Here is a 57,671-nt window from a genome sequence, read left to right as displayed (position 1 = left end):
TCAGTACCATATTGATCACCGTCTTTCGGCCGCGCAACATCGTCATACCGATATTGAACAGGAACCCGAGGCAAACGACGACAATACCAATTTTAGTAATGGTGGGTTGCTCTAAAAACTCTCGCCCCATCGTCGGAAAATACTCATTGCCCGTGATCTCAGCCAGCCTAGAATAGGGAACCAACAAATACCCCAACACGGTGAGTGTGGCAGCTACGGCAAATACCCAGAAGAGCAAGATAGCGAGTTTAGGGCTATACAATTCAGTTTCAGACTCTTCGGGCACAAGGAAATAAGCGGCACCCATAAAGCCAAATAATAGCCAAACGATGAGCAAGTTAGTGTGCACCATTCGAGCAACGTTAAAGGGAATGACCCCGGCGAGAAAATCTCCCACCACATATTGCAAGCCCATCACCAAGCCAAATATGATTTGTCCAGTAAACAGAATAAGCGCAAATACAAAGTAAGGTGTTGCAACCGATTGTGATTGATATTTTAAAGTGCTCATGCCTTAACCCTCAATGTTCGGTGGCCAGCTGTTAACATCTATTTCAGCGGTAAATTTTAAGAACTCTGCTAAATCGTTAACCTGTTGTTCCGTTAAATTAAATTGAGGCATTTGTCGGCGTCCAGGGACACCAAGAGGTTGAATTTGCATCCAACTTTGCATAAAGCCTTTAAATGCATCGAGATCACCGCCACCGCGGCGATAATAAACATTCCCCAACTCCGGCGCATAATAAGCACCTTCACCAAGGAGCGTGTGGCAACCAATACAGTTGTTGTCTTCCCATATGGCTTTGCCGTTTGCAACGGCTTCGGTGAGATTCTCTCGATGATCAGATTTGGGCATTTCTCTGGTGGTATGCATAGCGAGGCCGGCAAACAACAGTAGAAAAAAAACACTGCCGCCATAGTATATATTTCGAGCCATACCTTTTGTAAAAGTGTCTGACATATTGCTATCCCTTATACTTATTTACTTTAGCTTTTGGTCGAAGGCTGGCTAAGTATAGACCATGGAAAATTATTCACTGGAATTAAGCGGACATAGTAAACACTGGAACACAGTACTGTCACCAGCTTAAACAATTTAGATTAAGGCGCTGTTATTATTGATTTAATTAACCAATGCAAGACAGTCAAATCAAAGGTTCAATCGCGCTAGAACAGCCTATTTCACACGTGGAACAGCGAGTCTTATCACCGTTATGCAAACCAACATTTTTTATAAGACACCCATTTAAAAATATAAAATATCGTCGATATGATTGAGCTGAAATGTCAAAGAGTAGACGGAGTTTCATCTAAATTTGGTTGTACTTTAAGGCTTAGCCATCGTCATTGAGGAGCCTGTTGTTACCAACCAAGCGTGCCACTGAGAATAAGCATGGCAGGTCATATTATTGATTAGTCGAGCTGATTGTTTGTTGATAAGTTTTTGAGTACAAAATCTAGAAAAGTACGATTTTTAAGCGACAGCGTTCTGCTTCTGTAGACAAGGTGTATAGGTTTAGCTATTGGGGTAAATTCTGCCAATACCTCTTCTAATGCACCGAACTCTATATCCTTACAAACCAGTATTCTGGGCTGAAGAATAATACCCGCCCCATTCAATGCCGCAGCCCTAAGCGCATGCCCGTTATTCGATGCCAGTCGACTATTTCGTTTACTGAATGCATCCGTGCTTAGCTTAAAGCTTTGCATTGTTTGCCCCTGACTATAGACAAAACCCAAGCAAGAATGCCCTTTCAAATCTTCGAGTTCATCAGGCTTACCCTGGTTAGCTAAGTAAGCTGTAGAGGCACAAAAGCACAAATTGTAATACCCAAGCTTACGTGCAATTAATGTCGAGTCGTTCAACTCGCCTATTCTCAGCAAAATATCTGCATCGGATTGAAAAGGGTCAATCAGCGAATTATCCAATGTCATCTCAACATCAAGCAAAGGGTACTCCTGCAGAAAAGCAGCGACTATCGGCGCCAACAGCTCACTGCCAAGGGTAACCGGACAATTTACCTTGATGGTTCCCATTGGCGTATTTTCAAGCATTTGAATTCGATTTTCTGCATCGACGATGTCTTCAATGATTCTCTTACACTCTTCATAATAGATCTGGCCACTTTCAGTTAACGACTGCTTCCTTGTCGTCCGATTCAAAAGGCGTGTTTCAAGTGATGATTCAAGAAACTGGATATGTTTACCGACCATGGTTGCCGACATATCAAAATAATTTGCGGCACTGCGAAAACTGCCATGCTCAACCACAGAAACAAACACTTGCATGCTTTTCAGCTTATCCATTACGCACTCACAGTTTATTAAAAATCAATTAAAGCTCACTTTATCAAACTTGAAGACTCAATTATATTGAGTTTTTTCCTACAAAGTGAATAAGCAATGACGATAGCAATAACAGGAAAGCTTTCTATAACAGCAGAGCTAAAGATAAAAGACACTGTTGAACTGAATGACGGATTATTAGCCATTCAGAAATTTTGTGTCGATATGAACAGCGAACAAGGCTGTTTCCTTGCCGTTGCTCATCAAGATAATCAAGATCCAAGAAAAGTCATTTTGTGGGAAATATATCGAGATCAAACAGCATTCGATGAACATTTTAAGGCTGAGCATACTCAAGCCTTTATCAAAGAAGGCCTAACAGACTTAATTACCGCCTATCAAACACAACCAATGGCGACTCTACTCACAGGAGCTAACCAATGAAATGGGGAATAATAGGCACTAGTTTTATTTCTGGCATCATGGCTGAAGCCATTAATGGTGATGATAAAAGTGAGCTATACGCAGTCGCAGGAAGAACGCAGACAACATTAGATGAGTTTGCCAAAAGTTACGCGGCGCAAAAATTCTATACTGACTACGATGCACTCATTAACGATCGCAATGTCGACATCGTTTATATCGCCCTGCCAAATCATCTTCATCATGAGTTTGTCGTTAAAGCTGCCGCTGCGGGTAAAGCGATACTGTGTGAAAAGTCACTGTCTATTGATATGGAAAAGACCGAAATTGCCCTAGCCGCCGTTCGGAAACACCAAGTCTTTTTTGCCGAAGGCTTAATGTACCTGTGCCATCCCTATATTGAAAAAGCACTCAGCGTATTAGCTTCGGGGGCCATTGGAGAGATAAAAGCCATACAAGGCTCCTACGTCGCGGCAATTTCTCAGTTTGTAAACGTCGACAGTAAGGGCGCCTTGTATAACCTAGGTTGTTACCCAATGTCACTGGCTTATCTCATCCTAAAGCAGTCGCTACCAGCAGGCGAACTGATGGACTACAGCGTATCAGCCATCGGCAGAAAAGGGGCTGACAACAATATCTGTGAATCCAGTGCAACTTTTCGTTTTGCTAATAAGGCCAATGTACAGATCCATACCGCGGAAGATTATGGGCTTAAACATGGTTTTACGGTGCTGGGTAGCAAAGGCTGCTTAACGTTTAATAGCAACCCGTGGCTTCCAGGCCAGAGCAATGAATTTGAAGTAGAAACCTACGAAGCGAACAAAGAAACCGTGACAGTAGATGCCGCAGGCGATGCCTTCTTCTATCAAGTTAGAGCGATACGTGAAGCGTTTGAGCGTGGGGATAAATCACTGCAAGCGCCTAAAGCTACGCCGGAAAGTTCAGCAGATATCATGAGATTATTAACCGACTGGGAGTCGAGTACCCAACTTAGTTAAAGCACTCGATAAGTTAGAGAACGGGTTAAGCGGGTATAGGTACAGTATTGATTGCCTCAATTCAGCAGCCACTTTAATTTACGGCCATGTGAATTGATGCTAGTGCAAAGAGTTTTATGGTAGCACTTTCACAGATAGCCAATGACTAAAGCAGCGGACTATCCCTGACTTTAGTCATCAACGCTAATGAAAGCTGATGCACAGACTCAAATTGGCTTCAAAAATAGCGGATCCTCTCGGTTCGCTATATATAATCACCTTGATGGGACTCGCTGTGACGAAGCGGATTAACTGATTAACTGTTCAGGACATTGATAACTAATGTGTTGATGGAACCGCACGATGAGTTCTTGGCGTGATTTATCTAACGCCAATTCAGCCGCAAAGTTCTTTAGCGCTTCTTCAACCCGATTCAAATAACGACCAAGCCCACCATCTTTAGAGTCTTTCACTCCTGCCGCAATAGTAAAGCTAACCATTTCAACTAAGTGGTCACCCTGCCAATGACGAATAAATTGTTGCTCTTCAACATTGGGGTTAAAGCCGAGCATTTGTACTCATTATAGATATCCATGAGTAAGGCTCAGAACCACTGAACCACTATTTTGCGGGTTATGCTATTACCTATTAATGTAGGCTAAAAAAAACAAGACTTTGCGGCTAATTGTTATTGCCTCGCCTTATCATCCAGTTGATTACTTTTGCTGTTTGATCGTATTTAAAATACCGATTGCTGCATCAAAATCGTAATTATTGATCGCACTTTCTAACTGCTTTAACTTGTTGTGAGACATGCCTAAAACACGTGTCGATTCCAGTGATTCGATGATAGTTAGCGCCTCGGTATCATTCTGCTCTAACGCACTCATTAGTGATTTGAACATCACATCATCTACCGGTTCAGATATCGTCTCGATAACAGGCTCAGTCGTCCCCGTCGGTTCATTGGGTAAAATGTCGTTTAGTCGTGCAACTAAATTATCAGACGCCTTTTGCAATTGATGTATATCACTATTCAACTCATCGATACTTTGAGTATCAACACTGTTAGCATCTGCTTTGATCGTGTCGATGTGGCTTTCAACAAGCCCACATAATTGATACACCTGAGTAAAATGTAGATTTCCAGACACTCCTTTTAAGGTGTGAATGTGGTGATCAACCTTGTCTAAATTATCACTGCCATCATAAATAGGGATCGTCACTTCGTTGTAAGATTCGACAAAATGATTGGCTAATTTAAAGTAGAGATTTTCATTGCCTATTAAGGCCTTAATCCCCCCAACCGCATCAATTTCGGTAATCGATGATAAGTGTGCGATCAACTCTTCATTATCATGAGTGCTAACAGCCAGTGGCAATGGTTGGCTTTCTGATACGCGATCTTGAGGGCTAATCCAGTTAGCCATGATCTCGAACATGTCATCGATAACGATTGGCTTACCAATCAAGTCATTCATGCCTGAATCCAGCACTTTTTCTTTATCACCTGACATCACATTAGCTGTCATTGCAATAATTGGCAGTGTATTTTCTACCAGTTGTTCACGAATATGCTCAGTCGCTCTATACCCATCCATTACCGGCATTTGGCAGTCCATCAGTACGCCATCGAAGTGGTGACTCTGCAATTTATCAATTGCTTCTTGACCATTATTCGCCACCTCGACCGTCATACCATTGGTTTCAAGTAACTCAACGGCAAGCTCCTGGTTAATGAGGTTATCCTCAACCAACAAAATGTGCGCACCGGTTAACTTTTGAATGTTATGGTCATACATACCATCATGTATTTTTTGACGAGTTCGTTTTGAAGGCTCGTTGTCATATAACGAGAAAATTTCATCGTAAAGGGTTGAGTTGGTAAAAGGTTTACTTAGAATTTGATGGATTGGTAATTGATGCGCCTCAGCTTCAGACTGCACATCTTCAACTACACTGGAGGTCATGATGATAATTTTACATTTAGCATCAACAACCTGTAATAACTTTTTATACTGAATAATACTTTCATGGTGTGGTAAATTCCAATCAAAGAAAATAATCTCAATCGCTTGATTGGAAGTAAGCGCAGCCAAATATTCAACTTCAATATCACTAAATACGCCAACGTTAATCGTTTGACATTGCAAACTTTCTAATTGCTTATTAATAATTGTACATACTGCCTTGCTATCGTCATACACCAGTACGGTTTTATTTTGTATGTGAGTCGGTATCACTTTTTCTGACGTTTGTAGCTCACTTTGTTCTACGTCAATTTCGAAACTAAATACCGAACCATGGCCTAATTCACTTGATACCCCTATCTCACCACCCATTAAACTAACGAGTTGCTTACAAATAGCCAGCCCTAGACCTGTACCACCGTATTGACGGGTGGTTGACGTATCAGCTTGTGAGAAGGATTTAAATAACTTGTGCTGCTGCGCTTTGCTGATCCCGATGCCATCATCTGCTATTTCAAATCTCAACTTCAGTATATTGTTATATTGAGAGACTAAAATGATGGATAAGCTAATTTCCCCGCTCTCTGTAAACTTAACCGCATTAGCCCCTAAATTCACCAAGATTTGGTTAATACGTAATTGATCGCCTTTCAAATAACTTGGAATTTTGTCATCTAGATTGATCAGTAACTCAAGGCCTTTCTCTTGTGCCTTTCCACCAATAAGCACTTTAAATTCATCTAATAAGTCTTCTAACACAAAATCCGTTGATTCGATTTCTAGCTTGCCGGCCTCAATTTTTGAAAAGTCTAAAATATCATTAATAATTAAAAGTAATGATTGAGCAGAGTTATGTACCTTAGTGATGTAATTGTGCTGCTTTTTAGAAAGCTCTGTCGTTAACGCGAGGTAACTCATACCAATAATGGCATTCATGGGAGTTCTGATCTCATGGCTCATATTCGCCAAGAAGTCAGATTTGGCTTTATTCGCATTAGTCGCCTCTTCACTGCTTATCTTTAACGACTGAGATAACTCGACTAATGAGTGCTGGGATTTACGGATTAAAAAGGCCAGCATAAGAATAGAAAGGATAAATATGACACCCGCATAGGTCATGTAATCGGCCAAGTCCCTTGCTTGAGACATCTCGCCGAATCGAAATTCACGTAGTGACGATAAGATGTTATCTGCCGACAATGCGGAGCTGACCATCCCTTTAGAAATATCATCAAGCTCAGCGGTTACCACCACGACTTTTTTGAAGTTATCAAGGTATGACGCAATATTGGGGTACACCGTTTTAAAGACTTCTTTTTCATCATCTTCAATCAGCATACTTTGAATTTTTTGCGTGCGATAAAGTGCGCTTTCAAGTAATGATATGACTTCCTGAGCCAGAAACTCTTTTGCTTCTGCTGTTCGCGCTAAAGAAAAATCCCTATCAACTTGTCTGGCATCATTGATATTTTTTGTTAGCAAAGTAACTTCTTCAGACAACTCAAGTCGATTAGCCATCACCTGTTGCTTCTGCGTAACCTTTTCTTGCTCAGCTGAAAGCAGAGTCATTTTGTGACTTCGTAAATCAAGCGCAAGCTGCCCCAGTGCAGATGAGCTAAGGGCTAAATTTCTTACAATCGGATTATCAATGCTAATTTTGTCCGCATCACGAAGCTTTTTAAGTTGTAATAACGACTCTTTATAGTGCAATTCAGCACTTTGTAGTTTTGATAACAATAAGCGACTGCTAGAGTTATCAATCCTATATGACAACTTGGTAATGTAACGATTTAGCAGACTCAGCTCTTCAAAGGTACTCTCATAATCTCGTTGACTTCTAAAAAGTAAAAAATCTTTACCATAGCTTCTGATGGACTCAATTATCACTGAAATTTCGTATGAAACCGAGGCGTTACCACTAATATTTCGGATTGTTTCCCTATAATCACTGACCTTGTCTTTGTCATAATTAATGTATTTTGTTTGCAAGCTTTGCAGTGCATCGGAACTTGAGGTTGCTTTACTTGCTTCTTCAACCATTTTAAAACGCGATGATTTTTTTTCTTTCGTCAGCGAAACGTATCGCTCAAAGCCCTGTTTATAGCTTTTAATTAAGTTTAATAATTCACCTGTTTGCGAACTGGTATTGAAATTTTCATTATGTAAATTTTCTACAATAGTTAGCGAAGCATCGATATTTTTTTCAGCTTCTTTTGCTTGCTCAGATAAATTATCTCGCGTAAATGATAACTCGTTGAGTCTAGCCCTATCTAAAGCAAGCAGTAACTGACCAGCACTGGTATAACGGTCGATAGATATAAATAATTGATTAACCCCTCCCCAAGCAGATAAACCTGCCACGAAAAGCAACAGAATGACGGCAATAAAGCCAAACATAATCCGACGAGAACGATTTAAGATATGACTGGAGTTTTCTTCTGGAGATCTCAATAACATATTTATATCCGTATACCTGTAAAAGTGCTTACCCTTTAATAAAATCGTTTCCATCAGAAAATGATGCTCTAATGTCCAGCAGTTTGGGGATAATCTTTATAAAAATGGGCACCAGCTGTGGATCAAAATGCTTGCCTGATTGATCCTCTATAAATTTGCATGCATCTTCTACACTCCAAGCTTTTTTGTACGGTCGTTCATTGGTTAGCGCATCGAATACATCGGCAAGCGCTACAATTCTTCCAGATAAAGGGATTTCAGTGCCACTTAATCCATTAGGGTAACCGCTACCGTCCCATTTTTCATGATGAGTAATCGCAATTTCTCTCGCTAATTCAAGTAAATCAGAGTTATTTCCGCCTAATATTTTTAATCCATATTCGGCATGCCGTTGCATTTCTTGCCATTCGTCAGCATCAAACTTTCCGGGCTTACATAAAATATGGTCGGGAATGCCTATTTTACCGATGTCATGCATCGGCGCTGCATTACATAATAAATCACACCACTTTGAGTTTGCACCATAAGCTTCAGCAATGAGTTTGCTATATTTGCTCATTCTTACAACATGCATGCCAGTTTCATTATCTTTATACTCAGCAGCACGACCTAGACAATTAATGATGTCGAGCTGATTTTTTGCGAGTATCTTGGTACGAATTTTAACTTCTTTCTCAAGCTCACACTGCTGAGAATATAATGCGAGATGGGTTTTTACCCTAGCAATCACAATTGAAGGACTGATAGGTTTAGTGATGTAATCAACTGCGCCCATTTTAAAGCCTTTTTCTTCGTCGACTGTTTCGGACTTCCCAGTAACGAAAATAATAGGAATATTAGCGGTTTTAGGATTATTTTTTAAATAGCGACATACAGTATAACCATCCATGATAGGCATCATGATATCCAACAAAATAAGATCTGGTTTGAGTGCGCCCTCAGCAATACTTATCGCTTTCTCACCCGAAGTTGCCGCCTTTACTCGATAAACTGGAGAAAGAATCCCCGCGAGTAAATGGATGTTTGCTGGCCTATCGTCAACCACCAAAATCGTCATTTTTTCATCATATGACATAATAAAATCCATTCTGAGGTGTGTGCAACATTCTTGCTTGTATCACCATAAATTAAGTCGTTGCTAGCGCTAATATCAATAATTAACTCATGATGATTTAGTCGTAGCTCTAGCGGGTCTCGACTATTTATCGTTATGGAACATAGTTTTTTACCCACTATCGGACATGATAAAGGCAAAGAGATAACGCATTTAGCTGTTCAACATTTTAAGGATCGTTAGCACCACTTCCATCTATCAAAAAACGGAAGCATGTTTCAACAATTAAATTCTCTTACTTACTAATATTTATAAATTATAACGATTAGTCATTATATGCCAGCCATTTATTAACAAAACAACAACATCGCTCTTGTTAGGATGGGAATTTCAAAAGAATGGTTACTTCAATGAGGAGTGAAACAGGATGATTTAGACTTAATAAAATCGATAAAACAACATTATATTTGACCAGAATAACTATGGCTGAACAGATTGTTTACATGAACAAACTCTCCAACCTCGCAGATACTTGGGCTGCTTGATGCTCACTTCAACATAGGTAAGGTAGCGATTGGATAGAAAGCAATATATGCCACTCCACTGGTAATCAAAATAGAAGTTTGACTCGCTAAGATTAATGTTTTCAAGTCTGTTCTTTGAATATCTAAGATCGTTATCTGAGGTGATAATGCTCCAAGTATTATTAGCTGCGCCGTTACCAAATTTAAAAATAGCCGCTGACTCATCGGCAAGCTTACCTTAAGCGCAACCAAGGTCTTTATTGGGCTCGATAGTCGTCACCGTAGTGGGCTTTATTACTGTTATTTTTGGCTTGGATTGCTGCAAGAGCTCAGGTAGAGTCACTACTGCACTTTTTTGATAAACACCAGCAACAGGCAGCGGCAAACAGAGAACTAACCCACTATTGAGTTCGAGCTTAAACGCCTAAAAATCCCCGTCACTAACGAATTAAAGTCATTATAGACAATACGATCTTGGTACTCGTAAGAAAAGCGTCCGTGAAACATCAGCGTCATCACTAAATCGCGATAGCCCAAGTAACAGGTATAGCCATCAATATCATGCCAAGCTGTTAGTCCATCTAAATGGTATTTGTCATCATGCTTCTTCCCCTTTGAAAGCACATGATTAAAGACGAAAAGGTGTTGCGATAAAGACATAAATCCCTCCTTTAAACGTATATTCCCGCTTTGATTAGTAACAGGTACAACCCACAGTCAAACTCGCTGATTGCTAGTTTAATACGTATAAAAACCTTTAATGGTTCAAAGCGATATTGATGCATCTTTTTATATCAGACGAGTAGCTCTCATATTTGGGCCTGCGTAAAGCGCCACGACCTTAATGCCATAATCACTTTCACCACCATCCATGGCGATCACGGATAAATACATCCATGTATAAACCCCCCTCTTTCACCATCCTTGGCGATCACGGATAAATACATCCATGTATAAAAAAAGCGAATCCTTAGATTCGCTTTTTCATTTGCAGACATGAGTGACCAATGATCATTAAGTTTTACTCAATGAAGGTTACTCTGAGACATCTATGTCAGCTACCTACTTATAGAAGGCTTCAACAGTGCCTTTTGCCGTCACCATCAACGGTTGGCCACGACGGTCTAATGCTTTGTGTGTCGGCACTTTAACCCAACCTTCACTGATGCAATATTCTTCAACATCAAAACGCTCTTTGCCGTTAAGCATAATGCCAATGTCGTGATCGAAAATTGCTGCCACGTGATGTGGGCTACGAGGATTAACGGAAAGGCGATCAGGTAAAGCTGGTTTTGATGTAGTGTCAGTCATGGTCTGGCCTGTAATGAAAAGTGGTTATCAATAAATCGTGCGCCATTGTAGGCAATACAGACCTTATGCTCAAGTGCGGCCGTCATAAATGTTAGTGCACTCCCCCTCACTTATCTAGACATTAGCTAGAAAAGGATTATCTTTGCCGCCCGTTTAAAAAAACTACGGATAGCTTCGAGCTTCTCAAGCAGGATTCGCAATAGTGGGTTTCCACCCCGTATATGCAAGCTGTGCATATAACGATAACTCAGCATCTCAAGCCAGCATAAAAGAGACAATGAGTTGTTATGGTACCTCGTTCGCATTTCATTTCGACTTTTGCCGAAATAAGTTGACAGATTATAAATTCAATCTTATATTTCCATTTAAATAGAAATATTTTATGGTTCACATTTCAAGCCTAAAAGAAGTCATATGGCTATCATTGATTTGGCGCGTTGTTCTATCTACTAAGTTTACTTAATTAATAAAACCTGCACAGGAAAGCATCATGATTGACAGCATTTCAATACACGCCTCACAAGATGCAATAGAGTGGGCGCTAACTCATGGTATGGTGCTAAAAAACACCCCTTATTCCGCGACTCATACGGCATTTAGCTTTACACCGACAAGCATTAGCCGAGAGAGATATGCTCATTTGACTGCTTCAGTTAACTTACTGGGCAAGTTGGTGCACTTTGCATCTGAAAATCATGCATTTTTACACCAAGCCATATCTCCAATAACAAGCGGTGATCCATTTTTCAATGCATTGCTTATTATGCATAAGCAAATCCATGACTCCCCAAGCAGTGCAAAAAGATTACCCCTGTTGCTTATGCGCAGTGATTTTATGGACGATACAACTGATGGCCCTAGGCTCATTGAATTCAATGGTATTGCTGCTGGTATGGGCCCTTTTGGTCAGAAAGTACATCAACTACATAAATACTTGCAGCTGCAATCAGCACAAGCCTACTCAAAGTGGGGACGCTTAGACGCTGAACTCGTCGACAACCCTGCAATTGAAAGACTCTCACTTGGGATAGCAACCGCAGCGCAGAAGATAAAATCAGAGTTTGACGATGCTGGACCCGCTGTATTTTTAATGGTGGTACAAGCAGATGAAGATAATGTATTTGATCAGCATTTACTTGAACACGCCTTACAAGCCAAAGGCAATAGAACCGTAAGAAGAACTTTCCGACAGTTACACGGTAAGTTATCAACGGGCGTTAATGATCGGCTGATTTTAGAAGATGTCGGGGCAATTGATACCATTTATCTCCGAGCAGGTTACCAATATTGCGATTATCAAGCACATGACTTAATCAGCAAGGTTTGTTGTGATGCGCTAATGCAAACTCGTATCTTTATCGAAAAACATCGCGTAGCGGTTAACGCAACCGTAAGCCAGCAACTCGCCACCAGCAAGCGTGTACAAATGTTGCTGTCCTCTATGACGCCCAAAGAGCTCACTGCCTTTGGTTTATCCGTTGATGAAGCCATGGTTGTCAGTGAGCTACTCGGAGAAATGGTGCCTATCACCGAGAAGTCTGCCACTTGGATAAAGCAAAGGCCGACTGATGAATGGGTCCTTAAAAACCAAGGAGAAGGCGGCGGACACTGTATTTTTGGCGACGATATCCATCAAAAATTATTAACGCTACAACCTAATGAGTATCAGGCTTGGTCATTAATGCGCCGTCTACACCCAGCTCCAAGATCTGCTCCAGCTTTGACGATACGTAAAGGTGAGTTGCTGCAGATCGATGATTTGATCAGTGAGATTGGCATGTTCACTGTGCATATAGATGGTATACCCGCTACAACTGAGCAAGGTTATGCCGGCTATTTGATCCGAAGTAAATCGGCACGCGCAACTGAAGGTGGCGTCCATAGCGGTATGGGAGTATTAGATTCGCTGGCTTTTAGTGATTAGTCATCATGGGAGCCCAAGTTATTTATTTAAAGTTTACCTAAAGCTAATTGACTAGAGGTTGATTTATCATTGTTCTCCATAGAGAATGGCAGCTCGTTTTCGTAGTTTATTCCGCAGTATAGATCAGGAGTTAGTGTTAGATGATGACAAAATGGGCTACACGTTTTTTACAGATGGCCGAGCTCGTTGCATCTTGGAGTAAAGACCCCTCCACTCAAGTTGGGGCAGTGATCACCGAAGAGAACCGGATTGTCTCATTAGGTTACAACGGCTACCCTAATGGGATCTCCGATAGTGCCGAAACCGACAACCGTGAGATGAAGCTCCTAAAAACCCTTCATGCAGAAGAGAATGCCATTCTCTTTGCTAAGCGTGATCTCAGCAGCTGCGAGATCTGGGTGACTCACTTCCCCTGCCCTAACTGCGCTGCAAAGATAATCCAAACTGGCTTAAGCACAGTCCATAGCCCACAACCAAGCCAAGATTTTCTGTCACGCTGGGGAGAGAAGATTAAGATAAGCGAAGATATGTTCAAACAAGCTGGCGTTAAAGTTGATTGGATGCAAGTAGGATAATAAGCAGGGTCAGTTTCTGACCCACTTATTGAATCTAAAATAACGGCTATCCCACATTTAAAATCAATCTTACCAAGGCAATACCTGGCCGTTTGAATGCCTAAATACACCGGACTGACTCATATCAAGTTGCTCAATTAGGCCAACAATGCGACTGGCCGAATCTGTTGCTGAGATATCTCCACCGTGATTAACCATATCTGTTTGCACATAACCAGGATGATAAATACCAACAGCCACCTCTTTAGGGGCTAAGTCATGGCTTAACGACATTGATGCCGCATTTAAAGCGGCTTTCGACATACGATAACCATAACGGCCACCAGAAGTATTATCTTCAATTGACCCCATTCTCGAGGTGATCATCGCCACCTTAGCACCGCGAGTTAACTGCTGCTGAAGCGCTTCAACCACACGCAGAGGTGCAATGGCATTGACTTCAAACTGGGCACGAATGGTATCAAGGTTTAAGTTTGCTAAATTCTCATCCCGTAATATGCCAGCGTTACACACCAACACATCAATCTGTATATGAGTTAATGCTTGCTTCATATTGGCAATACCTGCATCCGTTGCCACATCAATATCTGTTACCACGTTCACCTTTAAAGCAGATAACGCGGCTGATGATGTACGACATAAAGCAAAAACACTTTGACCTTGAGCGGCATAGAGGGTTGCTAACGCTAAACCTATACCGCGATTAGCACCGGTTATGACGACAGTTTGAGACATGTTTGCTCCTACAAGCTAAATTGATGAATGGAAATATCTCATTATAGCTTTAGCCGCACAACTAGCATTGGCAATGGCTCACACTTTGTCGCCGTTTACGCAGTAAATGTTCACAACTTAGAGCAGGCTGCACTCTTTTTAACTCAGTGGCTTTTAAAGGAATCGCCATTATTTCAACCATCCGCTTTGAAGTTGATTCGCTCAGGCAGCTATTAAACCTGCAGTTTGAAGTAGAACCTATATAGTTCATTTGCTAGAATCCCCCCCTATTTTATGGCAACTGTATTTACTGCCACACTCAGGTGTCACGGATCAGTTTCGCACTGAGTATTCAGGTTTTACTATTTAAAGGCAGGCTATGACCGTTCTTCTTATGACTCCACCGATGACCCAGCTGAATACGCCCTATCCGGCAACTGCGTATTTAACGGGTTTTTTACGCTCTCGAGGTTATGAAGCGGTTCAGCGAGATCCTGCTATTGAGCTTTTTCTAGAAATGATGACGGCACCTGCGCTGGAGATTATTCGTCAGCATGTGGAAGAAAACTTCGACCACTTTGAAGAAGATGAGTTGCCTGATGTTATTTCTACCTTCCTGGCTGAATTTGATCGCTACCACCTAACAGTTGAGTCAGCTATTCGCTTTTTGCAGGGCAAAGATCCAAGCCTGGCACTGCGTATTAACTCGCGTCGTTTTTTACCAGAAGGTCCAGCGTTTGACGCGATTGCTCAAATGGAAGCGGTATCTGGCGATGTGTTGCAAGCGGCCTTTGGCAATCTAGGTGTACAAGATAAAGCCAAATATCTAGCAACGCTGTTCATTAATGATCTGTCGAACGTGATTACTCAGGGGGTTGATCCCTACTTTGAAGTGAGCCGTTATGGCGAGAAATTAGCGGCGGCCAACCCCAGCTTTGACAATCTCTACGATACCTTGATGGGCGAACCGAGTTTCAGCTCGGAAATTTTAGAACAATTGGTTGAGCTGTATCTAGAAGAAACCCAGCCTAGCGTGGTCGCATTAACCGTGCCCTTCCCCGGCAATATGCTCGGCGCCTTACGTATTGCGCAAACCTGTAAAGCCATCAATCCTGAGATCCCCATCATCATAGGTGGTGGTTTTATCAATACCGAGCTGCGTGCGCTGAAAGACCCACGTGTATTTGAGTTTATCGATTTTATCTGTCTGGATGACGGCGAACGCCCTTTTATAACGCTGCTGGAATACTTTGAAGGCAAGCGTGAAGTCGACGAGCTGGTGCGAACTTACTTCCTCGCAGAGGATGAAAATGGCCAGCCATACGTACACTTCAATGAAAATGCAGAGCTGCAGGATATTCCACAAACCGAAGTCGGTGCGCCAATATACGATGGCCTACCATTGGGAGACTACCTGTCTTTATGTGAAATGCTCAATCCTATGCACCGCATTTGGAGCGATGGACGCTGGAATAAACTGACCATAGCGCATGGCTGTTACTGGCGTAAATGTAGCTTCTGCGATGTCAGTCTGGACTATATCGACCGCTTTGACGCCGCAGGGGCCGACGTGTTGGTGGATAGAATCGAACAACTCATTGAAGAAACCGGAGAGACAGGTTTCCATTTCGTCGATGAAGCCCTACCGCCAAAGCTTTTGTTTACGTTTGCAAAACGGCTAATCGAACGTGGCGTAGTGATCAGTTGGTGGGGCAATATCCGTTTTGAGAGGACGTTTAGCGAAGCGCGTTGTCAGTTGTTAGCGGATTCCGGTTGTATCGCTGTTAGCGGCGGTCTTGAGGTAGCATCAGATCGTCTATTGAAACTGATGAAAAAAGGCGTGAGTGTTGAGCGAGTCGCCCAGGTAACCAAAGCCTTCAGTGATGCAGGTATATTGGTTCACGCCTATTTGATGTATGGCTTTCCAACACAAACCGAACAAGAGACCATCGACTCGCTGGAAATGGTACGTCAGATGATGAATCAAGGTTGCTTCCAGTCCGCCTACTGGCACCGTTTTGTGGCCACGATCCACAGTCCTATTGGCATTAACCCTGAGAAATTTGGCATTACGCTAGCTGAGCGCCCTGAGATCTTATTCGCTGAAAACGATGTGGACTTCACCGATCCAACCGGCACAGATCATGAAATGCTTGGCGAAGGGCTGCGTAAGGCGATCTATAATTATATGCACGGTATTGGCTTTGAACAGCCGATGAGCTTCTGGTTTACACAGCCTGTTACACCAACTCTGATGAAAAAAGATCTGGTATCAAGAGCCGTTAGCAATCTAATTTCCAGCAATGAAGAATAGTCCGCTCGCTTAAAAAGCGTCAGCTGAATATCCATAGATTGTATCTATAAAATAGGCCACTTTCTTGCTGCAGAAGAAAGTGGCCTTTTATTAGCGACAAAAGGACTCATTCCGTTTCCGCAGTTAACCGGGTCAGAGTAAAATGTAGCTGTATATATAACCCCGATATTGAACATGGGTGACCATGTTATTTAGACATAATAAGCTAACTTCAGTACAACATGCTCTAGGCAATCACATCTATTTGAAAGTCCAGTTCAGCATTTATATCTCTCACTCAGAGAGGTCATTCTAGCTTCAGCCTCGTTTCCTCAAACATCTAAAATTGAATATTTGAAGTATAAACAAGACTCAAAATATCAACCCGCGGTTATTTGCTGCCATTGTATTTGTTTTCTAAAATAAGACATTGATTTCATTAATTACTCTTATATTCACATACTATCTGCGTCCTATTTAAACGTCGGCCTGCATGGCTGCGTTTATTCAGTCAAGGCAAGTACGATAAACCAAATTCGATAAGCTCGGAAAGAGCAGGATCCAAAGGATAGTAAACTATGAGGGAGATGAGTCGATTGAATAAGAAGGTTATTATTGGCGCAGCGATATTGTTTTCACAACAGGCATATTGCGCTGGCTTTCAGCTAAATGCGCAATCAAACGCAGGCCTGGGACGCGCATTTGCCGGAGATGCGGTCATTGCAGATAACGCGTCCTCTATGTCGCGTAATCCCGCCACTATGGCACTGTTTAATGAGCCCGCTTTGTCAGTAGGTTTCATCAGCATCACTTCCATGATCGAAGTCAAAGATGCGCTTTATAGCCGAGAGTTATATAGCCAAGGGGCTCTCGTCGATAGCTCGGTTCAATCAGCAAACTATGATGATGCTGGCGACATGGCTATCGCTCCTAACATTCACTTTATCATGCCAGTCAATGACCGGTTTGCTTGGGGCATTAACGCGTATTCCAACTTTGGTACTAAAACAGAATATAGTGATGATTACATTGCTGGTGAGTTTGGTGGCCAGAGTGAAGTTAAGAGTTACAATCTTGGTTTATCCGCCTCTTATCGGATTAATGAGCATCTTAGCCTTGGGGCTGGGCTGGATATCATTGCCAGTACAGGTAAGCTCAAAAGGAGTTTACAGCCAACAGACACTAATCTACTGACGGTCGATGCTAAAGGTTGGGGGCTGGGGTTTAATCTGGGGGCTGTGTATGAGCTAGATGATAATAACCGCTTTGGTTTGTCATATCGTTATAGCCCTACAATAGAAACTGAGGGCGATGTCGATTACGCGGGTTATATGGCCGAGTCCGGCCCTATCGACGATACACTACCGATCCCGCTGCCAAGCATGGTTGAATTTTCTGGTTTCCATCATCTCGAAAATACTAATATCGCGCTACATTATAGTATTCAATGGATAGGTTGGAGCGTGTTTGAAAGTCTGGATGCCGATACCAGTGGCACACTGAATAATTATGAGTGGAAAGATGGTTGGCACTACGCTATTGGTGCGACTTACTACCTGAATAATACTTGGACCCTTAGAGCTGGTTATCTATACGATGTCAGTGCACAAGATCAATTTACCTCTATTTCGGTGCCGGATTCCGATAGACAATTTTTCTCAACTGGTTTTACATATCAGTTAACGCAAAACTCCAATATGGATTTTGGGTTTACTTATGTATTAGGCCAAGATGTGAGTGTGGTGGAATCAAAACCTATGATCCCGATAGATATCGCCAGCGGTACCTATTTGGCCACAAACCTTACGGCAACGAGTCATGCCAATGCCATGATGGTCGGATTGCAATATAACCGTACTTTTTAGACTCGTGGGTTAAAACAGAGCTAACACAGCGCTTAAAAAACAGCTGAAAATATGCCTTTCAGGATCCTGACGGGCATATTTACTTATAATTCACTGACTATCACTAGAACCTCAAAAATTTTACCAAACATATTCCGTTAACAAACTGTTGAGTCAATAACATCCCTTTAAAACCTTTGTGCCGTTGAATAATCCCCTCTTTATCTGACTATCTTTTTGGCTCTATCAGCAACTACTTTTAACACTCGCTACAAGTGGTTACTCATCACAGCATAGGCGCAGACATCAATGGTAAAGATGGTCGCCAATTCTAACACCGCGAAGCAACCCACTTACGCCGATGCTCGAAATCATCAGCCGCCCTGGCATCTATTCCACATAGAAGAGCTTTACGTACCACTCTTGAGTACTACTTTATACTTACCAAAGTGAGGTAATACTCATACACTATAGCTATTGACGATCCCTATCATAAATATATATTAGTTGCACTGTTCAATTAAATTCAGGGATAAAATCAACTTTACCCCATAGATTTAATAGGAATAAAACTAATCTCTCACCACTAAATAAAGAAAAGGAATTTCTAAATGAAAAAAATAATTTCAATTACTTCTGCCCTCGTATTTACTGCAACTATTTCATTTGCTACATATGCGAGTCCATGTGAAAAAGATCCTGATTGCCCTTCACTATTTTGCCTATGCTTAATACACGTATAATTAAGTTAATAATGGAAAGCCTTTCCATTTAAAAGTTGAAACAATACAGGTACCTTTCTAACTTAAAATTTTTCGGGGTAGAATAGGTATCTGAATATCAAATGACGGTTTTATACAGTTGTAGTAACAAAAATAATGGGTGGCCATGTTATCTATCTACCGATGCAGAAAAAGCCCAGCTCAAGCAGATGTTTTATCTGCAGAGTTATTAACTCTTCCAGTTAACTCTATTGGAATTGAAACGCAGCATTAGCTGCGTTTTTTGTGGCCGCGTTCAAAATATGCCATTAATGATTGGTTCCAGAGAGGGTTGTTTGACCTGCTTGTTAACTCATCTAAGGGTATAAATAGCTCACAATAGCCCTCTCTTAGAACCACTACTTTATACTAGTGTTTTCTTCGCATATTCTTTTGTTACTTCAGCCAGCTTTGATATAGGTAATGACTCTGATAGTTCTACTTTTGCAATATCACAATCATGCCATTCACCATTGTCCAAGTATTGAAAACTAGCACTACCTGACTGCCAATTGTCTGCCAGTGACATTCTTATCTTGGTATTCTCTACACCATTAAGGCTAATGCCATCCAACACAACAAGAATATTGCACGATGCCATAGTGCACATATACGACCATTCACCGCTGAGCTTAGATAAAACATTTACAGGCTTCGCTGTTGCCTGAAAGACTCTACCAAATCCAGTCACCTGTTTACCTGCAACATGCAGGTCGACATGCAGTGAGACACCACCCGGTAAATGGTTGGTGATGAGGTAAGATACGTTGAATACACCTTGTAGCTGTTCTTGTGAGCTTTGTAATTGAGTCATGTGATAATTCCTTTTCTGATTGTCTGTAAAGTGTCCATTTCTACATACCAGTTTAAATGACTACCAAGTCCTTCAAACTGATGTCGCTATAAAGACTAGAACAATCGATAGAATTAACCTTCTGATTATATTCCGGTGTTATTTAATATTTTTTTAGCTTTTAAATCAGCTGGATACACTTTATAAAAAGGTGTGTCTTCTAAGACACATGAGGGTTTTTCTGGGTCTAGCCATCAAATATTGAAGCGTGATTAAAGGCTAGTTTAGCGTTCCATTTTTAACCAATGATAATGGCTGGCCATGTTATCGACTCTCGTTACCCACCAATAAAAAGGGAAGCGATAAGCTTCCCTTTTTATTGCGTCGGCTCTTAGCCTCTATACCTTAAACTGTCCAACCAAACGCCCGAGAGTATCGCCTTCTTGAGTCAGCTTGTGGCTCACTCCAGAAGTACTTTGGCTCGAACTCATTAACTCGTTGACGATATCCTGAATCGTAAACACGTTACGGTTAATCTCTTCGGTCACTGAGCTTTGCTCCGTTGCTGCGGTTGCTATCTGAGTACTCATATCATTAATCGATGTTACGGCCGATGTCACCGCGCCAAGGCTCTCAGAGATGGCTCTGGACGACTCAACCGAACGTAAACAGCTCTGCTGACTTGCATCCATGGTACTTACAGCCAATGACACTAAATTGTGAAGCTCACTCAGCATTTCATTAATTTCCAAGGTACTGGTCTGAGTCCTGCTGGCTAAGCTGCGCACTTCATCGGCAACCACGGCAAATCCTCGACCCTGCTCACCGGCCCTCGCCGCCTCAATGGCTGCATTTAACGCCAATAGATTCGTTTGCTCGGCAATACCACCAATCACAGTCAATACACTGTTAATTTTCTGAGATTGTTCACGCAGGGAGTTAATATGCGCTGCAGCCGTGTCGATTTCAGACATTAATGATGAGACTTCGGTTAATGAAGTGTCGACACAATTTTGAGCCTTGGTCACATCTCCAGTCGCCGCGAGCGTTGCCTCCGCCACTTGCGAAGTATTGAGTGCGACCTCATTCGCGGTAGCCGACATCTCAGTGATTGCGGTGACAACCTGATCTGTCTCATTGTTATGACTAGCTAATTGCTCAGCCATCACTTGTGTCTGACTATTAATATTGTCTGCGCCACTCTTTACCTCTTGGGTGACATTTGCGACGTCTTTGATGATCCCCTGCAACTTATCAACAAACAGGTTAAAAGCTCGCCCAAGCTGGGCTATCTCATCATGCCCCTCAATGTGGAGTCGCTTAGTCAGATCCCCTTCTCCTTTGGCAATATCTTCTAAATTAGTCACCATATTTCTAATCGGGTGAATCATTCGCTGAGCAATAAATAACACTGCAACCGTTATCAAGAACACAATAATAAGGACGATAATCAAGATGGTTATCGCCTTATCTTGCATATTCTGTGTAATAACATCCCGATACTCACTAACCTCTGCTTCGATATCATCAACATAAGCACCGGTCCCAATTAACCAATCGGTACCAGGGATCATCTCACCGTAACCAATTTTCTCAACTAAGCCATTCCCACCAGGTTTATCATTGTGATAACTAAAAATACCATCACCGCTTCTGGCAGCCCTAAGTAAACCGACAACAACTTTTTTGCCGTTGGCATCTGTCATTCCAAGATAATTATTTCCTTCTCTATCAGCGCTAGCACCATGAAAAATACTAATTCCCTGTTCATCATAGATGAAGAAATAACCCGACTTACCGAAATGCACGTTACGCAATGCAGCTTTCACATCTCCTTGTTCGCCCAGGGACCGCTGGTAAACAACGATTTGAACGCCAATTTCAATCTCTTCTTTTAGCATCGTCTTGCGATCTAGAATTAATTTATCTTTGAAAGAAGTAATATTTCTTTCAAGGTTATTCGACTCGATATTGTAGGTAATAGCCATTAAGCTAAAAAAGATCACCACCACAGGTAAAAGAGCAAATAGCAATAATTTATTCTTCAGACTCATATTTATCATTATTTTTATTCTCCAAGAATAACTTTTAGTCGGTATATAACGAGCAAGATCTATCATTTACCCAACCAAATTAATACAAATAAATAACACGCATTTCAATAGTTATAACTTGATCACATTGAGACTTTTACGAGCCTGCGTAACAACGCAGAACTGATGCGAACTGTAGGAAAGAAAGGAGATGTGGATCGGGATGGATCCAACATAAAGAACTAAAAAAGGCAGCCATAAGCTTTAATGCCGATCCTTTAGTGATTTATCGTTCGGTTGACTGTTCCTTTGGATGCTTAAGAATCTAAGTCCTATCTCTAGATCTCTGGTTTTATACAATATTTTCAAAATATTGACATGATAAATAATTATGGGTGGCCAAGTTATTAACTTGGGAAGGCTATCAGAAGGTAATTCTGAGCGAGTCTAGTTACAGTCATAACTCGAAATAATTTGGCACTATTTGTTAGACGGCTAGATAGGATAGCCATGTTATTTAGATATCACCTCCACGACTATTGCAATGAGTAAGTACTTTGCATTAGAGGCTTGAGGCAGTTTCTTAATCTTAGAGGAACATCTCGATAAACAGATAAACTCGCGGTCATTAAAGCCGCTCTACTTAACGAGTTTAAAGGAATAAACTATGGCATTTCCAACAGCAGTAAATAGTCAAATCACCGACTCGGTATCCCAGGTAAACACTAAAGTTCTTGGTGATGCGCCCGCTGTAGCAACCGGTAACTTCATGCTAGCAACCAGTCAGGCGTTGTCGAATGCGGCTCACAACGCAACAACTGGCCAGCAAAACAACAGCGTTACGGCTCAGGCTACACTTGTGCAGGGGGTAAATACCATGTTTACCATCGATGTCGCATCGGCAGCGGAAGGCACTGCAAAGATTTACCGATAAGGTCAATACCTCTGGCGATATTGATAGGGAAAACCAACCAATATCGCCAATTATCTGAAATAGCATAACGGCAATAAATAGTCATGGTGGCCATGTTATTTTCCCACTTATTCATGTTATTCCTATCAGAGGAAAGCTTCCTAAACCAACGCCAACAAACCATGCTGTAGTCCAATAGCATTGGCTACACTTGTCAATCTGTCCTTTATCGCCTGTTCAATACCAGTACCGTTCTGAATCAAGTCATTAACGGCAATAAAGGCGATAGTCTTCAGACTACTGCTGTCATAGTGATAAGCGTAACCCGGCTCTACAATCCAACCCTCTCCACCTTCTGCGCTCACAGCCGTCAGCAGTGGTGTTTTTTCTTCCAATGTCCTGACCAGAGTAAAGTCAAAAGACAAGATGCAATCTTCATTACCGTACCAATCCGCTTTTACCGCCTGAAAATTAATCCATAACTCGAGCTGGGTTAACAACGGCTTAAGCGAATTCGAAAATTTACCCTCGGCCACTATCGTAATTGGGAGTTCTTGCTGCATATTTTCATTCACTTTAATCATGAGCCATCAGTCATTCTGGTTATAACGTTAGATTTTGCTATCTAACGATCCCTGATGCAACCGTCAGCCAGTAAAAGCGTCGATAAATCGTTCAGTTATGGTACAGCATTCTGCCGCTATATTAATTATCAAAGTAGATGATTAAGCAGAGGCGACAGATGAAGCAATTAACGAAGATGTTAGCAACAGCAGTAAAAACGGTAACCACTATCGCCCTGACCTTGTTTATCTCAATTGGCAGCGCTCATGCTTCCTTAAATACTGCTGTAACAGCAAATTTAGTGAACTCTAAAACTGATAATAACTTGTTAATTTGCCAATATCAGACAGTAACAGGTAGCCATTTTCAGGTGTTTGATAAGGTTTTGGACAATGAGTATGCCTGCCCAACTAACATGCAGGTCGCCCACGAGACTATGCTTACCGATGCTGAAAAAGCCCAGATGAAACAGATGCTCTCTCTGCAGAATTATTAACTCTGGGATAAATAGGGTCAGAGTCTGTTCCTATTTATTGCATTGGCTCTTCAGCGCTCTTTTTCCGCTTAAAGGCTGCCGGAGTGAAACCTGTTAACCGTTTGAAATATTTATTAAAGTGGGTGATATCTTCGAAACCTAGATCATCAGCAGTTTGTTGTACTGATAGACCGTCCATAACGAGCTTGCGCTTGATCTCAAGCGTGATTCTGAAATCGATTAATTGCTTGGTTGTGCGGCCACAGCATGATTTGCATAGCAGGTTTAAGTTCTTGTAGCTTGTGTGCATCCACTGTGCATATTGAAGGGCTTCCCTAGCCTCGAAGAAATGTTGTTCCACTAGACTGATAAACTGGTCGAAGCGATCTTTTTGGTGCTCACTCAAGTGGCTAAGATGACTCTTTCTCTGCCGGCCTAATTTGATCAATAAGCTGGAGATCAGTAACTGCACCACCACATCATCGTCAGCTCCCTCATAAATGGCCTTTTTCACCTCCCTTAACAGCACGGTGCAGCTCTCGTTTAAATCCGCTGGTAGTGTCGTTAGCACGGGCGATGACGCCATGCTTTGATGAAACGGAGCAAAGTAAGAAGTGCGTATATTGGAAGCGCTATCGGAGAAGAAGTCCGTGCTAATGTTGACCATAGTACCTTGTGGTAAATCCTCTGGATCGAAGGCGTGTACTTGATTGCGATTAACAAAAATAACACTGCCCGACTGGTAGGGATAGTGTTTGAAGTCGATTAGATGTTGCCCTTGCCCTTTGGTAATGAACAGGAAACAGAAATAATTCACTCGGTGGGGTTGGTAGGGATCGAAGTCGTAGCGACTGAGCCTTTCGCGGAAGCACTCAAGATCCATAACTTCGATACCAGAGTTCTCTATAGAGGGAGCTCGGTAGTGAATGTTGGGAATTGAATCACAATTGTTCATGCATGCCACTATAACACCTCCTTAAAAGAGTGTCTGTGTAGGGACTGGTTAGCCAGCGACAAGTCGCCGCTGGCCAAAGAGTACTAGCAAAAGATGACTAGCAAGAGAGTACTATAAGTGTATTTTCCCTATACGACTGGCTCGCTCATCATAGTCATCCTCATGACAGCCTGAACAGCTATCAAAAGCACGAAGCCAGGGCTTCATGTAGTCACCATCTGCCGAGAAGTGTCTTGGGTCTTCCTTTGCCCCCTCGAGATCGATCTTGAGCAAGTGAGATGAACTTGGCATATGACAGTCAGTACACTTGGCGATGAACTCGTGAGCGCCAGCAGCTATTTCGCTACCAGGGACGTCGGCAAATTCCTTGGTATGACAATCGGTACACTGTCTTACCATCGCGTCTTCATGACCCGGCTGATCCTGATTGAGTTCAGAGCGGTGAGGGTTATGACAAGTTGAGCAGGTGAAGTCCTTCTTCTTACCCATAGCCTCGCCAGTATCCGGATCGGTTCCTATCAAGGTTGTCGCAGCATGACGGCCACCACGGCCATCTCGGCGCCCTTCGGGACCAAAGCCGGAGGTCCGCAACAAGCGTGCATTCAGGGTTACGCCACCAAATTCCTGCTCAAAGGGAGACTGATAGTCCGGGTAGCGTCTGACGGCATCATCGGTGGTATGACACTCCTGACAGGTAGCCGCCTTAGCATATCCCATATCCTCTGAAGTGTAATCTCCGGTAACACGTGCTTCAGCTAGTTTAACAATATTATGTTTTGACGGGCCCTTAACGTGTTCACTACCGCCGCCATGACAACTTTCACACTGAACCCCGGTCATAGCGAACGTACCGCCCATTCCCGGCATATCATCTTGTCTGTTTAGGTTTCGATAATCACCGGTGCCTTCGGTGTAATCTTGCCAACCGGTAGTGTGACATCTGCCGCAGTAATCATAGCCATGTGAATCCGGTGCATCATTCGGGTTCCAGGGCCACGCCATGTGGGCATTCGCTTCAGTCCCCTCTGGAACAGGGAATGTACCAACCGCATTCCCGGTCATGATGTAGCCATTCTGGTCGATGAACATGGTACTGCTTTTGTAACCACCGATAACGTAACTGATATCGGCCCAGCTGGAAGGGTTACCCAGCGTGTTGTTTACATCGAAAAACTCCAAGATTCCATTAGGAATAGAGGAAAACGGGTAGATAGGTTTCTCTCCATTAACCTTAGTCAGCTTGAAGTTATGGCCGGTCTCGAAAAAGGTTTTCTTATCTGTATGACAGGTAATACAGGTATTGGAACCGACATAGGCCAGAGCCACTTCATCTGATAGCACCACGACAGTGACTATCGACTCTGCCTCGCCACCATTACCATCTGAGATGGTGTAATTGAGTGTTGTGGCACCGACTTTATCTGACACGAACAAGATTTTATTTTCTTTAATCAATGCCGTTCCTGCGCCTGATGTCACGGTCACGGTTTCGATAGTCAATGGGTCACCATCGGCATCGGTATCGTTGGCCAAGGCGTCGATCAGAATACTGGTACCGACAATCGCTTCAGCATTGCTTGGATTAGCAATCGGTGGATTATTTTCAGCTGGAGGAGGAGTTGACTCATTATCATCATCGCTGCCACATGCACTCAGAAGGCTGAGAAGCATGGCTGCAATGAGCGTCTTGCGTGGGGCACTGCGCCCGTTAAATTTCATCATCATCATTTCCCTTTATTAGTTGATACAACGGCCCCTAGGTATGGGATTTAGCCCGGAGCGCATTAATTTGTTCATTTGTTAAATTAATGCTAATGCCCATGTCAAAGTAGGTCAGTAAGGGACTGGAAATTGCCGATTAAATACCGAAAGAGAGGAGTGTGAACCAAAGCAGTCACTGGGGCTCATCGAAAGCTGTGATTAACGAATGAGCCACAACATTGGCGCGTCATAGCGGTTGCAAGGAGGATAAGGACGGGGGGTCATTCTTGCTCAGGAGTCAGAGAAGCACCACGACCATAGTTGCCGTAGATCATAGAATAAATAGGTGTCTATGATGGGTTTTTATCTTCTCCCTATACATTGATTACCAAATGTTTTTTGATTATTAATCAAGTATCATCCTAGTTACAAAAGCAGTTAACAAAGATAAAATGCATCCACTAATTAAATTTAACCTGTTAATTCTCTTATTTAAAGATTAACTCTTTTATTAATATTCACTCATGCATTATTTAATATTAAGAACAACTACCTAGCCTATGCAGCACTTGTTTTTATTAAGGTCAATTTATGTCATTAAATCCTTATTTACCTATTAAACTAGAGGATAACTGCCCTCACATTGATAATAAATTCAACTCAGTTTCATTCCCCATAGCTCACACGGCGCTGGTTGCTGAAGGGGGAGGACAAAGAGGAATATTTACTGCTGGTGTTCTCGATAGTTGGCTTGAGAAAGGCTTTAACCCTTTTAAATTACTCATAGGAACCTCTGCTGGAGCACAAAATCTATCAAGTTATATTACCAATCAACCTGGTTTTGCCCAGACATCTATTGCGAGTTTGTCACGAGACCCCCACTTTTTTAACCTAGGGAGACCGCTAATAGGAAGAAGTACAATCGACCTCGACTGGTATTTTAATCGAGTAGGAGTGGTAAACGAAAAAGGAAACGGATTACTCACGCATAAATTAAATACCGAGTGTGGTTTTAAACGTTTGAAGCAGCGTGAACTACTTATTTCAACCACCAATAGTTCTAATTATCAGGCTCAATTTTTTAGTCCTAATCAAGATAATTGGCTCACTCTCTTAAAAGCTTCAAGTGCTCTTCCGTTTTTGTACAGAAAAGGAGTAAAACTTGGGGATGAGTTTCATGTTGACGGAGGACTATCCGCACCTCTTCCTGTTGAAGAAGCCTATAAACGTGGCGCTCATAAAATAGTTGTAATACGTACTTTACCAAAAGAGTATTCAGCTCATACTCCTTGGATTTATCGTTTAAAATCTTGGATATGTTCATCAAACCAATGCCCAAAAGCTATAGACTACTTTGTGCATCATGAACATGCCTACCGTGAATCACTTAAATTTATTGAGTCCCCTCCTCCCGGTGTTGAAGTTATCCAAATTTTTCCAGATAAAGGATTAAAGAGCAGACTATTAGGCAGTAAAGAGTCCGACATCCATCTCGATTATCAACAGGGCAAACAAGCTGGAAATAAATTTATGGATCAGCATTTACAATCCCTAGTCGAATTTCAGCCCTTAGTCCCAGAAATAAATAAACGAACTGAAGCTAGAGTCGCTCGCTATTGTTAATACTCAAGATAGAGAACCACTATGGGTAGCCAGGTTATTTTTTATAAGTTGACGCAGCTTATTTCATTGGCCACGTCATCCATCGCTTTAGCAAAGCTTGATATGCCAGAAGAGGGGATGAACAAGTGACGCTTATTATGTTGCTTACAGAATCGCTTCAATCTGTAGTAGGCGTCGTGGCTGATGCAATCGGAGGCGCAAATAACCGCATCGGCAGACCACAACATGGCATCTAAGCGCTTGCTACGGTCTTGGACACCGCCATCATGATGGCTGAATTCGCCATTACAACGAGACACCAGCTCCCTATATTGTTCAGTCATGCGCTGCAGGCCACCAACACATAAAATTTTCAGACCCTTAAGGTCTGGACAATCGGTGCAAGAAGCGGCACTGCATCTATTACAAGGAGACAGACTCTGCTTTACTAACCCTTCTAGAGATCGGGATTCTTGCTTCTGTAGTTGCAATTTTTGAGTTAAACCCAAAATATTATCTTCACTGTGTTGCAGTTTTTGCTGCCACTGCAGTTTCTGTTTATCTAAAATCTCAAGCGAGACATTTTTACTCGCCAGTTCGTTATGTAGCTGCTTTAGTTCAAGCGCCGCTGCATTATTATTTCCTTCTCGTTCTAGGCGCTGGCAGTGCTCTTTGAGTTGCAAATTGTCCGCCTTAATTTCCGCCAGCTGTTGTTGTAGTTCACCTAGCTGTCGCTCTTTACTAGAGATAGTCTGATGGGCTTTTTGCTGACTTTTATCTAACGATTTTTTCAGTTCTAACAACTCCTTTTCAACAGTGTGTAGGCGTTTAAGATCCGCTCCCTGGCCAGCCCCAATCTGATGAGACAACATATGAATGGTTTCATAAGCCATTTCTTCAATAGTCAGATCACACAAAGGGTGCGTTAACAGTGCCCATAGGGCTTCGGCGCTGGCTCCTCGATCTATATGTTGCTGCCAGACTGGTTTGAGCTCATCGCGACATTTAATCAGACCAAAACGCTTTATAGCGGCAGTAAACTTTTTATCTAGGTGCTTTTGTACCGTCAAAGACAGGTGATGTTTAACGTCACAGTTAGAAACGATCCAAGTGTGTAGCCAGTAATCACTTTTTCGAGCCTGTTCTTTGTCGACAATTTTCTCTGCCAGCTTACGGATCTCAGATGTCGTCAAACAGGTACCTATGACAGGACATAGCAGTTTAGCGCTTAGCTCCCACAGTTTACGTTTACCTTTAAAGCAATTAAATGCCTGTGTTCCAGTGGCTGAGATATCACACATGCAGTCCTCCTTAATTCTGTCGCAGTTAAACTTGTCTTTAGCAATGATTGAGTCGTCAATGGTATTAGTGCAACTAACATATCGCATATGATAATAGTTATCATTCGCATGAATAGGAAGTGTTACTTGAGAATATTTTTCGCGAAAGAATAATTATGGGGGCAATGTTATTTTGGTTTTTGTGACCGCGTTCAACACATGGCTTTAATGATGAGTGTCTATGGTTAGCTGTTGGGTAAAAAGAGGATTGAGAGAGAAAAATTGATGTAGGTGATCGGTTTAAACTGCAATGACCGTTCGCAATCGCCGCAATACGCACACTCATGCGGTTGCCCTGCTAGGACATTAAATAGAGCCTAAATATAATATCTAAGCTCTACTCCGTTGGAAATAAATTAAGCTGCCTATTAATCCATTTACTAGAAAATACTGGAGAAGAATTTACCTACTGAAGAAATTGCCCCAGAAGTCCAATTTGCAATTGATTTTCCAGCATTACTGAACCATTCCCCGATATCATTGAAGAAGTTAACAATCGAGCTTGCTAGATTTGCAAAAAACTTCCCTACAGAAATAAGCAAAGTAGTAAAAAATGCACCAATTGCTTCAGTCGCTGATAAAATGCGCTTTTGCTGCCCTGGATGATCAATCCCTGCTTTAATCAACTTATCGTAGTTTTTATTAATTAGTGCATCAGACGCTTTTTTTGCTTCAGCTTTCTGATTCTCCATCGCTTCTACAAATGAATTGGTTGTTGCATCATTAGGTTTTTTATTGTCTTTCAATATAGTAACTGATGCTGTGGCGCCACTCCTTTGGCCTTCAACAAATGAGTTTGTATCGTTTTTATACGCCTCTAAGTCAGCTGTAACTTCCGAATTACCAGCGACATCTGTTGCTTTAAAAGCCATTAACCCTGAGTCATTTGTTGCGCTAGCGTAAAGTAAATCAACCGGAACAGAATAAGTATGAGTTGCACCTGACTTATGGTGTTCACGCATTGCATTCATATGATGTACGAAAGATTCTTGAGCATTCATAGTATTTATCCATTTAGAGTATGCAAGATAATTGGCCTATATCCTTAGCCAATGATTTCGAGCTATAACTTTAGCTAGCGTTGACTGAAATCTCCTTCTGATAACCTTCTTACGCCACTTCCCTATTCCGTTTTAATATAAATCTAGAGCCAGAATTCCGTTAAGGTTATTGATTTAAAGCGTAAATTACGGATTGCTTTCTAGATGGAGAATAGTGAAGCATCCTTATATTCCACTATCTTCAGTTAACCTTCCTTTAAGCGCTTCTAGCTCAGTAAAAACCAAAGGTTGATAGCGACGATCGATAGCCTCCCATTATTAATCAGTCGAAAATTCTAGACTAATGAGCGTACTTCTAGGGCAAGGCATAACAACTTCCTACTTAAGCAATGCCTAAAGCCTAATGAGAGGCACTAAAACATGTAATTAATGATGGGTGTCTATAACTGGCTCAAATACACAACTGTATACACATAAGTATTCAACATGGTAATGTAAAGCCAAATTTGTGGTTTTTGAGTAAATATTTTATGAATTTCATTCTTAATAATTGTGGCAACAGGGTCTATAGCGAACACTACAACCTTGAAAATGTTGTATATGATTTCAGCAGAGACGCGAATAACAACCACTTGTTCAGCAGCATTAGGAAGGGAGATGAAGTTGTAGTTCTGTCTTACGCTGACATCAACAGCAGGGACAGTGTAGTAGCTGTAACATATTGTTTTGAACGTTTAGAATTAACACACGATTATTACAAGGCAGGTAGAACATCACCGCCTTGCGGCTTAGTGATCGGCTACGAGTTAATGAAATATACGTTTTTAAAGTTTCAAGCTGTGGTTATGTTCCCTGAGATGTTTGATAAGAATGGTAACTTCAAACGTGGTGTAAATATTAAGGAACATGCGTAACAATTAATGATGGGTGCCTATGCAATTCCTCTTTCAAAAACTTAGTAGGTGGTCGTTATTTATGCCATTAACTGTGGCTGGCACCTTTTGCCCGAGCGAAAGCAGCTCGCGAAGAGATCTAAGAATGTGCTGATATCCATCCTATACTCAATCAAAGGCGATCGGCCTTTGATTGCTATTGACGGCCTAGGGAATGGATATGAATGTATTACGAATAGTACTGTTATTACTGGTGGTGATGCCTATCACCACGGTCGCCGATGTCGATAAGCAAACCCTCGATAAAATCTATCAGCTAGATATTAAGCTCACCGAAGAAGACTTGCTCGTTAAGGTGCAGGGCTATCCGGTGCCAACCTACGACGCCTTTCATGGTTGGTTGATTATTAACGACGTCGAAGATCGCTACGATGAGATAACAGCATTCTTTGCTAAACAGGGCGTCGAGAAAGTTATTCCTATTTACTTAGCGATGTTGCAAGGCACTAGTTGGGAGATGAAAGGCACCTCCGTTTTTACCTTTCCCGAGGTCGACCAATGGCAGAGCATGGCTAATACGCTGATCTTTTTACAGCAGGAAATAGTGCCGATTATCGGCGATGTGATTCCGGTCTCTGGTGACCGTTCCGATGAGTATAATCGCCTCGCTGGCGGTGCCGGACAGAGTAAGCACATGCAGTTCTGCGCCTTGGACATGGTGCCGGTTAAGAGCTACTCCCGCGAGGAATTAATGTCAAAGCTGAAGGAGATACATCGTAAGGTAGGGCAGAAATACCAGGCCGGTTTGGGTATCTATGGCGGTATTCGGTTTCATATCGACACCTGCGGCTTCCGCCAGTGGTAGTGAACAAGTGGAACAAGTGGGGTCAGAGTAAACTAGAACAAGTGGGGTCAGAACAAGTGGGGTCAGAGTAAACTAAAATTATTCACCTATACTCCTTAGCATAATGAGCTTTGCAAAAGGAACTTGCACATGCCAAGAAAGGCTAGAGCCAACCCTATAGGTGTACCTCAGCATATCATTCAACGCGGTAACAATCGCCAAGCCTGCTTTACTTCACAACAAGACTTTATTGCCTATGCAGGATGGTTAAAAGATTACAGCAAGAAATTTCATGTTGAAATCCATGCTTGGGTCTTCATGACAAACCACGTTCATCTACTTTGCACACCACGTAGAGCGAATGCTATTAGTCAAATGATGCAATCCCTTGGTCGACAATATGTAAGGTATTTCAATTACACCTATAAACGCTCAGGAACACTATGGGAGGGACGATTTAAGTCTTGCCTTGTACAAACAGAAGACTACTTAATTCAACTCTATCGCTATATAGAGCTTAATCCAGTTAGAGCCGATATGGTCAATGACCCTTGTGAATATGAATGGTCGAGTTATCAAGTCAATGCCCTAGGGAAAGCCTCGCAACTTTGTACACCTCACCCGGCTTACCTTGCGATTAACCCCAAAGAAAAAGCACGACAAACATGTTATCGAGCACTGTTTAAATATCATCTAGACACTAAGATCATTGACGATATTCGACAAGCAACCCACAAAGGCATGGCTATCGGAAATGATAAGTTTAAAGATGAGATAGAAAAACTAACAGGCAAAAGCATGAGACCAAAGAAACTAGGGCGACCTTCTAAGGCAACAGAATAAACTTTACTCTGACCCCACTTATTGTTGTTGTATTGTTGTTGTACAAACAGAAGACTACTTAATTAAACTCTATCGCTATATAGAGCTTAATCCAGTTAGAGCCGATATGGTCAATGACCCTTGTGAATATGAATGGTCGAGTTATCAAGTCAATGCCCTAGGGAAAGCCTCGCAACTTTGTACACATCACCCGGCTTACCTTGCGATTAACCCCAAAGAAAAAGCACGACAAACATGTTATCGAGCACTGTTTAAATATCATCTAGACACTAAAATCATTGACGATATTCGACAAGCAACCCACAAAGGCATGGCTATCGGAAATGATAAGTTTAAAGATGAGATAGAAAAACTGACAGGCAAAAGCATGAGACCAAAGAGACTAGGGCGACCTTCTAAGGCAACAGAATAAAGTTTACTCTGACCCCACTTATTTTTAACGATTAAAAGTTATGTTTGGCCGGCGGTATATGGTCAAGAGTACGTGCGTAATAAGCTCGCTGAAAGTTATAGCTCAGCGCGACACCTTGTTACATCCGAAGGCACCACTTCTCCGGTTATGCTCTGGGATCCAGCAAACGGCTTCGCTGATTCTGTTAATGCATTATTAGCAGAAATATCTACTGGGCAAGCCCCTTATCAATATGATTTTACGAGTGTTGGGGATGTTGCATTGACTCATATGACTCTATCGGGATCTACCGATGATGGTCATGCCGAGTGGGCTATTTGGGGCGGGGCATCGGGTAGCATGCCAGATCTAAAACTGCCAACAGCTTTAGATGCAAAGTTTGACTCTCTTAATTTACCTAATTTACGAATTGGTATTAGAGGATACGACTCAGTTAAACCATTAAATGAATGGCGTAGGTTATTAGCCGACAGAAATCACATGACAGATGATGAAATCAGTGTGCTTGATTATCAAACCAACTATATGGAGCTGACTGTTTTTATTGAAGATTAGTTTTATATAAGGTTTTTATCACTGCAGATAAAACTAAAAAAGACAGCATAATCTGTAATGCCAGTAAGTTAAGCTTACTGGCATTAACCCAAAAGGTCGCTTTTTCAATATCTATAGCTTCTAATCCCAACCTAACACCAAAGCAGCACGACCTATCACGACCTATAGCCACCCATGTTAAATCATAACTAAAGCTTAGTAAGAGGCACAAAAGCTTGTAATTAATGATGGGTCTCTATGATTGGTTCCCCTGTTTAAATATCATCTAGACACTAAGATCATTGACGATATTCGACAAGCAACCCACAAAGGCATGGCTATCGGAAATGATAAGTTTAAAGATGAGATAGAAAAAATAACAGGCAAAAGCATGAGACCAAAAAGACTAGGGCGACCTTCTAAGGCAACAGAATAAAGTTTACTCTGACCCCACTTATTTGTATCCCAAAACACCAAATCAGCTAGATTGAAATTAAGTTTACTCTGACCCCAACTATTCCAGTTTACTCTGACCCCAACTATTCCTAGGGAAAGCCTCGCAACTTTGTACACCTCACCCGGCTTACCTTGCGATTAACCCCAAAGAAAAAGCACGACAAACATGTTATCGAGCACTGTTTAAATATCACCTAGACACTAAGATCATTGACGATATTCGACAAGCAACCCACAAAGGCATGGCTATCGGAAATGATAAGTTTAAAGATGAGATAGAAAAAATAACAGGCAAAAGCATGAGACCAAAGAAACTAGGGCGACCTTCTAAGGCAACAGAATAAAGTTTACTCTGACCCCAATTGTTTAGTTTAAAGATGAGATAGAAAAACTGACAGGCAAAAGCATGAGACCAAAGAAACTAGGGCGACCTTCTAAGGCAACAGAATAAAGTTTACTCTGACCCCACTTATTTTAAAAGCTTAGTAGGTCGTCGTTATTTATGCCATTAACTATGGCTGGCACCTTTACTAGTCCTAGATCGTGCTAAATGCTTTGATAAATGGTTTAGCGTGCTGATGGAACTTGATATGTCCCTTAGCTTTCAGAGGCTTTCTCTTCTGCATAAAAGGTTTCATAATATAGCCCCAATTTGCAGATTTAGAAAAATAGATAACAAAGTCGATTTTGGCATCCCCCCACCTATTTTCGACTTGAAAACTTTCATCATTAGTTTCAACAGTTTTGATTTGGATTCGATAAAAATTGTCACCATCGCTAATCAGTAAATCTGTTTTCATGTCATGATCAATGATAGGCGTGAAAACTTCCCAACCATCATAAGTTAACCAGCTGACAGCTAGCGTTTCGAAAGAGGTATTTCTGTAGTAGTTATTCGCAGGAGCAGTTCTTTGAACGTGTTTGACAGGCATAATTGTATCCAATACTTAATTGATGCCGCATACCAGTCAGTGGCGTTCTGTATGCGAACAGGCTCCTCTTTAGGGAGGAAACCCCAATTGAATATCACAATACAACCGTATGGTTTGTATCAAATAGAAAGGCGGCCAGCCCTACGTTTCACCCGTAAGAGTTTACTAAGCATTAATCTATTAACAGGCTGTATAGCCTGTGATAAAAATGATTTCGTACAAATTAACAACTATTAATCACTATAGCAAGTAGCTAATGCGATTAATAATGGCTGTCTATGATTAGTTTTTACCAACCTAACACCAAAGCAGCACGACCTATAGCCACCCATGTTAAATCATAACTAAAGCTTAGTAAGAGGCACAAAAACTTGTAATTAATGATGGGTCTCTATGATTGGTTTAGTATTTACACTCATAATTACGTTAATGACTTGAAAGCCATACAAAAAATAGGGTATTGTTTCGCCAGCTAAGGAAATGCAGGCAAGACTCAACTCTCTTGTAAAAAGTGCAAGCAATAGAGACACCGCCAACAGGGAAGAAACGCGCACAACTCTTGTAAGGCTCTTATGTTAGTCAAGAAAAGAGTCACGCAAGCATTTGATTTACATCAAACTCCCCTCTTTAGCTCTCACCAAATTGTGACGAACATGCATATCCAAAAGTACAAAACTAGTAAGATTAAAGTTAAGTTTCCTCAGTTCCAATTGTTCAAAGGAAGTTAAATTGAATAAAATTAATGAGTTATTACTTCAAATAGGTAAAAGAGCTGAAAGGAAAGATGATGATTACCTCGTAAAATCATTTGTTCAATTAGGGCATGTGTTTACTTTATTAAAAAGCGATGATAACCAAATAATTCATGGAAGAAGAGGAACAGGAAAAACACATCTTCTTAAGTTTCTAAAAAATAAGATCTACAAAAAAAATGAAATAGTAATAGAAGTAGATATGAGATGCCTAGGTTCCACAAGTGGAATATATGCAGATACAACTATAAATATAAGTGAACGTTCTACGAGGTTACTTACAGATACTTTATGTGAAATCCATCAAGCTATTTTAGATCAAATAAGTATAAATTCAGATTGTGACATATCTGAAATTGCACCTTATCTCGACTCATTCGTAGAACTTTCTACAAACACCTCAATAGATGAAAATAAAGCTATTGAAGAGATGAACGGATGCTCAGAAGAGCATAATCGATCAACGGATCTAAGTCTAGCTACAACTCCTTCTTTAAATTTTAAAGCAAATAAATCAAATAAATCGACCAATTCAACTTCAAATAGAACCACTTATTCCGGTAGAGAAAAGTTAAAACTACACTTCGGAGCAATAACTAAATCACTTCAAAAAATTATAAATTTAATTCCAAATAGAAAACTATGGATACTACTAGATGAGTGGAGTGAAATACCATTAGATCTTCAACCATTTCTCGCTGATTCATTAAAAAAAATTCTTTTTGCTATACCAAATGTAGTTGTTAAAATTGCTTCTATCGAACATCGCTCTAGGTTTAGAGCAATACATAACGGTCTAAACATTGGATTAGAACTGTCATCTGATGCATCGACTTCGATTAACCTGGATGAATTTATGGTTTTCGATAATGATAAAGATAAAGCTATTAACTTTTTCAAGGAATTAATTCACAGACACTGCATAGCATTAGATGAAGATAATATTTGTTCTGAATCGCCTCAAAAATTCATAAGTGAAACTTTTACTCAAAGTTCCGTTTTCGAAGAATTTGTAAGAGCATCTGAAGGTATTCCACGAGATGCAATTCACATTATATCTAATGCTGCAATGCATTCAGAGAACAGAAAAATATCAATTTCTGCAATCAGACAATCTGCAAGAAGATGGTATACCACCAACAAAAGTAAAGATATTAATTCCAATGAAGATGCGGTTCACTTATTAGACTGGATCATAAATAAAGTAATCGCTGAAAAACATACTCGTGGTTTCTTAGTAAGATCTGATATCAAAGAAGATCTACTTGAATTTCTTTATGACTCTAGGATTATTCACCTAGTGAAGCAAGGTGTTTCAGCAAAAAGCCATAAAGGAAAGAGATTTAATCTCTATGTATTAGACTATGGTTGCTATGCTGACTTACTTTCAACCAAAGATGAACCTAAAGGAATTTTGTTCGAAGAGGGTAAGTATATTGAAATTCCAAAAATTGATTTTAGAACAATAAATAATTCTATTTTAGATATACATGAGTATAACTCAACTGGACTTTTACCTCTTTATAACTCGACTGATGACATCTATCTTCATGCGAAACTCAATGGAAATATGATATCACTTGAAAATGAAATCAATCAAGAACTCCTTAACACATTACCAAGCAACTTTAATAAGTTAAAAATAAAAGACACCGTTTATATACCAATAATATTTTCTGGGTTAGTTATAAGAACAGAATTAGGATATGAAAGAAGTACTGGTGCAGAAATTACAAACACATTCAACCAATACTTTTCAGACATCAACAACCAAAAAAAGCCTAATAATATATCTAGAGCTTTACGAGAGAATGAAACAGTTAGATCTGAAAAGTGGTTACAAGTACATGTTTCGGGTAGTACTTTTGTATTTTCATTATCAGATGATTGGCAAATTCACTGGAACGAATATTTCAAAGTTGAGAATTTATTTCAAACTAACTAACAAGAAAAAACAGAACAGTCATATCTATTGTCTTATTTTCTATCCACTACTAGGTTTTAAGTTACCTTAACTTGGCCTAATGTGGGATAGATATTATAACCAACAATAAATGAGGTCAGTGCAAACTTAATCCCAAAACAAAAAAAGCGACCCAAAGGGTCGCTTTTTAAATCTCTATAGCTTCTAATCCCAACCTAACACCAAAGCCATAATTGCGTCGCTGGCGATGCTAACTCTTTATGAAAGCTAGCAGCACCGAGCCTAAGCAGCAATTACTCATATTCACTAACAGGCACGCATGCACACATGAGGTTCCTGTCACCAAACACATCATCGATACGGTTAACCGTAGGCCAGAACTTGTTTAGCTTAACCGCTTTAGTTGGGAACACGGCCTCTTCACGCGTATATGGACGTGAATCAAATTCTGAGTCCATGATATCGGCTAAGGTGTGCGGCGCATTGTGCAGCGGGTTGTTGTCCGCTGGCCACTCGCCTGCTTCTACCTTGGCAACTTCACCGCGGATAGACACCATTGCTTCGATAAACCTGTCTAGCTCAACTTTAGATTCTGATTCTGTCGGCTCAATCATTAAGGTTCCCGCCACTGGGAAGCTCATGGTTGGCGAGTGGAAACCGTAATCGTTCAAACGCTTAGCGATATCCATCTCAGTCACACCCGATGTCTCTTTAAGCGGACGCAAATCGATGATGCACTCATGGGCAACACGGTCATTTCGGCCAGAATAAAGAATCGGGTAATGCTCAGACAGTTTCTTCATGATGTAGTTAGCGTTAAGCAATGCCACTTGCGTTGACTGACGAAGCCCCTTCTTACCTAACAACTTGATGTACATCCAAGTGATAGGCAAGATGCTTGCGCTGCCGTATGGCGCAGCAGATACCGCACCATTATTGTCAGATTCAAGACCGTGCTTAATCACTGTGTGACCCGATAAGAATGGCGCAAGGTGCTTTTTAACACCGATTGGGCCCATGCCTGGTCCGCCGCCGCCATGGGGAATAGCGAAGGTTTTGTGTAAGTTAAGGTGCGATACATCCGCGCCGATAAAGCCCGGTGATGTAAGGCCAACCTGTGCGTTCATGTTAGCGCCATCAAGGTAAACCTGACCGCCGAACTCGTGAATAACTTCACAAATTTCGCCGATGCTTTCTTCATACACACCGTGAGTCGATGGGTAAGTCACCATGATGCAAGATAAGTTGTCAGCCACTTCTGCGGCTTTGGCTCTTAAGTCATCCATGTCGATGTTACCGGCTTTATCACAGGCAGTAACTACGATTTTCATGCCAGCAAGCTGGGCAGACGCTGGATTGGTACCGTGAGCTGATTGTGGGATAAGACAGATATTTCTGTGCGCGTCGCCACGTGACTCATGGTATTGCTTAATCGTGAGTAGACCAGCGTATTCACCTTGTGCACCCGAATTTGGCTGCAGTGATACCGCGTCGTACCCGGTAATTTCCACCAACCACGTTGATAGCTCTTCGAGTAACTGTGCATAACCTTCCGCTTGGTCTAGCGGGCAGAATGGGTGCATGCTACCAAACTCAGGCCAAGTGATAGGCATCATCTCGGTGGCTGCGTTTAGCTTCATGGTGCATGAACCGAGCGAGATCATTGAGTGGTTCAAGGCCAGATCTTTATTCTCGAGACGCTTGATGTAACGCATCATCTCGGTTTCACTCTGGTAGCGATTAAACGTTGGGTGCGTCAAGATTGCATCGGTGCGCACTAGCTCAGCTGGAATTGATGTGCTGCCGTTAGCCACAATAGCGTCATCAAGCTTAGCGACGTCTAGACCATGATCTGCGCCCAAGATAACGTCGAATAGCTCAGCTACGTCACTGCGGGTGGTGGTTTCAGCCAAGCTGACACCCAGCATGCCGTCAGCGTCGATGCGCAGGTTAAGGCCTGCAACAGCTGAACGTGCAGTCACAGCGGCAACGTCTAAGCCTTTAAGTGACAAGGTATCGAACCAAGTGTTGTTAACCAGCTCAACACCTTTGGCGCTTAGGCCAGCGGCCAAGATATCGGTTAAGCGATGGATACGCTCTGCAATCACCTTAAGGCCTTGTGGGCCGTGGAATACTGCGTAGAACGACGCCATGTTGGCCAGTAATACCTGTGCGGTACAGATATTGGAGTTCGCTTTTTCGCGGCGAATATGTTGCTCGCGAGTTTGCATTGCCATACGCAGTGCACGGTTACCGCGAGTATCTTGTGATACTCCGATAATACGACCGGGCAGTGAACGTTTAAAGGCGTCACGGGTCACGAAGAATGCAGCGTGTGGACCACCAAAGCCCATTGGCACACCAAAGCGCTGTGAGTTACCCAATACGACATCGGCGCCCATAGAACCTGGAGATTTAAGCATCACCAGTGACATGATGTCGGCCGCGACTGAAACGATGGCCTTTTTCTCATGCAACTGGGTAAAGAGTTCTGTGTAATCGCAGATTTGACCGTAGCGGTTAGTGTACTGGAACAGTGCACCAAACAGCTCGTAGTTAACGGCGTCAGCTGCAGGGCCAACAACAACTTCAAAACCAAAGCATTCGGCGCGGGTTTTTACCACGTCGAGTGTCTGTGGGAATACGTCATCAGCCACAAAGAAGATGTTGGCTTTTTTCGCTTTAGAAACACGCTTAGCCAGCGCCATTGCTTCCGCGGCAGCGGTGGCTTCATCAAGCAGTGATGAAGAAGCAAGATCAAGACCGGTGAGGTCCATTGATAGCTGCTGGAAATTAAGAATCGCTTCAAGACGACCTTGAGCGATCTCTGGCTGGTATGGCGTATACGCCGTGTACCAACCTGGATTTTCAAGCACGTTACGTTGGATAACGCTCGGTACTTCAGTACCGTAGTAACCCATACCTATGTAGCTTTTAAAGACTTTATTTTTATCCGCAATTTGACGAATATAAGCTAAGCCTTCAGCTTCACCACATGAATCGCCAACGGCGAGATCACGATTAAGAAGAATTGATCCTGGCACGATTTGTTCGGTCAAGTCTTCTAACGATTCAGCACCCACAAAATTCAGCATCTCTTGCTGCTGTTCGGCACCTGGACCGATATGACGGCGAAGAAATAATTCGTGCTGCTCTAACTGCGTAAGGGTTTCTTTGGTCATGAGTAACCTGGTTCCATATTTGCCAGTATCCAACCTGTAGGGGAGCGGATTTACTGGTCTCGTTGTTTTAGACCAATGTCACTATTGAGCATATTTGCTCATTTAATGAATGGCATTGGTATGGTCTCTATTTCAACTGTTCACGTTATCGGGCATTGCCATATAACGGACAAAGCCCCAGTCTTTAGCAGAGTGGGGCTTTGTTGATTATCACAACTTATTCGTCGTCGATAACCGCTTGATAGCCTTCGGCATCAAGCAAATTTTCTAGCTCAGCGAGGTCAGTAGGCATGACGCGGAAGAACCAGCCATCACCAAATGCATCACTGTTAACAAGCTCAGGTGAATCTTCTAGCGCTTCGTTAACGGCAAGAACTTCGCCCGTAAGTGGTGAGTAGATGTCTGACGCGGCCTTTACAGATTCAGCTACGGCACAATCTTCACCGGCGTTTAGCTCGTCGCCAACATCTGGCAGCTCAATAAACACCATGTCACCCAATAGCTCTTGAGCGTGCTCACTGATACCTACTGTGTAGCTACCGTCTTCTTCTTTACGGATCCATTCGTGAGAAGAAGCATATTTAAGTTCAGCTGGGATATTGCTCATTGGTCTTAATCCTTATTCGATTGTTCTAATTTTGTAATTTAATAAGACGTTTACTGATTTGCCTATTTAGGCTTATATCAGTTTTTTGCGTGTTTTCGCAGCGGTTTCAGCACTCTTTTGCCATTAACCTATTGGATATTGTTTCAATACACTTCAATAGGATAAGGCTATTACTCATCATTATATTCACCGCTAAGCTAAACGCTAATGAAAAATGATTTTTAAAGTGACCTGAACTGCTATTTTACCCTACTGGCCAAGTCCATCAACGTACTTAGCCAATAGTCATATATCTATTAAAACGCTTGCTTACCATTACGTACAAACGATGGTTTGATTACTTTAACAGCGACGCGCTTTTTACGCATCTCTACTTCAGCAACATCACCAATAGTATTAGGTACGCGCGCCATCGCGATAGAGTAACCTAGCGTTGGCGAGAAGGTGCCACTGGTAATAGTGCCTTGTTGCTCAACACCGTCGCTGTCGGTAAAGAATACTGACATGCCGTGACGGATAACGCCTTTAGCGTCCATAACAAGGCCGACTAACTTGTCGGTGCCCGCTGCTTTAATCGCTTCAAGGGCTTTACGGCCGTTGAAATCGCGATCTTCCGGTGCCCATGCCACTGTCCAGCCCATGTTAGCCGCCAGTGGGTTAACACTTTCGTCCATGTCTAAGCCGTAAAGGTTCATGCCCGCTTCAAGGCGAAGGGTGTCACGTGCGCCAAGTCCACATGGCTTAATGCCTGCGTCTAAAAATGCTTGCCATAATGCTTCGGCTTCGACTTCAGGAACGATAACTTCGTAACCTGTTTCGCCGGTGTAACCGGTAGTGGCAATAAAGAGAGAGTCTGCTTGCACACCAAAGAATGGCTTCATGCCTTCAATCGCGGTGTTTTGCGTGGCGTTAAATACCGTAGCCGCTTTTGCTTTGGCGTTAGGGCCTTGAACGGCAATCATTGCTAGCTCTGGACGCTCAGTCACTTCGACGTTGAAACCTTTAACTTGTTCGTTTATCCAAGCAAGATCTTTTTCGCGAGTCGCTGAGTTAACCACGATGCGATATTCAGTGTCTGACAGGTAATAAGTAATGAGGTCGTCGATAACGCCGCCATTATGGTCCAGCATTCCGCCGTAAAGCGCTTTACCAGGTACTTTTAGCTTGGCTACGTCATTGGCTAGCAATTTACGTAAGAAGGCACAAGCGTCGTCACCAATCACATCCACGACTGTCATGTGTGATACATCGAACATACCCGCGTCTTGACGTACTGCGTGGTGCTCTTCGATTTGTGAACCATAGTTAAGTGGCATATCCCAACCGTGGAAATCTACCATCTTGCCATTTGATTCTAGGTGCTTGTTAAAAAGTACAGTTTTGTTAGCCATTTCTTTCCCTTCTTTGGGGTATTCGAGTCTGCAACTGGTGTAGGGTGCTTGTCACCAGATCAATTTGGTCGTATTAAAATGCGGCGAAATTATACCTTGAGTATTGCTTTTGTATACAAAAGAATTTTCTAATCCGAACAGTTTAGTCATTAGTTTTTCTCATGCTGTAATGGTAATAATTTCATACCAAAATGCTGTTTTCCAAAGATAAAACAACAAGTACATGAAATAACAAGCTTATTCAGCTTTAGCTAAAACAGAAGAATGTTAATCTTGTTCACTTTTACACAGCTTGGGTAAGCTTTTTTTGTTGCCAAGCGCCTGCTGAATAAACAGTGTTTTCAATGGCGCAAAATTATCAACGATATTTAAGCCAAGATCGCGGATGACTTTCTTGAGAGGATTGGTGCCCTCAAACAGTCTTTTAAAGCCTTCCATTGAGGTTATCATCTCTAACGCTTCGGCTTTACGCCAGCGCTCAAGACTGCGCAGATGACGGTAATCACCAATGTCTTTACCCTGCTCTTTTAGCTCACTGATGGTTTCTATAATGCTGGCGGCATCTAAGAAACCTAAGTTAACGCCCTGACCTGCTAATGGATGAATGGTATGCGCGGCGTCGCCAGCCAATACCAAACGGTGACGAGCAAAGTGGCGCGCATAACGCATACGGAGTGGAAATGCTTGGCGATCACTTTCCAGTGAGCACATGCCTAAACGGCCATCGTATGCGGCGGTCAATGCACGTTCGAACTGCTGCTTGTCGAGTGCCAGTAGCGCCTCGGCTTTATCGGGTGACACCGACCATACAATTGAGCAGAGGTTTTTTTCGTACAAAGGCAGGAAAGCCAGTGGGCCTTCACTATCAAATACCTGCCTTGCCGTGTCGCCATGGGGCAGTTCGGTGCGGATCGTAGCAACAATGGCGTGGTGGTTGTAATCCCAAAAAGTCATCGGGATTTTACACTGTTCGCGTACCCAAGAGTTGGCGCCGTCTGCGGCCACCACTAATGCAGCGCTGATGTTGTCGCCATTATCTAAGGTTAACCATGCTTCACGTTCACCAAAGGCGATACGCTCAAGACGCTGGTTTTCGATGTAGGTCAGTTCGCTAAACTCTGTTGCGCGTTCAGCTAGTGCAAACGCGATAGAGTCGTTTTCAATGATGGCGCCAAGATGAGTTTCGCTAAGGGAATGTGCATCGAAGTCAATTTTGCCAAGGCTGTCTTTGTCCCACACTTGCATTTTTTGGTAAGGACTAATGCGGTTTGCCGCCAAATATGGCCATGCACCTAGGTTAGTTAGTAAGTGCTGACTTGCTTTATTAATGGCACTCACTCTGAGTTTAGGTGGGCCAGATACGGCGTGGGTTTGGCCGGCATCAATCACCACAACGTTAATGCCTTCCATTGCCAAGCCAATGGCGGTCGCTAAACCCACCATCCCACCGCCAACAATCGCGACATCATAAGTTTGTGTGCTTAACATTTTTAACCCTTACTCATTTAACTAAATTGAATATCAACGGTGCTGACTAAATCAGTCAGCTTGGCTCAACTTTTTGTCCAGCCCATGGCTTTTCGCGCCACGGGCGCTTTCAGCGGCGGAAACCAAGATAATAGGCGTAAGCCTAGGTTTCGGCCAATGACTAACGGCCAGTGATCATTAGAAAAGCCGCGCACTAAGAACTCAATATTGTTCATGGTGCTTTCTCGGTCGACATTGCGACGCGCTAGATAGTCGTGCGTCACTTGGCTTAGACCGATATCTAACTCACTGTTTACACTGTGAGTGAGCGATTGCTTTACCACCTCAAGTAAACTGACCACGTCGCGCAGCCCAAGGTTAAAGCCTTGCCCTGCGATAGGGTGCAATGTTTGCGCAGCGTTACCTAGAAAGACGGTGCGATGATAGATAGGCCTTGGCATATACGACAGCATTAACGGATAACTAAAGCGCTCACCGATATCGATAAAGCGCCCTGCTCGGTAACCAAATGTGCTTTGCAGTTTTTCGATAAACTCCGCTTTGGGCGCCTTAAGCAATTGCTCCGCCTCTGCGGATGACAACGCCCACACCATAGAAAGTCGATGTTCGCCATTACGTTTAGACATCGGCAACAAGGCTAATGGCCCCGTTTGGGTGAATCGCTCAAACGCCCAACCTTGATGCGGCTGCTCGGTTCTAATATTAGTAATGATCGCCGTTTGCTGAAAATCGACCTGCTCTAATGGCTGTTTAAAAGCATGGCGCACTTTAGAGTTAAGACCATCGGCGGCGACTAAGAGTTTGGCGGCGATCTGTTGACCGCTGTCTAAAGTCAGCAACTGTTGTTCGGCTTGTGCCTCAACGTCAGTCAAACTGGCAGGGCAATATAACTGGATGTCACTTTTTTCTAGTTGACGGAACAGCTGTTGCCCTACTGCTTCGAGTTCAACCACTTGCCCTAAATAAGGCAGGTGAAGATCGTCGCTATTGAGCTCGGTCATGCCGAAATTGCCGCGATCAGAGATATGGATATTTTTAATTTCGCTGGCGAGCGCCGCAATGTGTGGCCATATCTGCAGTTTTTTTAACTCGAAGATAGAACCATGAGAGATGGCAATAGAGCGAGCATCGAATCCCGGGTGTTGCTCATTAGGGCGATGCGCTTCAATCAAGGCGATTTTAAGAGGTCGTTCAGTTTGCTTGGCAATCTGCGCGAGTCCAAGAGCTAATATCGCCCCTGCCATTGCGCCGCCGACGATTGCAATATCAACCTGTTCGACCGCATGTGTATTAGCCATGGAATTTTTAACCCGATAACTGATGTTATTGCTGTTACTTATCTTAGTCTCTTAGAAACCAAAACCGCCATAACACGAGTGCGATGGCGGCTTAAGCAACGGACGTTTAGTGCAACACACCAAGGTCTATTGGTTTGTCGTCTTCGATTGCTGGCCCAAACTCTGAGTAACATAGCAATGCAGCCATGCGAGTGAACTCCATCAGCTCGATAAGTGCCGCTTCTGACTCATCGTCTTCAGCTACATCAAATTCTACCTGGGCAATTTCGGATAGGTCTTGGATCACTTCGCGCACCTCTTTCGAGGCTTTATTCAATTTAGGTTGAATAATTGCAATCCCAGTCAGGAAGCTCTGTACCCATAACGATAGCGCTTCAACACGCTTTGATATTGGCTCCTCTTCCTCTGGCAGCATAGGGTTAAAACCAAAGTCAGTATCGGACAGACGCGTGACCGCATCTTGATAGAGCTCTTCGATTAACAGCTGTAATTTTGGAGGTAGTGCTTGGCCGTCATTCATCAGCTCTAATAAAGGTGATGTCCAACCTTTAGATGATTGTTCAACACCGCCACAGATCAAGCCGACTAAAGCGCCGTGAACTTCGACAGGGTGCTGAGCAATTTCAGCTTCGTTGAGTGCCGCAAGTAAGTTATCCATACGGAGCGTTGGGAGGGTCGCCATAAAGTCATTTCCAGTCGCAAAATTTACTAGCTTCATGCTAGCAGAACTGATGGATTCGACCAAGAGTTGCCACCATAAAGTGGTTAAAAGTTTGCGGGCACCACCACAAAAGCAATAATCAAGAATGCCAAGGGCAATGGTAATGGCTATCGATACCTGAAAACGGCTGCCAATAAAGCCATACTTAAATCGGCGATCAACCATAGCCATCGCCAAAACCGCTCTATGTTTGTACGCTAATGGCTATCTAAACAACAATTAATCTAAACTATCTAAGTTTAGGAGGTGATGCTGTTGCACTTTGCTTTTTAGACCGATATAGTCCGCTCAAGTACACGGTTAAAGGATTCCTTTAGGAATGGGTAACAAGGCAATTGAAATTACCCTTATGGGGCGCACCTACTCTATCGCTTGTCCAGATGGACAAGAGACAGCACTTAGGCACGTTGCTCATAATCTTGAAAATCAGTTATTGTCGTTAAAAGCACGCACCAATAACATTAGTCGTGAAGAAATTGCCATTATGGCCGCATTAAATACCGGCTATGAGCTGTTGGAAGAACAACAGAAGAATCAAGATTATAACAAGCAGATGGATGAAAAAATCGGTTTGCTGCAGTCAACTTTAGAGCATGCATTAGTAGAACGTTCTACTAAAGAGGCCTAAAAAGGTTATAATCTGTTTTACTGAAGCTGTACCTAATTAGTGTCGTAAGCCATTTAGAGGTCAATTGACCTGCTTACGAATAAAAGTTTTGCTCCCTGGGGTTCGCGCTAGCTGGCAATGTCCCTGTGCCGATATTTACAAAACCCAGGGTGAACGTTTTACTGACATTGTGCAAGCTCGGCTCGTATCGAGAAGCCTTAGGAAGTATGCGTTTACCCGCCTTGAACTACGGTTCAAGGGCTACGTCAAGCGGTCGGTGTTCCGGGGAGCAATTTAATTTTACTGAAAACCACTCTTTTTATTAAGAGTGGTTTTTTTGTATCTGTGGATCTAAGTCGGATAAAGCTGAGACGGTGAAAAGCCGGATAGTGCAGAGACGGTACAGAACGGGAATACGAAGACGGTGGAAAGCTGGGTAAAGCCGGACAAGCAGGAAGAGCAGGAAGAGCAGGAAGAGCAGGAAGAGCAGGAAGAGCAGGAAGAGCAGGAAGAGCTAAACATCATCAAGCCACTTTTTATTAATGTTTGAGCAGTGCAACTAAATACACAGCTAGATCTCCCTATCAAAGAGTTACAACTTGAATAATCCCCTACCTATGTTACTTTTTTTTTTTCATTTACAGCAACGGCTTATGTTTGACGAATTTAAAGTTCAACTAACGACTTTCGACTGGAATGGTGTTTCTGGCTTAACCAATATTTTAATGGTTATTCTGACAGGTCTACTACTTTACGGCCTGAAGCAAGGTTCTAACAATATCAAGGAATCTTCGTTATCACGAGATGCTGATATTCTTCGCTGGGCGATGGCTGAAATGGATCTGCTAAAACCAGCAATCCGTGTTTTAACAAATGCACACAAAAGTCGCCCCTATTGTAATTGCTCTGGGGAGCACATAAGGCACTACGACTGTAGCTGGAATACTGAAGAGTTGGCAGCAGCACAAGAGGTCAGTGTAAAGCTGCAACGTATAGGATATATGGCCTTACATAATTTGATTTCAAGAAACCACTTTATGAATATTTGGGGGCCAATGTATCTATCCACTTGGTACTCTTTAGAAGCATGGGTTAAACACAAAAGGCTTGATTTGGATGAACCTTTAACTATAGAGAGTGGCGCATATTCACGTATTTACTTAGAACAGTTTGCTCATTATTGTGAAGAAAACATGCCTGATGTTCTAGTGAACAACGAGCGTAGAAGGTTTAACTTACCCACTATCGCCATTCATAAAAAGAAACCAAGACTAAAAGCCTCCAAAGTGTTCAAACCTAAGAAAGAAAAACTTGATATTTAGCACTAAAAAATTCAGCTTTTCTTTATATAAACGCTTTAATCGTTTTTAGACACTGCTCCTAATTCAGAGCTCAAGTAAACCTTAAGAAATAATAGCCACACTTAAAACCTCAGTCCCTGTAAAAAGGGGCTGATCTCTAACCTAGTTTTAGTGTAAAATCCTCTCTTTCGTCAGTCCAAAAGCCAAGTTGCTTAGACCTTAAGAATTTGACCCTAAGAATAAACGATGTCACAGACTCTGTTTTATCTCATGCCTAAAGGCAGTCATACGCAGCGCCATGCTCAATTTTCAGCGTTAGAGCAGGTGCATATTTTTGCGTGTGAGTTGGCTCAACAGGCGTTTGTAAACCAACAGTGGGTCTACATTCATTGCACTGACAAAGATCAGGCTTATGCCATTGATGAACTTTTATGGCAGTTTGAACCGCAATCTTTCGTGCCGCATAACCTTAAAGGTGAAGGGCCGGCAGGTGGCGCCCCAGTTGAAATCGGCTTTGATAGGCTTGGGGCCAATAAAAATCGCCATGTTCTGATTAATCTTGCAGACCAAGTACCGCAATTTGCAGTAAACTTTGGTCAGATTATCGACTTCGTTGCCAACGATGATAGCCATAAAGCGATCGCACGCGATCGCTATCGGCAATATCGCACTCTTGGGATAGCACTAACGACCCAAGACTTGAGCAATACAACCAATTAATTTTAGTTTGAGATAAGTACGCTCCCATGGAAAAAACATATAACCCGCAGTCTATCGAACAATCTCTTTACCAAAACTGGGAAGAGAAAGGTTACTTCAAGCCACACGGCGACGAGTCTCAAGGCAACTATTGCATCATGATCCCGCCACCAAACGTGACGGGTAGCTTGCATATGGGCCATGCTTTCCAAGATACCATTATGGATACCTTGACTCGTTATCAACGTATGAAGGGCAAAAATACCCTTTGGCAGGTCGGTACTGACCATGCTGGTATTGCAACGCAGATGTTGGTTGAGCGTAAAATTGCTGCTGAAGAAGGGCTAAATCGTCATGATTTAGGTCGCGAAAACTTTATCGATCGTATCTGGGACTGGAAGAAAGAGTCTGGTGGCACCATCACTAAACAGCTACGTCGTCTTGGCGCGTCTGTTGATTGGGAACGCGAGCGTTTCACCATGGATGACGGTATGTCTGAAGCGGTACAAGAAGTGTTTGTCCGCCTGTTTGAAGATGACATGATTTATCGTGGTAAGCGTTTGGTCAACTGGGATCCAACCCTGCACACTGCGATTTCAGATTTAGAAGTTGAGAACAAAGAAAAACAAGGCAGCATGTGGCATTTCCGCTACCCGCTCGCCCAAGGCGCATTAACTAGCGATGGCAAAGATTACTTAGAGATCGCCACGACGCGTCCAGAGACCATGCTAGGTGATAGTGCCGTTGCCGTGCACCCAGATGATGAACGTTATGCCTCTTTAGTCGGTAAGTTTATTCACCTGCCCATTGTTAACCGTCTTATCCCAATCGTTGCTGACGATTATGTCGATATGGAATTCGGTACCGGCTGTGTGAAAATCACCCCTGCACATGACTTTAACGATTATGAAGTCGGTAAGCGTCACGAACTGCCAATGTACAACATTTTGACCTTTGACGCGGCTATCCGCTCAAGCGCTGAAATTGTTAACACTGACGGTACGGCTAACACTGAATTAGACAATAGTCTGCCTGAGCGTTATGCCGGTCTTGACCGTTTTGAAGCACGTAAAGCGGTTGTGGCTGAGCTTGATACCTTGGGTCTGTTGGGCAAGATTGACCCACACGCATTAAAAGTGCCTTATGGCGACCGTTCTGGCGTTGTTATTGAGCCACTATTAACAGACCAATGGTATGTGTCTGTTGCGCCTATGGCTAAAACAGCGATGGAAGCAGTTGATAACGGCGACATTAAGTTTGTGCCACAGCAATACGAGAATATGTACAACTCGTGGATGCGTGACCTTAACGACTGGTGTATTTCACGTCAGCTTTGGTGGGGACACAGAATTCCAGCTTGGTATGACGAAGCGGGCAAAGTCTACGTTGGCCGTGACGAAGCCGAAGTACGCACTAAATACAAACTTGACGATGCAATGGTACTGCGCCAAGACAATGATGTACTTGATACTTGGTTTAGCTCGGCATTGTGGACCTTCTCTACTTTGGGTTGGCCAAAAGATACCGCTGAACTTAAAGCCTTCCACCCCACAGATGTGTTGGTGACGGGTTTTGACATCATCTTCTTCTGGGTTGCCCGTATGATCATGATGACCATGCATTTCATCAAAGATGAAAACGGTAAGCCACAGGTGCCTTTTAAAACCGTTTACGTGACCGGACTTATCCGTGATGAAGTCGGTAATAAGATGTCTAAATCTAAGGGTAACGTACTTGACCCATTAGACATGATTGACGGTATCGATCTTGAATCGTTAGTGACAAAACGTACTGGCAATATGATGCAGCCTAAAATGGCCGCTAAAATTGAGAAAAGTACCCGCAAAGAATTTAGCGAAGGTATCGAAGCACATGGTACTGATGCACTGCGCTTTACCTTAGCGTCTATGGCGTCAACCGGCCGTGATATTAGCTGGGATATGAAGCGCCTAGACGGTTACCGCAGCTTCTGTAACAAGATCTGGAACGCATCACGCTACGTACTGATGAACACTGAAGTACAAACAGAAGATGCTGATGACGATGCTATTGGTGAAGCGTTAGATTGTGGTCAACTGCTGGTTGATGGCAAGCCGGGTGCAATGGAACTGTCGATTGCTGATCGCTGGATTATCGGTTTGTTCAATGAAACCGTGAAGGCTTACCACGAGCACATGGCTAACTACCGTTTCGACCTTGCGGCTAACACTATCTATGAGTTCACTTGGAACCAGTTCTGTGATTGGTACTTGGAACTGACTAAGCCTGTTATGCAAAGTGGTACTGACGCGCAGCTTCGTGGTACTCGCCACACGCTTGTGACGGTACTTGAGCAGATGCAGCGCCTAATGCACCCTATGATGCCTTACATTACCGAGACTATCTGGCTGCGCGTTAAGCCGCTAGCCGGTGTTGAAGGTGACACCTTGATGTTGGCTGCGTTCCCTGAATATCAGGCAGACAAAGTTGACGCCGTGGCGATGGAAGATCTTGAGTGGGTTAAGCAAGTGATTACCGCAGTGCGTAACATTCGCGCCGAGCTAAACATTGCCCCATCAAAGCCACTTAATGCCCTACTTCGCGGTGTGAGTGAGCAAGATAAGGCGCGTTTAGAGGCCAACCAAACCTTCTTCAAGACCCTAGCTAAGCTTGAGTCTATGACGATTCTAGCGGACGGTGAAACTGCGCCAATGTCGACCACTCAGCTTGTGGGTAACATGGAGCTGTTGATCCCAATGGCTGGCTTAATCGATGTGGCTAAAGAAGTGGCACGTATCGATAAGTTACTTGAAAAAGCCGCTGGCGAATTCAAACGCATTGAAGGCAAGCTATCGAACCAAGGTTTTGTGGCTAAAGCCCCTGCTGCCGTGATTGAAAAAGAGCGTGCCAAGCAAGCTGAATATCAACGTGATATTGAAAAGCTAACCGAGCAGAAAGCCGAACTGGCTAAGCTAGAAGGTTAAGCTTACATCGTTACGCTAACGTTTTAGCTAATTGCTAACGCGAGCAAAAATAAGGCAACCTTCGGGTTGCCTTATTTATTTCCAGCCATAAAACCGCGCTAGCCGGTACATATATCCATTGCACTTTGCCAATATTCCACCACCAGCCAATAAATTGACTTAACTATTGTTTTTATTGATTATTTTGCATTGAAAATCATTTTAATAGACAATGTAGCAAAATGGTTATGGAGTGTTAAATAAATGAAGTATTGGCTGTTATCTAGTTGCATAGTACTGGGCTTGTCCGCTTGTGGTGGTTCTGAAGATTCAGACCCAATAGATAATGGCGGCGGTACGACTCCCCCGCCAACCGTGCTAGCTCCAGAGGTTGAGTTAGGTGACCCGATCACCGCTTGGAATGACAAACACCTGTCGGTGACTGCGGATGTGACCGTTCATGCAACGGGCAATGCTTCATTTGTTTGGTCGCAAACCGCTGGCCCAGAGATCCAACTGATCAATGGCGAAATTAATGGTGTGGTGCTTGATGCCAGCAATCTTAGCCAAGACGGTAAAATAACCTTATCACTCAGTGTGACAGACAGCAGTCATCAAACCACAATCGATACGGTCGATATTCTATTAAACGATAAAATTAGCGCTGCAATGCAAACAGGCGATGCCAGCATCTCGGTAGGGTTAGAGCCTGAAATCGTCAAGCGTGGCCTTGAGCATATTACGCACTATCGCCAAGAGGGTGCTGAGCTTTTGCAGAGCATTTATCTTAATGACGCGGTGCTGTATGACCAAGGTCGTCATTCACAGATGCTCCAACTCTCTGGTGCTGAACATGCTTATCCACAAACAAAAGCTTTCGCGTTGGTAACAGGTAATAAAGGCTTAACCTTTGCTGCCACTAGCGACAAAGCGGGCCAACGTAACGCCGCCTTCGGCACCGATATTATCTCGAGTTTGCAGCAAGGCAATAACGCCCAATTTGAGGCCAGCTTTAAACGTCTTTTAGGCTGGATGCTAGCTCAAGATCAAACCCAATTAGCCACCGCAAAACAGGTACGACTGTTTTTAATGAATGGCAGTACGGTTAACCGTATTACCGATTGGGTATCAAACCAATATCCCGATTGGCAAGTCAGTACCTGCAGTGACGAAGCCACACTGGGCAGCTGTTTAAGCGAGGCGCAATTAGTGATCAGCGGATCTGCGGAGCTATTCTCGATAGATACTGTAGCGCCACTCATCGCGCAGATCCAAAGCGCGAAGCAACCTCTGCTGTATATGCACCTTCATAGCTGGAATAGTGTGCCGTTAACGCAAACGGTGTTAAACCCTATGGGATTCTCGATGCAGGGACCGGGTGGCCCTGGTAACTACTTTGCCCAAGATAAAGCGGATTGGTCGTCAGCCACTGCCATGCTGAAAGACCATAATGCACTGCAAAGCGAGCAGCTTTGGTTAAGCTTATTTGATAGCGGTAATATCGACTTTACCTTAGCGAATTGCGCCAGCAGCTGCGATGACAACTTTAGTAACGATTACCAAAGTGCACTTAAGCAAATTAAGCAAAACATTCAGGCCTTCGATAGCGCTAAGCAGGATATTTTTGGTCTGTCAGATCATAAGCTATATAAATTATTAACCCTATTAGGCGATGGTTATCGTCACTCTATTCAGTACCCGATGGATGTCAGTAGCACTGATAACTTAAATTACCTTAAAGCTTATTATGCAGACCATAGTGTTTATCATTTCAGAGAGTTCAATCTACTGCCTAATGACTTAGGCAATTTTAGTCGCACCGACTTTAGCCATATCACTGCCGTCGATATGAACGTCGCCATTAACAGTAAAAAAGGCTTCCGCTCCGCGGGCGTGTATGCGCTGCCAGCGCAAACAGTTAAGGTCACTCGTACTGATAACAGTAAGGTTCGCACCTGGGTATTTATCAATACTCAGCGCTCAGGTTCGACCCATGAATTTGCCGTTAATGGTTATAACCGCCCTAAATATCTGCAATCGAGTCGTATAGAAGTCAAAGCCGGCGAAACCATTAAACTCACTAGCCCCTATGGTGGTCCGCTACAGGTGCAGTTTGATCAAACTGACCTAGCGGTTACTTTGGCATTTGAGCACATTGGCCAACATCCCTATTGGCGTAAAGGCAAAAACAGCGAGAAGTTTATGCAGGACTTAGCCGCTGAACAATATGATTGGGCGGAGCTTGCAACGGAACATTTTGAAGTGCATTCACGCCTCGACAAGATGCAAAAAACCATGAGTCACGAGCCGCTGTGGGATACACCTGAAAAGATGGAAATCGCCATCATGACGCAGGTACACAACTACCCACATCTACTCGCAGGCTTTAAAGGGCCATTCATTGATGAAGTGGCAGAGATCAGCCATTTTGCCGCCAGCCAAGGCTGGGAGATTGATAGTATTGATACGGTGAAACACATGAATGCCGACCAACCCACCTGCGGCTCAGGTTGCTCAGGTAACCCCTATGATGCCAGTTGGTCGTTTAGTCCAACGGGACATGGTGATATTCATGAACTTGGCCATGGACTTGAAAAAGGACGTTTACGTTTTGATGGCCATGAAGGTCATGCATCCACTAACCCTTACTCTTACTACAGTAAGTCTCGCGCTTATACTGAGCTTGGCAAACTCCCCTCTTGCCAAGGTCTCAACATCGATGACGAGTTTGCGGTATTACAGGCAAGTGTTAATCAACCCGATCCATTCGTATACATGCAAGATGCCAAGCTCACTAGTTGGTCAAACGGCATGGCGACCATGTTACAAATGATGGTCGCAGCACAAAAGCATGCGGCGCTTGAAAATGGCTGGCACCTATTAGCAAGATTACACATATTACTCAGGGAATTTGAGCGCGCTAAAGGCTCAGATGAACTTTGGCAGCAAAAGCGCAGTCAACTTGGCTTTAGTCAATTTAGCCTCGAAGCGGCAAAAACGATCACTAATAATGATTTTTTGATGATCGCTATGAGCTATTCAACCAAACTCGACTATCGTGATATGTATCAAATGTGGGGACTGGCAACCACTCAGGCTGCTAAAGACCAACTGGCGCTGCTCGGTTATCCTATGATTGAGAAGCAAGTATATGTTTATGCACCAGGTGACTACTGCTTGAGCTTAGATCTGCAATCAATTCCAGTCGATGGCCAGCAAGCTTGGCCATTGTAGGTTGGGGAAGTTGCTAGATTTGAGAATGAGCTAAATTCTAGACTGTTGCCAGTGGCTTATTGGTTAAGCGCTGGCATGACGTTTACATAATCACTAATTTAGATTAAGTTTATAGTAGTAGTTATGAAGAGCCGAATGTCGTCATTATCGAGCTAATACAACGAGCTAATACTTTTAAGGAAAATACGCTATGGATGCCAACAAGCTGTTACTTATTATTCTTGCAATTTTATTACCGCCAGTTGCCGTATTTCTAAAAAATGGCGTAGGCAAAGACTTAGTGATCAATATCATTCTGTGTTTACTGTTCTTCATCCCTGGCGTGCTACACGCGCTGTGGGTTGTCACCAAATAGCGTCATTCATGATGTACTATTATGGTGCTCAGCTATGACGTTCAACGATGAATAGTATTAAGCTTTTTTATTGTCTGCAATAAGTTGCAACTTTACTATTTCAATCATCGCTTTTGCTGCAAAAGAGAGCGTCTGCTGTTTACGCCAAAATAGTGATAACTCCCAGCGGAGATCACGACTGGCCAGTGGCACGTTAACCACCGCATCGACTCGATAACGCTCAGCAATGATCTGTGGCAGCAACATCACTCCCGTCCCTGCCGCCACCAGCGCAATACCAAAATCAGCATGACTGACCCGGGTTATTTCAGTCGGAGCAAAGCCCACTTTTTCGCAAGCACTTAACACAAATTCATAGAGTGTGTATTCACGCTCAAACATCACTTGGGCTTGATCGCGTAAATCGTTAAGCTGTAGCTGTTTTTTTGAAGCCAAAGGGTGGCTCTTTGGTACTACCACCACCATTGGCTCGTTGCGAATGCGTAGCCCGTCAAACTCATCGTCAAAATCAATGATCCCTGTCGCTAGCTCAATGTCATCTTTTTTGAGTGCGGCGGTTTGCTCTATGCCACCGCGAACCAGCAACTGCATCTCTATTTTGGGATAGTCCTGTCTAAATTTAGCGATTGCTGGTGCGAACAGCTCTGCGCTGCCCAATGGGGCTAAGCCTAATCTTAATGTGCCTCCCGTCAGATTACGCAAACCATCAAGCTCCGCCAGCATACGTTGCCGACCACTGAGAAGCTGCTCAGCATGACGGTAAACCACTTGCCCTGCGGCGGTAAGCTTAACTTGAGTGCCACGTTTGCCTCGTTCCAACAACACCATTTGCAACTCTTCTTCGAGCAACCTTATCGCCTTTGATAGTGCCGGTTGTGTCAAAAATACGGTTTTACTGGCCTTAGAAAAACCACCAGCGTTAACGACTTCAACAAAGTAGTACAGCGTTTTCAGATCCATTTAGATAACCAATAGTTATAGATTCCATTCATAATATTCATTTTTTCTATTCATTAAGCAAGCGTAAACTGACGTTATCGAAGTAAAGCGACCCCTATAGGAATCAACATGGCGGCGAAGGAAGGCTCAATGGCTCTATATATGCTCAGTAAACAAAGCCAGAAAATGCCGCTATTTTTGCAACGTTTTTTACAGATAGTGCTGTTTTGCGCTTTCGCTTGGGCCTGCCAAGTTATTGCCAAGGATATTAATTCCCCCTTACCTGGCAGCGTCATTGGGCTTGGAGTGTTACTCGCGCTACTGTCATTAAAATGGGTGCCAGAGCAAACGGTGAGTATGGGAGCGGCTTGGTTGATAGGTGATCTGCTGCTGTTTTTTATTCCTCCAGTCGTCGCGGTGATCAAGTATCAAGCGTTACTTGAACATTTTGGGATGGTATTAATCAGCTCCATGCTAGTGGCTAGCACCATCGTATTGCTCGGCACTGCCTTTACGGTTGACCGATTATTTAAGTTCGAACGAAAGCATCGATTAAAGGTGCTATTAAGCCAAGGGGGCAACCAGTGACTCCATCACTCTGGGGAGTCTTCTGTTTTGTGCTAACGCTATTCGGTTACTACAGCAGTAAAGCACTCTATCGCCGTCATAAAAAAGTGTGGTTTGCGCCCATTGTTATCGCACCACTTATCATCTTATTTGTGGTCATTACCTTGAACATCCCGTTGGCGGACTATTTTAAATACACCCATTGGCTAGCTGCACTATTAGCCCCTGCAACGATTGCCTTTGCAGTGCCCATTTATCGT

General features: G+C 42.9%; 47 protein-coding genes, 1 other RNA gene and 1 pseudogene (2 of these 49 running past the window's edge). 25 read left to right on the top strand and 24 right to left on the bottom strand.

All coding sequences use genetic code 11. From position 1 onward, the window contains the following. The 3 genes from CXF86_RS00785 to CXF86_RS00775 all read right to left on the bottom strand — a co-directional run. On the bottom strand, nucleotides 1-511 hold the 5' end (the start) of the coding sequence (locus tag CXF86_RS00785; protein ID WP_101093191.1) for a cbb3-type cytochrome c oxidase subunit I. Its footprint begins 878 nt before the window's first position; only the first 511 of its 1,389 coding nucleotides appear in the window; it begins with the start codon at nucleotides 509-511; its stop codon lies off the left edge, out of view. 3 nt (nucleotides 512-514) lie between these two features. After that, nucleotides 515-961 (bottom strand): c-type cytochrome, encoded by a 447-nt coding sequence (locus tag CXF86_RS00780; RefSeq protein ID WP_101093193.1) that lies wholly within the window; start codon nucleotides 959-961, stop codon nucleotides 515-517. 452 nt (nucleotides 962-1,413) lie between these two features. Continuing rightward, nucleotides 1,414-2,307, bottom strand: a complete 894-nt coding sequence (locus CXF86_RS00775) for a LysR family transcriptional regulator (RefSeq protein WP_102038104.1) — start codon at nucleotides 2,305-2,307, stop codon at nucleotides 1,414-1,416. 96 nt (nucleotides 2,308-2,403) lie between these two features. On the opposite strand from CXF86_RS00775, the gene CXF86_RS00770 reads away from it, so the two are divergent. Next, nucleotides 2,404-2,730 carry a putative quinol monooxygenase gene (locus CXF86_RS00770; protein ID WP_102038103.1) on the top strand — a complete coding sequence of 109 codons (327 nt, stop codon included), beginning with the start codon at nucleotides 2,404-2,406 and terminating at the stop codon, nucleotides 2,728-2,730. After that, complete coding sequence (locus CXF86_RS00765) at nucleotides 2,727-3,707, top strand: Gfo/Idh/MocA family protein (RefSeq protein ID WP_102038102.1); 981 nt, start codon at nucleotides 2,727-2,729, stop codon at nucleotides 3,705-3,707. The genes CXF86_RS00770 and CXF86_RS00765 overlap by 4 nt, the downstream gene beginning before the upstream one ends. Before the next feature lie 287 nt (nucleotides 3,708-3,994). On the opposite strand, the pseudogene CXF86_RS00760 reads toward CXF86_RS00765, so the two are convergent. The 5 genes and pseudogenes from CXF86_RS00760 to CXF86_RS00735 all read right to left on the bottom strand — a co-directional run. After that, a pseudogene (locus tag CXF86_RS00760) lies at nucleotides 3,995-4,264 on the bottom strand (DUF3083 family protein); the annotation flags it as partial. A 138-nt stretch (nucleotides 4,265-4,402) separates the two neighbouring features. Continuing rightward, entirely contained in the window at nucleotides 4,403-8,113 is a 3,711-nt protein-coding gene (locus CXF86_RS00755; RefSeq protein ID WP_180960979.1) for a response regulator, read from the bottom strand. Between the two features lie 28 nt (nucleotides 8,114-8,141). Further along, nucleotides 8,142-9,188 (bottom strand): response regulator, encoded by a 1,047-nt coding sequence (locus CXF86_RS00750; RefSeq protein ID WP_102038100.1) that lies wholly within the window; start codon nucleotides 9,186-9,188, stop codon nucleotides 8,142-8,144. Nucleotides 9,189-10,084: 896 nt separating this feature from the next. After that, complete coding sequence (locus CXF86_RS00740; RefSeq protein ID WP_102038099.1) at nucleotides 10,085-10,351, bottom strand: DUF3081 family protein; 267 nt, start codon at nucleotides 10,349-10,351, stop codon at nucleotides 10,085-10,087. Nucleotides 10,352-10,753: 402 nt separating this feature from the next. Next, complete coding sequence (locus CXF86_RS00735) at nucleotides 10,754-11,002, bottom strand: DUF3297 family protein (protein ID WP_101093202.1); 249 nt, start codon at nucleotides 11,000-11,002, stop codon at nucleotides 10,754-10,756. A 490-nt stretch (nucleotides 11,003-11,492) separates the two neighbouring features. Between CXF86_RS00735 and CXF86_RS00730 the strand changes: the two genes are divergently transcribed. Together CXF86_RS00730 and CXF86_RS00725 are read left to right on the top strand one after the other, a co-directional pair. Then, complete coding sequence (locus CXF86_RS00730; protein WP_102038098.1) at nucleotides 11,493-12,926, top strand: glutathione synthase; 1,434 nt, start codon at nucleotides 11,493-11,495, stop codon at nucleotides 12,924-12,926. A gap of 140 nt (nucleotides 12,927-13,066) precedes the next feature. Continuing rightward, entirely contained in the window at nucleotides 13,067-13,501 is a 435-nt protein-coding gene (locus CXF86_RS00725) for a deoxycytidylate deaminase (RefSeq protein ID WP_102038097.1), read from the top strand. A 69-nt stretch (nucleotides 13,502-13,570) separates the two neighbouring features. Here the strand turns inward: CXF86_RS00725 and CXF86_RS00720 are convergent, their stop codons facing one another. Further along, a complete protein-coding gene (locus CXF86_RS00720; protein ID WP_102038096.1) occupies nucleotides 13,571-14,236 on the bottom strand; it encodes an SDR family oxidoreductase in 666 nt (221 codons plus the stop codon). Between the two features lie 358 nt (nucleotides 14,237-14,594). Between CXF86_RS00720 and CXF86_RS00715 the strand changes: the two genes are divergently transcribed. Both CXF86_RS00715 and CXF86_RS00710 read left to right on the top strand, forming a co-directional pair. Beyond that, nucleotides 14,595-16,529, top strand: coding sequence for a B12-binding domain-containing radical SAM protein (locus tag CXF86_RS00715; RefSeq protein ID WP_101093213.1), 1,935 nt, complete (start codon nucleotides 14,595-14,597; stop codon nucleotides 16,527-16,529). Nucleotides 16,530-17,095: 566 nt separating this feature from the next. Continuing rightward, nucleotides 17,096-18,373, top strand: a complete 1,278-nt coding sequence (locus CXF86_RS00710; RefSeq protein WP_308303108.1) for an outer membrane protein transport protein — start codon at nucleotides 17,096-17,098, stop codon at nucleotides 18,371-18,373. A 1,104-nt stretch (nucleotides 18,374-19,477) separates the two neighbouring features. Here CXF86_RS00710 and CXF86_RS00705 read toward each other — a convergent pair. Then, nucleotides 19,478-19,927, bottom strand: a complete 450-nt coding sequence (locus tag CXF86_RS00705) for a DUF1842 domain-containing protein (protein WP_102038094.1) — start codon at nucleotides 19,925-19,927, stop codon at nucleotides 19,478-19,480. 377 nt (nucleotides 19,928-20,304) lie between these two features. Beyond that, nucleotides 20,305-21,969, bottom strand: coding sequence for a methyl-accepting chemotaxis protein (locus CXF86_RS00700; protein WP_102038093.1), 1,665 nt, complete (start codon nucleotides 21,967-21,969; stop codon nucleotides 20,305-20,307). Between the two features lie 637 nt (nucleotides 21,970-22,606). Between CXF86_RS00700 and CXF86_RS00695 the strand changes: the two genes are divergently transcribed. Next, nucleotides 22,607-22,873 carry a RebB family R body protein gene (locus tag CXF86_RS00695; RefSeq protein WP_102038092.1) on the top strand — a complete coding sequence of 89 codons (267 nt, stop codon included), beginning with the start codon at nucleotides 22,607-22,609 and terminating at the stop codon, nucleotides 22,871-22,873. Nucleotides 22,874-23,013: 140 nt separating this feature from the next. On the opposite strand, the gene CXF86_RS00690 is transcribed toward CXF86_RS00695, so the two are convergent. Continuing rightward, nucleotides 23,014-23,415 (bottom strand): hypothetical protein, encoded by a 402-nt coding sequence (locus CXF86_RS00690; protein WP_102038196.1) that lies wholly within the window; start codon nucleotides 23,413-23,415, stop codon nucleotides 23,014-23,016. 179 nt (nucleotides 23,416-23,594) lie between these two features. On the opposite strand from CXF86_RS00690, the gene CXF86_RS00685 reads away from it, so the two are divergent. Next, a complete protein-coding gene (locus CXF86_RS00685; RefSeq protein WP_101093221.1) occupies nucleotides 23,595-23,912 on the top strand; it encodes a hypothetical protein in 318 nt (105 codons plus the stop codon). A gap of 34 nt (nucleotides 23,913-23,946) precedes the next feature. On the opposite strand, the gene CXF86_RS00680 is transcribed toward CXF86_RS00685, so the two are convergent. Together CXF86_RS00680 and CXF86_RS00675 are read right to left on the bottom strand one after the other, a co-directional pair. Next, nucleotides 23,947-24,846, bottom strand: a complete 900-nt coding sequence (locus CXF86_RS00680) for an AraC family transcriptional regulator (protein WP_102038091.1) — start codon at nucleotides 24,844-24,846, stop codon at nucleotides 23,947-23,949. 111 nt (nucleotides 24,847-24,957) lie between these two features. Beyond that, nucleotides 24,958-26,568, bottom strand: a complete 1,611-nt coding sequence (locus tag CXF86_RS00675) for an Ig-like domain-containing protein (RefSeq protein ID WP_102038090.1) — start codon at nucleotides 26,566-26,568, stop codon at nucleotides 24,958-24,960. Nucleotides 26,569-27,138: 570 nt separating this feature from the next. Between CXF86_RS00675 and CXF86_RS00670 the strand changes: the two genes are divergently transcribed. Further along, the gene (locus tag CXF86_RS00670) at nucleotides 27,139-28,170 is read left to right on the top strand and encodes a patatin-like phospholipase family protein (protein WP_101098036.1); all 1,032 of its coding nucleotides are present in this window, start codon (nucleotides 27,139-27,141) and stop codon (nucleotides 28,168-28,170) included. Nucleotides 28,171-28,211: 41 nt separating this feature from the next. Here the strand turns inward: CXF86_RS00670 and CXF86_RS00665 are convergent, their stop codons facing one another. Continuing rightward, nucleotides 28,212-29,450 carry a DUF2325 domain-containing protein gene (locus CXF86_RS00665; RefSeq protein WP_180960977.1) on the bottom strand — a complete coding sequence of 413 codons (1,239 nt, stop codon included), beginning with the start codon at nucleotides 29,448-29,450 and terminating at the stop codon, nucleotides 28,212-28,214. A gap of 419 nt (nucleotides 29,451-29,869) precedes the next feature. Beyond that, complete coding sequence (locus CXF86_RS00660) at nucleotides 29,870-30,490, bottom strand: hypothetical protein (RefSeq protein ID WP_101089179.1); 621 nt, start codon at nucleotides 30,488-30,490, stop codon at nucleotides 29,870-29,872. Between the two features lie 530 nt (nucleotides 30,491-31,020). Here CXF86_RS00660 and CXF86_RS00655 point away from each other — a divergent pair. The 5 genes from CXF86_RS00655 (at nucleotide 31,021) to CXF86_RS00635 (ending at nucleotide 34,037) form a co-directional block, all read left to right on the top strand. Further along, a complete protein-coding gene (locus tag CXF86_RS00655; protein WP_102038088.1) occupies nucleotides 31,021-31,404 on the top strand; it encodes a hypothetical protein in 384 nt (127 codons plus the stop codon). Nucleotides 31,405-31,603: 199 nt separating this feature from the next. Then, nucleotides 31,604-32,248, top strand: a complete 645-nt coding sequence (locus tag CXF86_RS00650) for a D-Ala-D-Ala carboxypeptidase family metallohydrolase (protein WP_232775153.1) — start codon at nucleotides 31,604-31,606, stop codon at nucleotides 32,246-32,248. Nucleotides 32,249-32,377: 129 nt separating this feature from the next. Next, a complete protein-coding gene (locus CXF86_RS00645; protein ID WP_102038087.1) occupies nucleotides 32,378-33,070 on the top strand; it encodes a transposase in 693 nt (230 codons plus the stop codon). Nucleotides 33,071-33,176: 106 nt separating this feature from the next. Continuing rightward, complete coding sequence (locus CXF86_RS00640) at nucleotides 33,177-33,482, top strand: transposase (RefSeq protein WP_180960976.1); 306 nt, start codon at nucleotides 33,177-33,179, stop codon at nucleotides 33,480-33,482. Between the two features lie 72 nt (nucleotides 33,483-33,554). Further along, on the top strand, nucleotides 33,555-34,037 hold the full coding sequence (locus CXF86_RS00635) for a hypothetical protein (RefSeq protein WP_102038086.1): 483 nt from the start codon (nucleotides 33,555-33,557) through the stop codon (nucleotides 34,035-34,037). Nucleotides 34,038-35,008: 971 nt separating this feature from the next. Here the strand turns inward: CXF86_RS00635 and CXF86_RS00620 are convergent. Continuing rightward, on the bottom strand, nucleotides 35,009-35,404 hold the full coding sequence (locus tag CXF86_RS00620; RefSeq protein ID WP_102038085.1) for a PDDEXK-like family protein: 396 nt from the start codon (nucleotides 35,402-35,404) through the stop codon (nucleotides 35,009-35,011). Nucleotides 35,405-36,133: 729 nt separating this feature from the next. Between CXF86_RS00620 and CXF86_RS00615 the strand changes: the two genes are divergently transcribed. After that, nucleotides 36,134-38,101 (top strand): ORC-CDC6 family AAA ATPase, encoded by a 1,968-nt coding sequence (locus CXF86_RS00615; protein ID WP_102038084.1) that lies wholly within the window; start codon nucleotides 36,134-36,136, stop codon nucleotides 38,099-38,101. 272 nt (nucleotides 38,102-38,373) lie between these two features. Here CXF86_RS00615 and gcvP read toward each other — a convergent pair whose 3' ends face one another. The 6 genes from gcvP to CXF86_RS00585 form a co-directional block, all read right to left on the bottom strand. Beyond that, the gene (gcvP, locus tag CXF86_RS00610) at nucleotides 38,374-41,262 is read right to left on the bottom strand and encodes an aminomethyl-transferring glycine dehydrogenase (protein WP_101091805.1); all 2,889 of its coding nucleotides are present in this window, start codon (nucleotides 41,260-41,262) and stop codon (nucleotides 38,374-38,376) included. A gap of 217 nt (nucleotides 41,263-41,479) precedes the next feature. Then, entirely contained in the window at nucleotides 41,480-41,869 is a 390-nt protein-coding gene (gene gcvH / locus CXF86_RS00605) for a glycine cleavage system protein GcvH (RefSeq protein ID WP_101091804.1), read from the bottom strand. 296 nt (nucleotides 41,870-42,165) lie between these two features. Next, nucleotides 42,166-43,260, bottom strand: coding sequence for a glycine cleavage system aminomethyltransferase GcvT (gene gcvT / locus CXF86_RS00600; protein ID WP_102038083.1), 1,095 nt, complete (start codon nucleotides 43,258-43,260; stop codon nucleotides 42,166-42,168). Between the two features lie 267 nt (nucleotides 43,261-43,527). After that, on the bottom strand, nucleotides 43,528-44,748 hold the full coding sequence (locus tag CXF86_RS00595) for an FAD-dependent monooxygenase (RefSeq protein WP_101091802.1): 1,221 nt from the start codon (nucleotides 44,746-44,748) through the stop codon (nucleotides 43,528-43,530). A 65-nt stretch (nucleotides 44,749-44,813) separates the two neighbouring features. Continuing rightward, nucleotides 44,814-46,046, bottom strand: coding sequence for a 2-octaprenyl-6-methoxyphenyl hydroxylase (ubiH, locus tag CXF86_RS00590; RefSeq protein ID WP_102038082.1), 1,233 nt, complete (start codon nucleotides 46,044-46,046; stop codon nucleotides 44,814-44,816). A 106-nt stretch (nucleotides 46,047-46,152) separates the two neighbouring features. Then, nucleotides 46,153-46,728, bottom strand: a complete 576-nt coding sequence (locus tag CXF86_RS00585) for a UPF0149 family protein (RefSeq protein ID WP_101091811.1) — start codon at nucleotides 46,726-46,728, stop codon at nucleotides 46,153-46,155. 358 nt (nucleotides 46,729-47,086) lie between these two features. Here CXF86_RS00585 and CXF86_RS00580 point away from each other — a divergent pair, with 358 nt between their 5' ends. The 8 genes from CXF86_RS00580 to CXF86_RS00550 all read left to right on the top strand — a co-directional run bounded on the left by CXF86_RS00580 (nucleotide 47,087) and on the right by CXF86_RS00550 (nucleotide 55,905). Then, entirely contained in the window at nucleotides 47,087-47,395 is a 309-nt protein-coding gene (locus CXF86_RS00580; protein WP_101091800.1) for a cell division protein ZapA, read from the top strand. 89 nt (nucleotides 47,396-47,484) lie between these two features. Further along, nucleotides 47,485-47,667, top strand: a non-coding RNA gene (gene ssrS, locus CXF86_RS00575) — 6S RNA. A gap of 131 nt (nucleotides 47,668-47,798) precedes the next feature. Beyond that, entirely contained in the window at nucleotides 47,799-47,924 is a 126-nt protein-coding gene (locus CXF86_RS22970) for a hypothetical protein (RefSeq protein WP_257985232.1), read from the top strand. Between the two features lie 103 nt (nucleotides 47,925-48,027). Then, entirely contained in the window at nucleotides 48,028-48,696 is a 669-nt protein-coding gene (locus tag CXF86_RS00570; protein WP_102038195.1) for a hypothetical protein, read from the top strand. 225 nt (nucleotides 48,697-48,921) lie between these two features. Continuing rightward, nucleotides 48,922-49,395, top strand: a complete 474-nt coding sequence (locus CXF86_RS00565; RefSeq protein WP_101091798.1) for a DNA polymerase III subunit chi — start codon at nucleotides 48,922-48,924, stop codon at nucleotides 49,393-49,395. A gap of 26 nt (nucleotides 49,396-49,421) precedes the next feature. Beyond that, a complete protein-coding gene (locus CXF86_RS00560) occupies nucleotides 49,422-52,337 on the top strand; it encodes a valine--tRNA ligase (protein ID WP_102038081.1) in 2,916 nt (971 codons plus the stop codon). Nucleotides 52,338-52,580: 243 nt separating this feature from the next. Beyond that, complete coding sequence (locus CXF86_RS00555) at nucleotides 52,581-55,550, top strand: ImpA family metalloprotease (protein ID WP_102038080.1); 2,970 nt, start codon at nucleotides 52,581-52,583, stop codon at nucleotides 55,548-55,550. A gap of 190 nt (nucleotides 55,551-55,740) precedes the next feature. Beyond that, nucleotides 55,741-55,905, top strand: coding sequence for a YqaE/Pmp3 family membrane protein (locus CXF86_RS00550; protein ID WP_101091795.1), 165 nt, complete (start codon nucleotides 55,741-55,743; stop codon nucleotides 55,903-55,905). 57 nt (nucleotides 55,906-55,962) lie between these two features. Here the strand turns inward: CXF86_RS00550 and CXF86_RS00545 are convergent, their stop codons facing one another. Then, the gene (locus CXF86_RS00545; RefSeq protein ID WP_101091794.1) at nucleotides 55,963-56,865 is read right to left on the bottom strand and encodes a LysR family transcriptional regulator; all 903 of its coding nucleotides are present in this window, start codon (nucleotides 56,863-56,865) and stop codon (nucleotides 55,963-55,965) included. A 141-nt stretch (nucleotides 56,866-57,006) separates the two neighbouring features. Between CXF86_RS00545 and CXF86_RS00540 the strand changes: the two genes are divergently transcribed. Continuing rightward, nucleotides 57,007-57,432 (top strand): CidA/LrgA family protein, encoded by a 426-nt coding sequence (locus CXF86_RS00540; protein WP_101091810.1) that lies wholly within the window; start codon nucleotides 57,007-57,009, stop codon nucleotides 57,430-57,432. Then, nucleotides 57,429-57,671 carry the 5' portion of an LrgB family protein gene (locus CXF86_RS00535; protein ID WP_101091793.1) on the top strand. Its footprint extends 447 nt past the window's final position, so 243 of the gene's 690 nt are visible here — the first part of the coding sequence; the start codon lies at nucleotides 57,429-57,431; its stop codon lies off the right edge, out of view. Before CXF86_RS00540 ends, CXF86_RS00535 begins: the two co-directional genes overlap by 4 nt.

This window comes from Shewanella sp. GutCb (assembly GCF_002836135.1).
Taxonomy (GTDB): domain Bacteria; phylum Pseudomonadota; class Gammaproteobacteria; order Enterobacterales; family Shewanellaceae; genus Shewanella.
This window is presented reverse-complemented; position numbering and strand designations above follow the sequence as displayed.

What these genes read in the sequence shown, in the direction of transcription:
- gcvT (WP_102038083.1), bottom strand. Translation starts at nt 43,260, where the DNA reads ATGGCTAACAAAACTGTACTTTTTAACAAGCACCTAGAATCAAATGGC.
- CXF86_RS00570 (WP_102038195.1), top strand. Translation starts at nt 48,028, where the DNA reads ATGTTTGACGAATTTAAAGTTCAACTAACGACTTTCGACTGGAATGGT.
- CXF86_RS00655 (WP_102038088.1), top strand. Translation starts at nt 31,021, where the DNA reads ATGAATTTCATTCTTAATAATTGTGGCAACAGGGTCTATAGCGAACAC.
- CXF86_RS00705 (WP_102038094.1), bottom strand. Translation starts at nt 19,927, where the DNA reads ATGACTCAATTACAAAGCTCACAAGAACAGCTACAAGGTGTATTCAAC.
- CXF86_RS00730 (WP_102038098.1), top strand. Translation starts at nt 11,493, where the DNA reads ATGATTGACAGCATTTCAATACACGCCTCACAAGATGCAATAGAGTGG.
- CXF86_RS00555 (WP_102038080.1), top strand. Translation starts at nt 52,581, where the DNA reads ATGAAGTATTGGCTGTTATCTAGTTGCATAGTACTGGGCTTGTCCGCT.
- CXF86_RS00740 (WP_102038099.1), bottom strand. Translation starts at nt 10,351, where the DNA reads ATGTCTTTATCGCAACACCTTTTCGTCTTTAATCATGTGCTTTCAAAG.
- CXF86_RS00545 (WP_101091794.1), bottom strand. Translation starts at nt 56,865, where the DNA reads ATGGATCTGAAAACGCTGTACTACTTTGTTGAAGTCGTTAACGCTGGT.
- CXF86_RS00765 (WP_102038102.1), top strand. Translation starts at nt 2,727, where the DNA reads ATGAAATGGGGAATAATAGGCACTAGTTTTATTTCTGGCATCATGGCT.
- CXF86_RS00565 (WP_101091798.1), top strand. Translation starts at nt 48,922, where the DNA reads ATGTCACAGACTCTGTTTTATCTCATGCCTAAAGGCAGTCATACGCAG.
- CXF86_RS00650 (WP_232775153.1), top strand. Translation starts at nt 31,604, where the DNA reads ATGAATGTATTACGAATAGTACTGTTATTACTGGTGGTGATGCCTATC.
- CXF86_RS00640 (WP_180960976.1), top strand. Translation starts at nt 33,177, where the DNA reads ATGGTCAATGACCCTTGTGAATATGAATGGTCGAGTTATCAAGTCAAT.
- CXF86_RS00750 (WP_102038100.1), bottom strand. Translation starts at nt 9,188, where the DNA reads ATGTCATATGATGAAAAAATGACGATTTTGGTGGTTGACGATAGGCCA.
- CXF86_RS00710 (WP_308303108.1), top strand. Translation starts at nt 17,096, where the DNA reads ATGAGTCGATTGAATAAGAAGGTTATTATTGGCGCAGCGATATTGTTT.
- CXF86_RS00720 (WP_102038096.1), bottom strand. Translation starts at nt 14,236, where the DNA reads ATGTCTCAAACTGTCGTCATAACCGGTGCTAATCGCGGTATAGGTTTA.
- CXF86_RS00550 (WP_101091795.1), top strand. Translation starts at nt 55,741, where the DNA reads ATGGATGCCAACAAGCTGTTACTTATTATTCTTGCAATTTTATTACCG.
- CXF86_RS00560 (WP_102038081.1), top strand. Translation starts at nt 49,422, where the DNA reads ATGGAAAAAACATATAACCCGCAGTCTATCGAACAATCTCTTTACCAA.
- CXF86_RS00700 (WP_102038093.1), bottom strand. Translation starts at nt 21,969, where the DNA reads ATGATAAATATGAGTCTGAAGAATAAATTATTGCTATTTGCTCTTTTA.
- gcvP (WP_101091805.1), bottom strand. Translation starts at nt 41,262, where the DNA reads ATGACCAAAGAAACCCTTACGCAGTTAGAGCAGCACGAATTATTTCTT.
- CXF86_RS00620 (WP_102038085.1), bottom strand. Translation starts at nt 35,404, where the DNA reads ATGCCTGTCAAACACGTTCAAAGAACTGCTCCTGCGAATAACTACTAC.
- CXF86_RS00735 (WP_101093202.1), bottom strand. Translation starts at nt 11,002, where the DNA reads ATGACTGACACTACATCAAAACCAGCTTTACCTGATCGCCTTTCCGTT.
- CXF86_RS00725 (WP_102038097.1), top strand. Translation starts at nt 13,067, where the DNA reads ATGATGACAAAATGGGCTACACGTTTTTTACAGATGGCCGAGCTCGTT.
- CXF86_RS00660 (WP_101089179.1), bottom strand. Translation starts at nt 30,490, where the DNA reads ATGAATGCTCAAGAATCTTTCGTACATCATATGAATGCAATGCGTGAA.
- CXF86_RS00775 (WP_102038104.1), bottom strand. Translation starts at nt 2,307, where the DNA reads ATGGATAAGCTGAAAAGCATGCAAGTGTTTGTTTCTGTGGTTGAGCAT.
- CXF86_RS00715 (WP_101093213.1), top strand. Translation starts at nt 14,595, where the DNA reads ATGACCGTTCTTCTTATGACTCCACCGATGACCCAGCTGAATACGCCC.
- CXF86_RS00685 (WP_101093221.1), top strand. Translation starts at nt 23,595, where the DNA reads ATGAAGCAATTAACGAAGATGTTAGCAACAGCAGTAAAAACGGTAACC.
- CXF86_RS00770 (WP_102038103.1), top strand. Translation starts at nt 2,404, where the DNA reads ATGACGATAGCAATAACAGGAAAGCTTTCTATAACAGCAGAGCTAAAG.
- CXF86_RS00595 (WP_101091802.1), bottom strand. Translation starts at nt 44,748, where the DNA reads ATGTTAAGCACACAAACTTATGATGTCGCGATTGTTGGCGGTGGGATG.
- ubiH (WP_102038082.1), bottom strand. Translation starts at nt 46,046, where the DNA reads ATGGCTAATACACATGCGGTCGAACAGGTTGATATTGCAATCGTCGGC.
- CXF86_RS00755 (WP_180960979.1), bottom strand. Translation starts at nt 8,113, where the DNA reads ATGTTATTGAGATCTCCAGAAGAAAACTCCAGTCATATCTTAAATCGT.
- CXF86_RS00645 (WP_102038087.1), top strand. Translation starts at nt 32,378, where the DNA reads ATGCCAAGAAAGGCTAGAGCCAACCCTATAGGTGTACCTCAGCATATC.
- CXF86_RS00670 (WP_101098036.1), top strand. Translation starts at nt 27,139, where the DNA reads ATGTCATTAAATCCTTATTTACCTATTAAACTAGAGGATAACTGCCCT.
- gcvH (WP_101091804.1), bottom strand. Translation starts at nt 41,869, where the DNA reads ATGAGCAATATCCCAGCTGAACTTAAATATGCTTCTTCTCACGAATGG.
- CXF86_RS00665 (WP_180960977.1), bottom strand. Translation starts at nt 29,450, where the DNA reads ATGTGTGATATCTCAGCCACTGGAACACAGGCATTTAATTGCTTTAAA.
- CXF86_RS00675 (WP_102038090.1), bottom strand. Translation starts at nt 26,568, where the DNA reads ATGATGAAATTTAACGGGCGCAGTGCCCCACGCAAGACGCTCATTGCA.
- CXF86_RS00690 (WP_102038196.1), bottom strand. Translation starts at nt 23,415, where the DNA reads ATGCAGCAAGAACTCCCAATTACGATAGTGGCCGAGGGTAAATTTTCG.
- CXF86_RS00580 (WP_101091800.1), top strand. Translation starts at nt 47,087, where the DNA reads ATGGGTAACAAGGCAATTGAAATTACCCTTATGGGGCGCACCTACTCT.
- CXF86_RS00585 (WP_101091811.1), bottom strand. Translation starts at nt 46,728, where the DNA reads ATGGCGACCCTCCCAACGCTCCGTATGGATAACTTACTTGCGGCACTC.
- CXF86_RS00680 (WP_102038091.1), bottom strand. Translation starts at nt 24,846, where the DNA reads ATGAACAATTGTGATTCAATTCCCAACATTCACTACCGAGCTCCCTCT.
- CXF86_RS00540 (WP_101091810.1), top strand. Translation starts at nt 57,007, where the DNA reads ATGCTCAGTAAACAAAGCCAGAAAATGCCGCTATTTTTGCAACGTTTT.
- CXF86_RS00780 (WP_101093193.1), bottom strand. Translation starts at nt 961, where the DNA reads ATGTCAGACACTTTTACAAAAGGTATGGCTCGAAATATATACTATGGC.
- CXF86_RS00695 (WP_102038092.1), top strand. Translation starts at nt 22,607, where the DNA reads ATGGCATTTCCAACAGCAGTAAATAGTCAAATCACCGACTCGGTATCC.